Annotated in this window: 58 protein-coding genes (2 of these 58 only partly in view); 29 read left to right on the forward strand and 29 right to left on the reverse strand. The window is 70.6% G+C overall.

The window, feature by feature from the left end; all coding sequences use genetic code 11:
• Positions 1-292, forward strand: the final stretch of a protein-coding gene (locus ACZ7PG_RS44690; protein WP_470245278.1) for a neutral zinc metallopeptidase. Its footprint begins 1142 nt before the window's first position; 292 of the gene's 1434 nt are visible here — the last part of the coding sequence; its start codon lies beyond the left edge, outside the window; it ends in the stop codon at positions 290-292.
• Between the two features lie 51 nt (positions 293-343).
• On the opposite strand, the gene ACZ7PG_RS44695 is transcribed toward ACZ7PG_RS44690, so the two are convergent.
• Positions 344-1324 carry a tetratricopeptide repeat protein gene (locus tag ACZ7PG_RS44695; protein WP_470245279.1) on the reverse strand — a complete coding sequence of 327 codons (981 nt, stop codon included), beginning with the start codon at positions 1322-1324 and terminating at the stop codon, positions 344-346.
• 92 nt (positions 1325-1416) lie between these two features.
• On the opposite strand from ACZ7PG_RS44695, the gene ACZ7PG_RS44700 reads away from it, so the two are divergent.
• Positions 1417-1824, forward strand: coding sequence for a hypothetical protein (locus ACZ7PG_RS44700; protein ID WP_470245280.1), 408 nt, complete (start codon positions 1417-1419; stop codon positions 1822-1824).
• On the opposite strand, the gene ACZ7PG_RS44705 is transcribed toward ACZ7PG_RS44700, so the two are convergent.
• Complete coding sequence (locus ACZ7PG_RS44705) at positions 1825-2127, reverse strand: MTH1187 family thiamine-binding protein (protein ID WP_470245281.1); 303 nt, start codon at positions 2125-2127, stop codon at positions 1825-1827.
• Between the two features lie 77 nt (positions 2128-2204).
• Here ACZ7PG_RS44705 and ACZ7PG_RS44710 point away from each other — a divergent pair, with 77 nt between their 5' ends.
• Positions 2205-2705, forward strand: a complete 501-nt coding sequence (locus tag ACZ7PG_RS44710) for a MarR family winged helix-turn-helix transcriptional regulator (RefSeq protein ID WP_400884185.1) — start codon at positions 2205-2207, stop codon at positions 2703-2705.
• Positions 2706-2762: 57 nt separating this feature from the next.
• Here the strand turns inward: ACZ7PG_RS44710 and ACZ7PG_RS44715 are convergent, their stop codons facing one another.
• From ACZ7PG_RS44715 to ACZ7PG_RS44770, 12 genes are all read right to left on the reverse strand, one after another.
• Entirely contained in the window at positions 2763-3134 is a 372-nt protein-coding gene (locus tag ACZ7PG_RS44715; protein WP_470245282.1) for a DUF3817 domain-containing protein, read from the reverse strand.
• A 216-nt stretch (positions 3135-3350) separates the two neighbouring features.
• Positions 3351-5765 (reverse strand): GH92 family glycosyl hydrolase, encoded by a 2415-nt coding sequence (locus ACZ7PG_RS44720; protein ID WP_470245283.1) that lies wholly within the window; start codon positions 5763-5765, stop codon positions 3351-3353.
• Positions 5766-5841: 76 nt separating this feature from the next.
• On the reverse strand, positions 5842-6264 hold the full coding sequence (locus ACZ7PG_RS44725; protein WP_470245284.1) for a hypothetical protein: 423 nt from the start codon (positions 6262-6264) through the stop codon (positions 5842-5844).
• Positions 6261-7358: a hypothetical protein gene (locus tag ACZ7PG_RS44730; protein WP_470245285.1), complete on the reverse strand. Its 1098-nt coding sequence runs from the start codon at positions 7356-7358 to the stop codon at positions 6261-6263. Before ACZ7PG_RS44730 ends, ACZ7PG_RS44725 begins: the two co-directional genes overlap by 4 nt.
• A gap of 9 nt (positions 7359-7367) precedes the next feature.
• Complete coding sequence (locus tag ACZ7PG_RS44735; protein ID WP_470245286.1) at positions 7368-8375, reverse strand: hypothetical protein; 1008 nt, start codon at positions 8373-8375, stop codon at positions 7368-7370.
• A gap of 16 nt (positions 8376-8391) precedes the next feature.
• A complete protein-coding gene (locus tag ACZ7PG_RS44740; protein ID WP_470245287.1) occupies positions 8392-9249 on the reverse strand; it encodes a phage distal tail protein in 858 nt (285 codons plus the stop codon).
• On the reverse strand, positions 9231-10763 hold the full coding sequence (locus ACZ7PG_RS44745; RefSeq protein ID WP_470245288.1) for a phage tail protein: 1533 nt from the start codon (positions 10761-10763) through the stop codon (positions 9231-9233). The genes ACZ7PG_RS44740 and ACZ7PG_RS44745 overlap by 19 nt, the downstream gene beginning before the upstream one ends.
• On the reverse strand, positions 10763-11005 hold the full coding sequence (locus tag ACZ7PG_RS44750; RefSeq protein WP_470245289.1) for a hypothetical protein: 243 nt from the start codon (positions 11003-11005) through the stop codon (positions 10763-10765). The genes ACZ7PG_RS44745 and ACZ7PG_RS44750 overlap by 1 nt, the downstream gene beginning before the upstream one ends.
• Positions 11006-11139: 134 nt before the next feature.
• Entirely contained in the window at positions 11140-11448 is a 309-nt protein-coding gene (locus tag ACZ7PG_RS44755; protein ID WP_086673097.1) for a hypothetical protein, read from the reverse strand.
• 16 nt (positions 11449-11464) lie between these two features.
• Positions 11465-12028, reverse strand: coding sequence for a phage tail tube protein (locus ACZ7PG_RS44760; RefSeq protein ID WP_470245290.1), 564 nt, complete (start codon positions 12026-12028; stop codon positions 11465-11467).
• Between the two features lie 30 nt (positions 12029-12058).
• Positions 12059-12478: a hypothetical protein gene (locus tag ACZ7PG_RS44765; protein ID WP_470245291.1), complete on the reverse strand. Its 420-nt coding sequence runs from the start codon at positions 12476-12478 to the stop codon at positions 12059-12061.
• A 161-nt stretch (positions 12479-12639) separates the two neighbouring features.
• The gene (locus ACZ7PG_RS44770; RefSeq protein WP_470245696.1) at positions 12640-15864 is read right to left on the reverse strand and encodes a GH92 family glycosyl hydrolase; all 3225 of its coding nucleotides are present in this window, start codon (positions 15862-15864) and stop codon (positions 12640-12642) included.
• 304 nt (positions 15865-16168) lie between these two features.
• Here ACZ7PG_RS44770 and ACZ7PG_RS44775 point away from each other — a divergent pair, with 304 nt between their 5' ends.
• The 12 genes from ACZ7PG_RS44775 to ACZ7PG_RS44830 all read left to right on the forward strand — a co-directional run bounded on the left by ACZ7PG_RS44775 (position 16169) and on the right by ACZ7PG_RS44830 (position 28049).
• Entirely contained in the window at positions 16169-17152 is a 984-nt protein-coding gene (locus ACZ7PG_RS44775) for a LacI family DNA-binding transcriptional regulator (RefSeq protein WP_285484432.1), read from the forward strand.
• A complete protein-coding gene (locus ACZ7PG_RS44780) occupies positions 17149-18186 on the forward strand; it encodes a class I mannose-6-phosphate isomerase (protein WP_470245292.1) in 1038 nt (345 codons plus the stop codon). Before ACZ7PG_RS44775 ends, ACZ7PG_RS44780 begins: the two co-directional genes overlap by 4 nt.
• Complete coding sequence (locus ACZ7PG_RS44785; protein WP_470245293.1) at positions 18183-18947, forward strand: ATP-binding cassette domain-containing protein; 765 nt, start codon at positions 18183-18185, stop codon at positions 18945-18947. Before ACZ7PG_RS44780 ends, ACZ7PG_RS44785 begins: the two co-directional genes overlap by 4 nt.
• Positions 18944-19987 (forward strand): ABC transporter permease, encoded by a 1044-nt coding sequence (locus tag ACZ7PG_RS44790; RefSeq protein WP_470245294.1) that lies wholly within the window; start codon positions 18944-18946, stop codon positions 19985-19987. The genes ACZ7PG_RS44785 and ACZ7PG_RS44790 overlap by 4 nt, the downstream gene beginning before the upstream one ends.
• A 117-nt stretch (positions 19988-20104) precedes the next feature.
• Positions 20105-21100, forward strand: a complete 996-nt coding sequence (locus ACZ7PG_RS44795; RefSeq protein ID WP_470245295.1) for an ABC transporter substrate-binding protein — start codon at positions 20105-20107, stop codon at positions 21098-21100.
• A 248-nt stretch (positions 21101-21348) separates the two neighbouring features.
• A complete protein-coding gene (locus ACZ7PG_RS44800) occupies positions 21349-22044 on the forward strand; it encodes a hypothetical protein (protein ID WP_470245296.1) in 696 nt (231 codons plus the stop codon).
• A gap of 45 nt (positions 22045-22089) precedes the next feature.
• A complete protein-coding gene (locus tag ACZ7PG_RS44805) occupies positions 22090-23142 on the forward strand; it encodes a sensor histidine kinase (RefSeq protein WP_470245297.1) in 1053 nt (350 codons plus the stop codon).
• Complete coding sequence (locus ACZ7PG_RS44810; protein ID WP_470245298.1) at positions 23139-23894, forward strand: LytR/AlgR family response regulator transcription factor; 756 nt, start codon at positions 23139-23141, stop codon at positions 23892-23894. Before ACZ7PG_RS44805 ends, ACZ7PG_RS44810 begins: the two co-directional genes overlap by 4 nt.
• 40 nt (positions 23895-23934) lie before the next feature.
• Positions 23935-24285 carry a hypothetical protein gene (locus tag ACZ7PG_RS44815; protein WP_470245299.1) on the forward strand — a complete coding sequence of 117 codons (351 nt, stop codon included), beginning with the start codon at positions 23935-23937 and terminating at the stop codon, positions 24283-24285.
• On the forward strand, positions 24285-26009 hold the full coding sequence (locus ACZ7PG_RS44820; protein WP_470245300.1) for a sodium/solute symporter: 1725 nt from the start codon (positions 24285-24287) through the stop codon (positions 26007-26009). Before ACZ7PG_RS44815 ends, ACZ7PG_RS44820 begins: the two co-directional genes overlap by 1 nt.
• A gap of 70 nt (positions 26010-26079) precedes the next feature.
• Complete coding sequence (locus tag ACZ7PG_RS44825) at positions 26080-26442, forward strand: DUF485 domain-containing protein (protein WP_470245301.1); 363 nt, start codon at positions 26080-26082, stop codon at positions 26440-26442.
• Positions 26439-28049 (forward strand): solute symporter family protein, encoded by a 1611-nt coding sequence (locus tag ACZ7PG_RS44830; RefSeq protein ID WP_470245302.1) that lies wholly within the window; start codon positions 26439-26441, stop codon positions 28047-28049. Before ACZ7PG_RS44825 ends, ACZ7PG_RS44830 begins: the two co-directional genes overlap by 4 nt.
• A gap of 63 nt (positions 28050-28112) precedes the next feature.
• Here ACZ7PG_RS44830 and ACZ7PG_RS44835 read toward each other — a convergent pair whose 3' ends face one another.
• Together ACZ7PG_RS44835 and ACZ7PG_RS44840 are read right to left on the reverse strand one after the other, a co-directional pair.
• Positions 28113-28850 (reverse strand): isocitrate lyase/PEP mutase family protein, encoded by a 738-nt coding sequence (locus ACZ7PG_RS44835; protein WP_470245303.1) that lies wholly within the window; start codon positions 28848-28850, stop codon positions 28113-28115.
• Positions 28847-29308 (reverse strand): carboxymuconolactone decarboxylase family protein, encoded by a 462-nt coding sequence (locus ACZ7PG_RS44840; protein ID WP_470245304.1) that lies wholly within the window; start codon positions 29306-29308, stop codon positions 28847-28849. Before ACZ7PG_RS44840 ends, ACZ7PG_RS44835 begins: the two co-directional genes overlap by 4 nt.
• Before the next feature lie 46 nt (positions 29309-29354).
• Between ACZ7PG_RS44840 and pdxR the strand changes: the two genes are divergently transcribed.
• The gene (gene pdxR / locus ACZ7PG_RS44845; protein ID WP_470245305.1) at positions 29355-30725 is read left to right on the forward strand and encodes a MocR-like pyridoxine biosynthesis transcription factor PdxR; all 1371 of its coding nucleotides are present in this window, start codon (positions 29355-29357) and stop codon (positions 30723-30725) included.
• Between the two features lie 137 nt (positions 30726-30862).
• Here the strand turns inward: pdxR and ACZ7PG_RS44850 are convergent, their stop codons facing one another.
• From ACZ7PG_RS44850 to ACZ7PG_RS44860, 3 genes are all read right to left on the reverse strand, one after another.
• Complete coding sequence (locus ACZ7PG_RS44850) at positions 30863-31588, reverse strand: peptidylprolyl isomerase (protein WP_470245306.1); 726 nt, start codon at positions 31586-31588, stop codon at positions 30863-30865.
• A 273-nt stretch (positions 31589-31861) separates the two neighbouring features.
• Positions 31862-32827 carry a methylmalonyl Co-A mutase-associated GTPase MeaB gene (meaB, locus tag ACZ7PG_RS44855; protein WP_470245307.1) on the reverse strand — a complete coding sequence of 322 codons (966 nt, stop codon included), beginning with the start codon at positions 32825-32827 and terminating at the stop codon, positions 31862-31864.
• A complete protein-coding gene (locus ACZ7PG_RS44860) occupies positions 32828-34015 on the reverse strand; it encodes an acetyl-CoA C-acetyltransferase (RefSeq protein ID WP_470245308.1) in 1188 nt (395 codons plus the stop codon). It lies immediately after the preceding gene.
• A gap of 137 nt (positions 34016-34152) precedes the next feature.
• On the opposite strand from ACZ7PG_RS44860, the gene mce reads away from it, so the two are divergent.
• Positions 34153-34608 carry a methylmalonyl-CoA epimerase gene (mce, locus tag ACZ7PG_RS44865; RefSeq protein ID WP_470245309.1) on the forward strand — a complete coding sequence of 152 codons (456 nt, stop codon included), beginning with the start codon at positions 34153-34155 and terminating at the stop codon, positions 34606-34608.
• Between the two features lie 82 nt (positions 34609-34690).
• On the opposite strand, the gene ACZ7PG_RS44870 is transcribed toward mce, so the two are convergent.
• Together ACZ7PG_RS44870 and ACZ7PG_RS44875 are read right to left on the reverse strand one after the other, a co-directional pair.
• Positions 34691-35263, reverse strand: coding sequence for a TetR/AcrR family transcriptional regulator (locus ACZ7PG_RS44870; RefSeq protein WP_470245310.1), 573 nt, complete (start codon positions 35261-35263; stop codon positions 34691-34693).
• Positions 35264-35282: 19 nt separating this feature from the next.
• Entirely contained in the window at positions 35283-35651 is a 369-nt protein-coding gene (locus ACZ7PG_RS44875; RefSeq protein ID WP_470245311.1) for an SPW repeat domain-containing protein, read from the reverse strand.
• Positions 35652-35856: 205 nt separating this feature from the next.
• Here ACZ7PG_RS44875 and ccrA point away from each other — a divergent pair, with 205 nt between their 5' ends.
• From ccrA to ACZ7PG_RS44900, 5 genes are all read left to right on the forward strand, one after another.
• Entirely contained in the window at positions 35857-37197 is a 1341-nt protein-coding gene (gene ccrA / locus ACZ7PG_RS44880) for a crotonyl-CoA carboxylase/reductase (RefSeq protein ID WP_470245312.1), read from the forward strand.
• A gap of 237 nt (positions 37198-37434) precedes the next feature.
• A complete protein-coding gene (locus ACZ7PG_RS44885; RefSeq protein WP_470245697.1) occupies positions 37435-38616 on the forward strand; it encodes a chromosome segregation protein in 1182 nt (393 codons plus the stop codon).
• Positions 38617-38698: 82 nt separating this feature from the next.
• Entirely contained in the window at positions 38699-39151 is a 453-nt protein-coding gene (locus ACZ7PG_RS44890) for a universal stress protein (RefSeq protein ID WP_470245313.1), read from the forward strand.
• A 4-nt stretch (positions 39152-39155) separates the two neighbouring features.
• Entirely contained in the window at positions 39156-40274 is a 1119-nt protein-coding gene (locus ACZ7PG_RS44895) for an adenylate/guanylate cyclase domain-containing protein (protein WP_470245314.1), read from the forward strand.
• 155 nt (positions 40275-40429) lie between these two features.
• A complete protein-coding gene (locus ACZ7PG_RS44900) occupies positions 40430-42172 on the forward strand; it encodes a DNA/RNA helicase domain-containing protein (RefSeq protein WP_470245315.1) in 1743 nt (580 codons plus the stop codon).
• Between the two features lie 529 nt (positions 42173-42701).
• Here the strand turns inward: ACZ7PG_RS44900 and paaE are convergent.
• The 6 genes from paaE to paaZ are packed head-to-tail and all read right to left on the reverse strand — an operon-like array spanning position 42702 to position 48326.
• Positions 42702-43751 carry a 1,2-phenylacetyl-CoA epoxidase subunit PaaE gene (paaE, locus tag ACZ7PG_RS44905; protein ID WP_470245316.1) on the reverse strand — a complete coding sequence of 350 codons (1050 nt, stop codon included), beginning with the start codon at positions 43749-43751 and terminating at the stop codon, positions 42702-42704.
• Position 43752: 1 nt separating this feature from the next.
• Positions 43753-44241: a 1,2-phenylacetyl-CoA epoxidase subunit PaaD gene (gene paaD / locus ACZ7PG_RS44910; protein ID WP_470245317.1), complete on the reverse strand. Its 489-nt coding sequence runs from the start codon at positions 44239-44241 to the stop codon at positions 43753-43755.
• Positions 44235-45092 (reverse strand): 1,2-phenylacetyl-CoA epoxidase subunit PaaC, encoded by an 858-nt coding sequence (gene paaC / locus ACZ7PG_RS44915; RefSeq protein WP_470245318.1) that lies wholly within the window; start codon positions 45090-45092, stop codon positions 44235-44237. Before paaC ends, paaD begins: the two co-directional genes overlap by 7 nt.
• On the reverse strand, positions 45089-45373 hold the full coding sequence (gene paaB / locus ACZ7PG_RS44920; RefSeq protein ID WP_323332469.1) for a 1,2-phenylacetyl-CoA epoxidase subunit PaaB: 285 nt from the start codon (positions 45371-45373) through the stop codon (positions 45089-45091). The genes paaC and paaB overlap by 4 nt, the downstream gene beginning before the upstream one ends.
• Positions 45370-46302, reverse strand: coding sequence for a 1,2-phenylacetyl-CoA epoxidase subunit PaaA (gene paaA, locus ACZ7PG_RS44925; protein ID WP_470245319.1), 933 nt, complete (start codon positions 46300-46302; stop codon positions 45370-45372). Before paaA ends, paaB begins: the two co-directional genes overlap by 4 nt.
• Positions 46299-48326 (reverse strand): phenylacetic acid degradation bifunctional protein PaaZ, encoded by a 2028-nt coding sequence (gene paaZ / locus ACZ7PG_RS44930; protein ID WP_470245320.1) that lies wholly within the window; start codon positions 48324-48326, stop codon positions 46299-46301. Before paaZ ends, paaA begins: the two co-directional genes overlap by 4 nt.
• Positions 48327-48496: 170 nt before the next feature.
• On the opposite strand from paaZ, the gene paaI reads away from it, so the two are divergent.
• The 3 genes from paaI to ACZ7PG_RS44945 are packed head-to-tail and all read left to right on the forward strand — an operon-like array spanning position 48497 to position 50777.
• The gene (gene paaI / locus ACZ7PG_RS44935) at positions 48497-48907 is read left to right on the forward strand and encodes a hydroxyphenylacetyl-CoA thioesterase PaaI (protein ID WP_470245321.1); all 411 of its coding nucleotides are present in this window, start codon (positions 48497-48499) and stop codon (positions 48905-48907) included.
• A 2-nt stretch (positions 48908-48909) separates the two neighbouring features.
• Entirely contained in the window at positions 48910-50187 is a 1278-nt protein-coding gene (gene paaK, locus ACZ7PG_RS44940; protein WP_470245322.1) for a phenylacetate--CoA ligase PaaK, read from the forward strand.
• The gene (locus ACZ7PG_RS44945) at positions 50184-50777 is read left to right on the forward strand and encodes a TetR/AcrR family transcriptional regulator (RefSeq protein WP_470245323.1); all 594 of its coding nucleotides are present in this window, start codon (positions 50184-50186) and stop codon (positions 50775-50777) included. The genes paaK and ACZ7PG_RS44945 overlap by 4 nt, the downstream gene beginning before the upstream one ends.
• Positions 50778-50779: 2 nt before the next feature.
• Here the strand turns inward: ACZ7PG_RS44945 and ACZ7PG_RS44950 are convergent, their stop codons facing one another.
• Positions 50780-51091, reverse strand: a complete 312-nt coding sequence (locus ACZ7PG_RS44950; protein ID WP_470245324.1) for a hypothetical protein — start codon at positions 51089-51091, stop codon at positions 50780-50782.
• A gap of 193 nt (positions 51092-51284) precedes the next feature.
• Here ACZ7PG_RS44950 and ACZ7PG_RS44955 point away from each other — a divergent pair, with 193 nt between their 5' ends.
• A complete protein-coding gene (locus ACZ7PG_RS44955; RefSeq protein ID WP_470245325.1) occupies positions 51285-51956 on the forward strand; it encodes a TetR/AcrR family transcriptional regulator in 672 nt (223 codons plus the stop codon).
• Here ACZ7PG_RS44955 and ACZ7PG_RS44960 read toward each other — a convergent pair.
• Complete coding sequence (locus ACZ7PG_RS44960) at positions 51877-52932, reverse strand: AraC family transcriptional regulator (RefSeq protein WP_470245326.1); 1056 nt, start codon at positions 52930-52932, stop codon at positions 51877-51879. The two genes, ACZ7PG_RS44955 and ACZ7PG_RS44960, sit on opposite strands and share 80 nt — an antisense overlap.
• Positions 52933-52982: 50 nt before the next feature.
• On the opposite strand from ACZ7PG_RS44960, the gene ACZ7PG_RS44965 reads away from it, so the two are divergent.
• The 3 genes from ACZ7PG_RS44965 to ACZ7PG_RS44975 all read left to right on the forward strand — a co-directional run.
• Positions 52983-54068: a winged helix DNA-binding domain-containing protein gene (locus tag ACZ7PG_RS44965; protein WP_470245327.1), complete on the forward strand. Its 1086-nt coding sequence runs from the start codon at positions 52983-52985 to the stop codon at positions 54066-54068.
• A 75-nt stretch (positions 54069-54143) separates the two neighbouring features.
• Entirely contained in the window at positions 54144-55607 is a 1464-nt protein-coding gene (locus ACZ7PG_RS44970; protein ID WP_470245328.1) for a flavin-containing monooxygenase, read from the forward strand.
• Positions 55607-55654: the start of a GMC oxidoreductase gene (locus ACZ7PG_RS44975; RefSeq protein WP_470245329.1), read on the forward strand. Its footprint extends 1611 nt past the window's final position; the window shows 48 of its 1659 coding nt (coding positions 1-48); its start codon is at positions 55607-55609; its stop codon lies off the right edge, out of view. The genes ACZ7PG_RS44970 and ACZ7PG_RS44975 overlap by 1 nt, the downstream gene beginning before the upstream one ends.

Consider the following 55654-nt stretch of genomic DNA (forward strand, 5'->3'; position numbering starts at 1 on the left):
GCGGTACGCGCTGGGCATCCAGAAGGGCGTCGGCGCGTCGATCGACAACGCCAACGCGGGGCTGCGGACGGCGTGCCTGGTGGGCGCGTGGGCCGCGTTCACGAACCGGCCCGGGGACCTCCGGCTCTCGGCGGGCGACCTCGACGAGGCCATCGCGGACCTGCTGCAGCCGGAAAGCCTGATCTCCGCGGACGTCAACGGGAAGCGCCCGGACAGCGGTTTCGACCGCGTCGAGTCGCTGCGCCGGGGATACCTCGAAGGCTCGTCGGTCTGCTCGAAGCAGTACGCCTGAGTTCAGGGAAAAGGCCCTCCACCGCGCGGTGGAGGGCCTTTTTCGTGCGGTCTAGAAGAGGGCGCTCGCCAGGTCGCGGCGGGCCTTCATGACGCGGTCGTCGGCCGGGTCGAACAGCTCGAACAGCGCCACCAGGTGCTCGCGGACCCGGTTGCGGTCGTCGCCCGCGGTGCGGCGGACCGTGTCGATCAGGCGCTTGAAGCCCGCCTCCACGTTGTTCTCCGCGATCTCCAGGTCGGCGGCGTCGAGCTGGGCCGACAGGTCGGCCGGGTCCGCGTCGGCCTTCGCGCGCGCTTCCGGGTCGGCGGCTTCGGCGCGGGCGGTGAACTTGACCTGGGCCAGGGCGTTCTTCGCCAGCTCGTTCGCCGGTTCGACGTCGAGGATGCGCTCGTACGCGGCCTGCGCGCCCTCGAAGTCGCCGCGCTCGAAGGCCTCCTCGGCCTCGGTGAAGCGCGGGTCCTCGGGCTCCTCGACCGGGCCTTCGCCGTTGGCCTCGGCCTCGCGGATCCCGGGGAGCTTGTCGCGCAGGGCGTCGAGCAGGGCGTTGATCCACTTGCGGATCTCGGGCTCGGGCAGCGCGCCGGAGAAGGCGTCGACCGGCTGGCCGCCGCCGATGGCGACGATCGTCGGGATGGACTGCGCGCCGAACAGCTGCGCGATGCGCGGGTTCGCGTCGACGTCGACCTTCGCCACGACCCAGGCGCCGCCGGACTCGGCGGCCATCCGCTCCAGCACCGGGGACAGCTGCTTGCACGGGCCGCACCACTCGGCCCACAGGTCGACGATCACCAGCTGGTGCAGGGATCGCTCGACGACCTCGGTCTGGAAGGTGGCCTCGGTGACATCGATCACGGCCTCGGACGAACCCGGGGCGGGCGGCGGCGGGGCGTCGCCACCGGCCGGGCCGGCGGACGGGGCCGGCTGCCTCTGCGCCGTTTCGGCGCGGGCCTTGAGCGCGGACAGGTCGACCGCGCCGGAAAGGGCGGCGGACAAGGCCGCTGACTTCGCTGCAGATCCGCGTGGTTGGCTCACGCCTCCATCCTGGCACGCGCGCCGGAGGAGTTTCACGGGGTGCCCGGCCGGTCCGCTTGGCAGGACGGCGCCGCTGGGGCAGGCTCGGCCGGGTGCACATCCGGCGTGACGTGAAGGTGGGCCTGTCCATCGCGGCCGCCGTCCTCTGGATCGGCGCCGTGACGCTGCTCATCGTGCACGAGCCGGACCCGGGTGCCGCGTCACCCGGCGAGCTGCGCGACCGCCTCGCGGCGGCCCTGTCCGGGCACGACGCCGACGCCTTCGCCGGCCTGCTCGACTACCCGGGCTCCGGCGGCGGCGACTTCGCGAAGGACTACGTCACGGTGCTGGCGGACCACGGCGTGCACGACGTGCGCGTGGAGCTGGGGCCGGACGCGGCAGCGCCGTCTCGCGCCACGGTCACGGGCGCGCTCGGCGACGGCAGGCCGTTCAGCTACCCGCTGACGGTGAGCACGGAAGACGGCCGCTGGACGGTCGCCTTCACCCCGCCGCTTCCGTGATCAGGATTCGCGCAGGTGCGCTTCGACGCGGTCCACCTTGGCCTCGAGCTGGTCTTCGAAGCCGGGGCGGATGTCGGCCTTCAGGACCAGGCCGACGCGGGCCGAGCCCTCCCCCACCGCCTCGACCGCGCGCTTGACGACGTCCATGACTTCGTCCCACTCGCCTTCGATGTTGGTGAACATCGCGTTGGTCGAGTTGGGCAGCCCCGACTCGCGGACGACCTTGACGGCGCGGGCGACGGCCTCGCTCACCCCGCCGTCGGGCTCCCCGCCGGACGGGCTCACGCTGAACGCGACGATCATGTCGGAAGTCCCTTCTTCGGTGTTCTTTCCGCCGGTCGGGCGACACCCGCCGGTACCCGCTGGTAACTTCGCGTGTCATGAACCGTCCGCTGCCGTTCGACCCGATCGCCCGCGCGGCGCAGCTGTGGGAGGCCCGGATCGGGCCCTCCGGCACCATGGCCGCGGTCACCGGGGTGATGCGGGTCCAGCAGATCATCCAGTCCGCGGTGGACGGCGCGCTCAAGCCGCACGGCCTGACCTTCGCCCGGTACGAAGCACTGGTGCTGCTCACCTTCGCCCGCAGCGCCAGCCTGCCGATGCGGGTGATGGGCGAACGGCTCCAGCTGCACCCCACCAGTGTCACCAACATAGTCGACCGGCTGGAGAAGGACGGGCTCGTGAAGCGCGTCCCGCACCCGACCGACCGCCGCACGACGCTCGTCGAGATCACCGACGAAGGCCGCAAGCGCCGCGAGTCCGCGACCGTCGCCGTCAACGACATCGGCTTCGGGCTGACCGGGCTCACCGACCGGCAGACCGAGCAGCTCACCGACCTGCTGACGAAGGTGCGCCGCGCGGCCGGCGACTTCACGGAATAGCCGCCGGACGAGAAAGGGCCCGCACCTGCCGGTGCGGGCCCTTCTCACGTACTGGGATCAGACGGCCACGGCCTCCGGGGCCTCGACCTGGAACAGGCCGACGCCGCCGTGGGACAGCCGCTGCGGGCCGTCGAGCTTGCCGTTGCGCAGCGCCCACTTCTCGAACAGCCACGTGAACAGCGGCGGGATGCTCGCGAGCAGAGCGAGGACCAGCGTCTTCGGGCGCCAGCCGAGGGGCTTCGCCACGGACAGGGAGACGACCACGTAGAGGACGAAGATCACGCCGTGCACCATGCCGATGACGGGCACGCCGCCCTCACCGGAGGAGTGGACGACGTACTTGAGGAACATCCCGACAAGCAGTGCCGCCCAGGAAAGGGCTTCGGCAACCGCGGCCACGCGGAAAACTAGAGCGGCCTTGTTGGACACTTCTTCCTCCTGTGGGGTCTCACCACGTTTTGGTACTGACACAACAAACGCCCGACGCACCGTCCAAGGCGGACTGCCTGTGGACGTCAACGGCGCTGTCGGACGTGCTGATACCCAGTGTGAGGCGTGACGGCCCTCACGGGAACACCGGGGCCCGTGACCCTCCTCACGACCGTGGTCCGATGTGGTCTGGACCACGGCCGTGAGGGTCGGTGACTACCCCGCGCAGGGCGAAGGCGGGGCCGACGACGGTGATGTCGCCCACGTCGCCTTCGCCGCGTCCGTGGTGAGACCGAAGTCGAGCGTCGTGCCACGCTTCAGCTGGTCCACGTTGACGTACACGCGGTCACTGGGATTCGAGCCGACCTTGAGGCCCGAGACGTACTGCAGCTTCGAGCCGTCCGCGCCCGGCGCCTTGATCGTGACGTCGCGCCCGTTCTCCAGGTGCAGCACCGACTTCTCGAACCGCGGCGCGTTCAGCACGAAGTTCCCAGTCCCTGGGACGGCGGGATACATCCCCAGCGCGCTGAAGACGTACCAGGCCGACATCGTGCCGAGGTCGTCGTTCCCGGTGACGCCGTTGGGAGCGTTGGTGAACAGCGTGTGCGCCGCCCGCACGACCGTCGACGTCTTCGCCGGCTGCCCGGTGAGCGCGTACATCCACGGCGAGTGCAGGTCCGGCTCGTTGTTCGGGTTGTAGCGGAACTGGTCGTAGTAGTCGTACGGGCCGACGACCCAGTTCTCGCGGACCGCCGTCGCCGGGTTCTTCACCAGTTCGTCGTAGGCGAAGAAGTCGTCGAGGCGCTTCCCGGTCGCCGCCGCGCCGCCCATCCGCTGCTCCAGGCCGGGGATGTCCTGCTGGACCAGCCACTGGTACTGCCACGCGGTGCCCTCGTGGAAGCCGTCCTGGCTCTGCGGGCTGTACGGCCCGGACGCGGGCGTGAACCAGTCCCCGCCGGCGACCTTCGGCCGGAAGAAGCCGGTGAAGCCGCGGTCGGTCTGCGTTTCGTCCCACAGCGTCCGGTAGGTCCGGCCCTTCGCGGCCAGCGCGGCCGCGTCGTCCTTCTTGCCGAGTGCGGCCGCCATGACCGACAGCGAACAGTCACCGAGCGCGTACTCCAGCGTCGCCGAAGCGCCGTGGTTCGGGTCGGTGTCCTGACCCTTCTTGGGGAAGTTCGGGTCGTACTGGACGAAGCCGTCCTGCTGGTAGCTCGCGTTGCCCGAGCGGCCCTGGAACGGCGACGACGCCGGCGGGATCTGCGTCGAGTTCTGCAGCAACGCCTGGTAGGCGCGCATCTCGTTGCCCGACAGCGCACCGAACCGCCAAAGGTCCACGAGGAACGGCGTGACCGGGTCACCCGTCATCGTGTTCGTCTCCTGGCTCGCGTACGCCCACCGCGGCAGCCAGCCGCCCTGGTCGTGGATGGCGAGGATGCTCTTCGCGACGTCCTTCGCGCGGTCCGGCCGCAGCAGCGCCAGGAGCTGGTTCTGCGTGCGGTAGGTGTCCCACAGCGAGAAGAAGTCGTAGTAGGTCCAGCCGACCGCGCGGTGGATCTTCTTGTCGAAGCCGTAGTAGCGGCCGTCGGCGTCGTTCGCGGTCAGCGGCTGCAGCAGCGCGTGGTAGAGCGAGGTGTAGAACACCGTGCGGTCGTCGGTCGAGCCGCCCTTGATGTCCACGGTGGACAGCTCACGGCGCCAGGTGCGCTGCGCGTCGGCCTTCGCCGCGTCAAACGACCGGATGTGCTCCGACGCCAGGTTCACCCGGGCACCCTGGGCGTCCACCTGGGAGATCGCGGTGGTCGCGGTGACCTGTCCCCCACCGCCGAAGGTCAGCCACGCGCCGCGTAGTCCGGCGCCGCCTTCGGATGAGCGGCTGCCCGGCGTGCCACCGGTCGGCGACCACGTGCCCGAGGACTTGAAGGGCTTGTCGAACTTCGTCGTGAAGTACGTCGTGTAGGCCTTGCCGCCGCAGAAGGCCTGCGACTCCACGGTTCCTTCGACGGTCCGGTCGTCGACGACGCGGATGCTGCTGCCCGTGACCGGTTCCTTGTCGTTGGCCTGCCCGACGTTGACGAAGACGTTGGCATCACCGGGTTTGGTGAAGGTGTACCGCTCGACACCGGCGCGCGTGGCCGCGGTCGTCTCGACGTCGACGCCGCCGTAGCCGGTCAGGTGGACCTTGTAGTAGCCGGGCTTGCCGACCTCGCCGTCGTGGGTGAACGGCGCCGCGTACTGCTTCTGGTCGAAGGTGGCGGGCTTGGTCGTGTCGAACGCCTTGCCGGGCCCGATCTCGCCGGTCGTCGGCAGGGTCGAGACGAGGCCACCCTGCTCCCAGCAGCCCGCGCCGGAGAGGAAGAAGTGGCCGAAGCCGCGGATGGCCGTGTCGGTGTAGCGGTAGCCGGCGTAGTGCGAGGTGATCGGGCTGACCTGCGTCATCCCGAACGGCGCCGACGCGCCGGGGAACGTGTTGCCCTCGTCCTGCGTGCCGATGAACGTGTTGACGGCGTCGAGGGCGTCCCCACCGGAAGCTTCTGCCACGACAGGACTCACCCCCGTCGCCACCACGGCGAGCGTCAGCGCGCCCGCCAGGACCTTGCTATTCACCGATCTTCCTCCTGCCAACGATGTCATCCCCGAGGACACCTTCGGCAACGCCCGACGAACCGGTCAAGAGGGCGGTGAATACCTGTCTCGTTCCGGACAGTGGTCAGCCGGCGAGCGCGAAGGCCGCCACCCGCACCGTCCCCGCGGCTCCGGTCCGCCGCGCTTCGACCACCAGCTCGGTCAGCGCGGCGCTCGCGGTGACGGTGACCTCGTGGCGGCCCACCTCGACGGTGGCCACCGCTTCCCCGTCCACCAGCACCTGGGCCTCGCCCGAGGTGTCCGCCACGACGTCCAGGACGACCAGGACTTCGCCGGGCCGGGTGAGCAGCCGGACCAGCGGCGTCCACTCGGCGGAATCCGTACCGGGCCACTCCTGCGGCCGCGCGGGCTGGAACGCCGTGACCGGCGCCGGGGCGCGGGCGGCGGCGAACGTCGTGGTGCGGCGCGTGCTTTCGAGCACGCGAAGACGCCGCTGGATCTCCCGCAGCACCGAAACCAGCGTGTCCGGCTGGTTGACGCGGCTCACGAAGCCGCCAGCAGGGGCGCGACGGTCAGCACGACCTCTTCCTGCCCGGCGTCGTCGCCGGGGGTCACCGCCAAGCCGAGCAGCCGGACGGTCACGTCGAGCTGGTCGCCGGCGAAGAACGGGTCGTCGACGACCACCCGCACGTCGTCGCCGACCGAGTACGAGCCGACGACGGGATCGAGGTCGGCGCGCACGGTCAGCTCGGGCAGCGCGACCGGCCGCCGCCGGGCGGCGAGCTCGCCGGCGACGTGCGCGGTCAGCATCGCCGCGTCCGCCGTGTCCACCGGAGCGGCGGCCGCTTCCAGCAACGGCCAGCCGGCATCGTGCGCGGCGGGATCGGCCCGCACGACCACCCCGCCGGCCCCGGTCCCCAGCACGCGCGTGGCCATGTTCGCCGCGTCGCTCGGCCAGACGAAGTCCACCAGGTTCGCGCCGTACTCCCAGACGTAGGCGTCCGCCCCGGCCGCGGACCCCAGCCGGGGGTAGCCGAGGTTCAGCAGGCGTTCGGGGACCCCACCGGCGTCGTAGCGGACGTCGAAGGCGAAGTCGAGCCCGTCGTCGGTGTTGGCCAGGTCGCGCAGGACCTCACCAGCCACCTTGAGATCGGCGGGCGCGTAGCTCAGGGCGCGGGTCACGCCGGAGGTCGCGGGGCCGGTAACCCGCACGGCCAGGTCACCGTCCACGTGGGACTGCACGAGACCGACCAGCTGCCGGGCGACGCCGAGCTGGTCACCGACGAGGGGAACGGTCGCCGTGAGGTCCGCGGGGTTGAGCACGAGCCGGTGGTCGAAGTAGGACAGGAAGTCGGCGGCCCCGAGCTCCAGCACCCCGCCGGCGGCGCTGTAGCGGCTGGTCCAGACGATGCCGCCCCAGAGGAGGTCGCCGTCCCGGTCGACGTAGACGGCGCAACGCCCGGGCTCGGCGAGCACGCGGGGTTCGCGGATGCGGATTTCGGGGTCGTCGACGCGGAGCCGGCCGCGGAACGAGCCGGCGTCGTTGAGCTTCTTGTCGAAGGAGACCCCGGAAAGGGGGAGCTCGTCGAGGATGGTGCCGGTCCGGAGATCGGCGATGAGGTAGGTGTAGGTCGCGCCCATCCGGTTCGCCTAGTCGAAGATCGTCGAGTTCGGGAAGGACAACCCGTCCAGGGAGAGCCAGCTGGGGTACGTGACCGGCGACGCGGTGGACGAGTACAGGAGCACCTTGCCCGCGGTCGACACCTCCACTCGAAAAGCGGCACCGCCTCCCATGGCGATGAGCACCGCCTGCGCCGCGGGCGCGCTGACCGGAGTTCCAGGCCCGGTCGTGGGCAGCGCGGCGATCTGGATCGACGTGGCCGTGATGTTGCCATCCGGCCGTTTCAGCATGCCCCGCAGGTGCACCCAGCCGTCCTCACCGACCAGGCAGCCCGGTGGGTGGTAGTCCACCCCGCCTGCGGTGTAGGCCGGCCAGCCGCCGATGTTCTGCACCAGCGGCTGCCACTGGTTGCGGGGCTGCTTGAACCGTTGCCAGCCGCCCGCGCGGAAGACCTGCAGCTCACCGGAATCGAGCCGGTAGGCGAACTGGCCGGGGCTCGCCTCTCCTGCCGTCGGGAGTTCAGTGGCCGCCCGGACCGGCAGGATGCCGCCCGCGGCGGCGGTGAACCTGCGCAGATCGGTGACCGCCGGCTGCTGCCCCGGTTTGACCGAGATCTGGGCCAGGGGCAGGTGAGTCGTCGAAGGCTTGGGCGGGACCGGGCTGGCCAGCGGCTCGCCCACGTAGAGCTTCACCGCGAAGATTTCGTCGGCGACCTCGGCCACCACCAAGTCGATCCTCGCCAGCGACGCGTGCGCGGCCGGGAGCGGCATCGTCTGCACGGCATCAAGGGTGACCACGTACGGTCCGGCAGCCGGGTCGGCGGGATCCGTGACCACGGCCTGGAACGGCTGCACGGTCACCAGGTTCGGGCTCACCGTGACCTTCCCGGGATCCGCGCCCGCCGGGCGCACTCCAGCCCGCACGCGCACCGCGTCCAGCGCGTCCCCCTTGCTTTCGCCCTGCAGGAACGCGGCGTTGGCGAGCCGGGCCTCGCTCGCCTGGACGCCGTCCACCCACACCGGTTTCCGTTCCGCCATGGTTCTCCGTCCCCCTCTAGATCCAAGCGTCTTGCCAGCTCGCGGTGAGCGTGGCGGACGCGGTTTCGTCGAACGCACCGAAGGTGACCGTGCTGGCCCCCGGTTTCAGCCCGAACCAGCGGGACCCCGGCACCAGCGCGGCCCGCCGGGACGCCTGGTTGTAGATCACCGTCCGGGCCACCGTGTCGACGGTCAGCAGGTCGCCCTCGAGCAGGGAAAGCGAGAATTCGAGCCGGTCGCCCGTCGCGGTGTTCCGGATGACCGGGCGCACGCAGGGGCCGGTGATCGTCCACAGTGGCCACGCCGTGGCCGTGCCCTGGTTGGCCAGTACGAGCCGGCCGTCCGAGGGATCGCCGAACCGGACCGGGAACCGCACGGGGAAGGCGATGCCGGGCCCCGGCCGCGGGAGCCCGCACGTCAGCCGGTGCTGGTCGCCGTAGCGGAGCGGGTCCGGGGCGGTGACCTGTACCGACCAGTCGAAGCTCACCGGCGTCGTGTCCACGATCTTGATCGCCGACGACAGCCGCACCCGGGCGCTCCGGCGTACCGTGCGCTCGGCTACCACGAGCGGTGTCAACCGGGTGCCGTCCGCGAGCAGGGCGGCCATGCGGTCCTTGGCCCGCTCTCGGGCCGAGCCGTCCGGCGCGATCGCCGTCCCCTCCAAGGTGATCACGCGGGCCGACCGGAACGACGGCGCGTCGAAACCGCCGTCGCGCTGCGGGCGGTCGGACAGCTCCAGCCGCACCCCCGGGCCGCCGGACCAGCCGTCCTCTTTGGTCACCCACCACTCGACGCCGTCGGGGTCGATCGTGTTGCCCGCCCAGCCGTCCACTTCGTACACCGGCAGGACCAGGGTCACCGCTTCGCCGCCCATGCCACCTCCCTGGCCGCGATGCGCCCGATCTCGTACTCCGACTGCCCGGCCCGCGGGTGCACGTTCACCGTGACCGCACCCGCCGCCGCGGCGGGCACCGCGCGGGCCAGCGGGCCGGTCACCGTGGCCGCGAGGGTCGTGCGCAGGGTGGCGAGCGCGGGCGCGATGGTCGCCGACTTCGGCAGCGGCACCAGCTTCGTCATCGCCTCGGCCACCCGGTCGCGAGTGGAGTCGATGCCGGTGGTGAGCCCGGCGCCGATGTCGGTGCCGATCTGCGCCATCACCCGCGACGGCGAGCTGATCCCGAGCGCCTTCCGGATCGGGCCGGGGATCTTGTCGATCACGGAGTTCTGCAGCGTCGAAACGATGCTGCCCGCCATGTCGCGGATGCCGTTGAGGAAACCCTCGATCACCGACTTGCCCGCGTCGTAGAGCGTCCGGCCCAGGTTGCCGAGCGCCTTGACGATCCGGCCCGGCAGCTCCTTCACGAACCCGACGATGCCGGACAGCGCGCCGCTCACCGCCGTCTTCGCCTGGTCGAACGCGCCCTTGACGATCCCGGCCACCTTGCCGACGCCCTTGACCGTGCCGACCACGGTGTTCACCGCGCCGGTGACGACCGTCTTCACGGCGTTCCACACGGTTTCGGCCACCTTGCGGGCCGCGCCGAAGTAGGTGCTCACGTAGTCGCGGACCAGTTTGGCCGCGACTTGGACCACTTTGGACACCGCAGGCCAGACCGCGTTGATGATCTCGCGGACCTTGCCCATCGCGGCGGTCACGACCGACCGCACCGCGGCGAAGGCCGCGTTGACGATGTTCCGGAACGTCGTACTTCGCTGGTAGGCGAGGATGAGCGCCCCGACGAGCAGGGTGATGATCGTGACGACGAACCCGATCGGGTTGGCCCGGAACGCGTCGCCCAGCCCCTTCACGGCGATCTTGAAGATGCCGGTGATGGCCGCCGCGGCCTTCTGGATGTTCGAGAACGTGAACGTCGACTTGGCGAAGTCGAGCACGGCCTTCGCGCCCTGCACAGCCCCCTGGCGCACGGCGTTGAAGCCCTGGATCAGGTTCGTCTTCATGGCGGTCGCGAGGTCCCGCACCATGCCGGGCACGCCGGCGACCATCTGCTTCAGGTCGCGGCCGAACTTCGCCGCCTCCGTCGCGCTGTCGCGCAGGCCGGTCCGGACGTCCCGGATGGACGCCGGCAGCTGCTTGACCGCGGCGCTCGTCTCCTTGAGCTGCTTGGCGCTGTCCCGGATCGCGACCGACGTGGTCTTGACCGCGTCCGTGTAGCCGACGACGTCGGTGACGGCCTGGGTGACCGCCGGGTGCGTCGCCTTGAAGCTCGTCGTCATCTCGGCGAGCTCTTTGTCGACACGCTCGGCGAACTTCGTGGATATCTTGTTCGCGGCGCCGGCGACGGCGTCGGTGATCGACTTCTGGATGCCGGCCACCAAGGCGTTCGTCTGCGCCTGCGCGCCCGTGACGGCGGAAGCGGGTTCGGGCATCAGTCACCTCCTCGTGCGGGCGCGCCGAAGAACGCGGCGATCTCGGCCGGGGTGGCCGCGGGGTCCGGCTCCGGTTCGACGCCGGGCCGCGGCACCGGCCGCGGGCGCGGCGGCGGATCGGCCTGCTCGCCGGAGTTGGCCGTGACGAACAGCCAGTTGCCGACCGCCAGTTCGTCGACGGCGCCGGCGAGCAGGTGCTCGGTCAGGCCCCACTCGGCCGCGTCCCCGTGCAGCGCGCGCACCAGCGCGGACTCCCGGGGTAGGTGGCGGATGAGCACCCGTAGCCGCCGCGGCGAAAGCCGGCCGCGGTAGTAGTCGAGCAGGTCGACCCGGTAGAACCGGAGCAGGTCGGCTTCGACGGCCTCGCCGTGCTCGCTCAGGAGCGCGTCGAGGCCGAGGATTCCCCCAGCGCCATACCGGTGTCGCGACCGTAGGCCTCCAGCAGCGCCTGGACGTCCTGGACGCTGAGCGAGTGGTCGTCCAGCCGCTTGAACTGCTCGTCGCCGAGCAGGACCTGCAGCAGACCGTCCAAATCGGACGGATCGAGCGCCGCCAGCCTGCTCACCGCGTCCCTCGGCAGCTCGGTCGGCAGGCTGAAGGTGTCGCCGTCGAGCTCGAACTCCCAGCGCTCCCCCAGCGCTTCCAGGCGCTGCGCCCGGGCGGCGTTGACGTCGTACTTCGCCATGTGGTGCGTTCCCCCGTCACTCGGACGTCCCGGCGGCCGCGGCGGCCGCCTCGCTGATGGACCACTGCGCCAGCGGCTCCGACGCGCTGTTGATCGGCGTCATCGCCGTGAACGTCACGCCCAGCTTGATCGCCGACGTCCGCGTGATCGCGGTTTCGTCGGTTTCGGTGACCACGCCGCGCGGGATGTAGAAGCGGTTCTTGACGGCACCGTCGGAGAATTCGATGCCGAGCGCGCGCTCTTCCACCTTCGGCGCGGCGGCGATGTTGTACACACCGCCCGACGGCGGGGGCGAGCTGAAGAAGAACTGCAGCGTGTCGCTGTTGATCTGCAGCAGCGAGAACTTCACCGAGAAGTCGCGATCGCTGAAGACGTACCGGATCGCGGCGACCGACTGCCACGTGTCCACCGGGTCGAGCTTGTCCTTCTTGACGAACTTGACCCCGTCCGCGGTCGTGTAGCCGAGGTCGGTCCACGGCGACGCCCACTCACCGGTGAAGTTCATCGGGGTGTGCGCCGGGGCCACGTAGACGGCTCCGGTTCCGGCCACCCGGATTTCGCTGGCGTTCAGTCCTGGCATGAGCAGCCCTCCCACTGCGCCGCCGGCCGGTCAGGCCGGTCTGGATACGACTTGCGCGACGAACCGGTACCGCATGACGTACCGGTTCGCGTCGGAATGCCTCCGGTCGAGCACGAAGCACGGCCCCTGGAGCTCGGTCGTGTCGGGGAACACCGTGCCGCCGGAAACGCCCAGGAGCGGCAGCACACCCCGCACGGCCAGCGCGACCGCGTGCGCGGCGGTCTTGTCCGGACCGTAGGAGTCCAGCCGCACTTCCGCGTTGTCGAGCCGGTCGTCGTCGAGGTAGACGCCGCCGAGCCGGGTGAGCACGACAGCGCGCTGGGTACCGTCGAAGTCCGGTGGGACCGAGGAGCCCACCGGGATGCCGGACAGCTCGGGCCGGGCGCGGAGGAACTCCGCGACGGCCTGCTCGACGTCCGGGAACACCAACGGTTCCGGCGAAACCGGCACGCGCGACCCCACCTCCCCACTCCCCTTGGGCCGGACCAACGTAACGCAGAGATCATCGCGAGTAAGGGGCCGAACGGGGGATGACACTGGCCGGATCCGGCCATTCCGCCGGCATGGGAACGGCCCCCTCCCGTGTGGGAGGGGGCCGTCGTCTTCGTGGGTTATGCGCCGATACCGATGGCGAACACGTGGAGCGCGCCGCCGCTGACGTTGGACGGCAGCGTCACGCTCGCCACCGTCTTGCCCGCGTCCAAGGTGATCGGGTTGGTGCCGAACACCATCGTGCGGATCTGCTGCGGGTCGCTGCCCGCGGCGTTGCGGTACGGCGTGGACAGCACGATCCGGTTGCCGAACGCCGGCTGCGCGCCGCCGCCACCTAGGGTCCAGTCGGAGAACCCGATGGTCGCGGTGGACGTGCTGCCGTCGGTGTAGGTGATCGTCAGTGTGCCGGACGCGTTGCCGTTGGACGCCGAACCGAGGAACGCCAGCCGTCCGGAACCCGTGACGTTCACCTTCTGGCCGTTGGAGACGACGTTGTCCGGGTCGCCGGCCGGGAACGACGGCCAGGTGAACTTGATGCCGTCACTGGTCACCGTGCCGCCCGGAGTGGCGCCGGCCGCGGCCAGCGCGTTCGCCGAGTAGCTCCAGCCGCCGCCGTCGAAGTTCGCCGCCGACGAGTCGGAGTCCGGCGAGATGCCCGCGTTGTCCACCGTGGCCAGCCAGCTGTTCGGCTGGGCCACGAGCACGGTCAGCACCGCCTGCGACGAGGCCACACCAGGAGCCGAGAACGTCACCGGGATGCGACGCGCACCGTCGGCCAGCCCCGCCGGGACCGAGACCGTCAGATCGGCGTGCGCCTTGCCGCCCGCCGGGACAGCGATGCTGCCCGACGCCGGGGTCAGCGTGATCCCGTCGACGCTCGCCGCGCTGTAGGTCCAGGTCCGGGCGGTGCCGGAGAGGTCCTGGACGCCCACCGAAGCCTGGGACGTCGACCCCGCGGGCGTCACCGCGCGGGCCGGGTCCACAAAGGACAGGCTCGGCTTCTCCTGCTCGCGGAACGACGGCGGTGCGTCGGCCGCCGCGCTGCCCCACGCGGTCGCGGTGGCGGAGCGGGTGTAGTCGAGCGTGCCGCCGCTGGAGATCAGCGCCTCCGGCAGCCACGCCTTCGAAGCCGCGCCGCCGTTGACCTTCAGGCTGCCCACGTAGTCGCCGGTGCCCGGCGCGTTGATGGTGATCTTCTTGCCCGCGCCGGTGGTGAGCACGGCGTGCTCGAAGCGCGGCGTGACGAGCAGCGTCTCGGCGCGGCCCGGGATCTCCGGATAGACGCCGAGTGCCGACCAGACGTACCAGGCCGACATCTGGCCGAGGTCGTCGTTGCCGATCAGGCCTTCGGGACGCGGGTTGTACAGCTCGTCCATCGAGCGGTGCACGATCGACTGGGTCTTGGCCGGCGCGCCCGCGTAGGAGTACACGTACGGCGCGTTGGAGTTCGGCTCGTTGCCCATGAAGGCGTACGGCTCCTGCGTGCCCGCGTTCAGCTGGGTGAAGAAGGTGTCCAGCCGCGACTGGGTCGCCGTGTTCCCGCCGAACGCCGTCACGACGCCGCCGAGGTCGTAGGGCACCATCCACTCGTACTGCGCGCCGTTGCCCTCGACCCAGCCCTGCGAGCTGGCGGGGTCGTAGGTGCCGGCGAACGAGCCGTCCGCGTTGCGCGGCTGCAGGTGGCCGGTGCCCGGGTTGTAGAGGTTCTGCCAGTTCTGCGCGCGCTTCATGAACGTCGTGTACGTCGCGCTGTCGCCGAGGCGCTTCGCGAACTCGGCGATGGAGAAGTCGGCGCTGGTGTACTCGAGCGTGTCCGCGCCTGCGCCCGGCACGTAGCCGAGCTTCTGGTAGTCGTCGAGGCCCGGCCGCTCGGTGTAGCCCTGCGTCGGCTGGGTGGCGCCCTTGATCATGAGCAGCAACGCCTTCTGGGCGTCGAAGTCACGCGCGCCGAACGCGTACGCGCTGGACACGATGATGTGGTACGGGTCGCCGTTCATGACGCCGGTGTAGTCGTTGGCCACCGTCCAGCGGTCCCACGACCCGCCCTGCTCGGCGTAGGCCATCATCGATCGGACGATGTCCGAGGTCTCCTTCGGGTCGATCGTCGCCAGGAGGGGGACCTCCGAGCGGTAGATGTCCCAGCCGGAGAAGTTGGTGTACATCGCGTGGCCCTTGTCGGCCTTGTGGATCCGCCCGTCGAAGCCGGGGTACTGACCGTCCACATCGGAGAAGACGTTCGGCTGGATCAGCGAGTGGTACAGCGAGGTGTAGAACGTCGTCATGTCGGCGTCCGAACCGCCGGTGACGGCGATCTTGCCGAGCTGGTCGTTCCACGCCTTGCGCGCGCTCGCGGCCACCGTGTCGAAGGACTTCTTCGTGTTCTCGGCCTTGAGGTTGGCCTTCGCGCCGTCCACGGACACAAAGGACAGTCCGACCTGGACGTTCACCTGCGCGCCGTTGAGGTTCGCGAAGGTGACGTACCCGCCGCTGCCCGGGCCGGACACGGTGGTGTCCTGCGTCTTGGCCTTGGCCGGGCGCGCGATGGAGGCGTTGACGCCGTTGGGCTGCGCGACCTTCGCTTTCGCACCACCGGTTTCGGCGGACTTGCCCGGCGTCACGGCGCCGTTCTTCCACGTGCCGATCGACTCGAACGGCGTGTCGAACTTGGCCGAGAAGTAGACACGGTAGCTGTTCTTCGCGCCGCAGAACCGGCCGCTCGTGGCCCAGCCGCTGATGGTGTCCTTGCCGATGGTGATCGACGCGTCGTCGGTGCCGTTGACCGAGCCGGACGTGTTCACCAGCAGCGTCGAGGACGCGCCGGCCGGGTAGGACACCCGCGCGGAGCCGGTGCGCTGGGTCGCGGCCAGCTCGACCTTCGCTCCACTGTCGAGGGTGACGTCGTAGGCGCCCGCGGTCGCGTGTTCGTTGGCGTGCGAGAACTTCGACGTGTAGTGCGACGGGTCGGTGGCCGGCGAAGTCGTCACTTCACCGACATAAGGGATGAACGGGATGTCCTGATAGGTCGAACAGCCCGCGCCCGAAAGGTGCGTGAGGCTGAACCCGGTCAGGGCGTCGTCGTCGTAGAAGTACCCGCCGGGCTGGGACTTCACCGTGTCGGGGCTCCACTGGACCATGCCGAACGGCGCGACCGCGCCCGGGAACGTGTTGCCGGCACCGCCCCCGGTGCCGTGGTCGGCGCCGCCGGGGCGGGTGCCGACGAAGGGGTTGACCCACTTCGCGAAATCGGTGCTCTGAGCTGCCGCGGCGGGGACAGCGGGAGCCACCGCTGCCGTTACCGCCAATGCCAAAAAGGTCAAACCGGCTCTTAAGCGCAATCGCGCCATGGCCATCGCCTCTCACGTCGTCAGCGCGACCGGAATGACAACCTTGTCGCGCAGTCGGTCGAACCGGGCCACCTTGGGCAGCGGCTCACCAGACAGTCAAGGGTCCCGTCAAGACCTGTCCACTTCGGGACAGCATGATCAGCCGTCTGACCTACGACGTCGGTAGCCGAATCGGCACAATCCGCGCGCAGACCGTTGACAAGCCACGGGCGGGTGGCGTTCAATCCCGGTCACTATGACAACGTTGTCTCCTCCCGGCCGGGACCGCGACGGCGCACCGCGCACCGCGAGCAGGCGGGCCACCATGAGCGATGTGGCCCGGCTGGCCGGCGTGAGCATCAAGACCGTCTCGCGCGTGGTCAACGACGAACCGGCGGTGCACCCGGACACCGCCGAGCGGGTCATGGCGGCCATCGAGCAGCTGGGGTTCCGGCGCAACCTGGGCGCGCGCAACCTGCGCCGCGGGTCGACGACCGGCACCATCGGGCTGATCGTCGAGGACGTCGGCAACCCCTTCTACTCCGAGCTGAACCGCGCGGTCGAGCGCATCGCGACGTCGTTCGGGCGCCAGGTGCTCACCGGCTCGTCCGAGGAGAACTCCGACCGCGAGCGCGAGCTCGTCCTGGAGTTCTGCGCGCGGCGGGTGGACGGCATCCTCGTCGTCCCGGCCGGTCTGCAGCACGGCTATCTCGTGCCGGAGATGCGCGCGGGCACGCCGGTGGTGTTCATCGACCGCCCGGCCGGCGACATCGTGGCCGACACAGTGCTGGTCGACAACCTCGGCGGCACCATCGAAGCCGTCACCCACCTGGCGAAGCACGGGCACCGGCGGATCGCGTTCCTCGGCGACAGCCCGGACATCTTCACCGCGGCCGAGCGCCTGCGCGGGTTCCGCGAAGGCTGCGTCCGCAACGGGATCTCCTACGACGAGTCCCTGGTCTCCATGCGGACGCCGACCCAGGACTACATCGGCGACGCCGTGAAGCGCCTGCTGCACGGCCCGGACGCGGCCACCGCGGTGATCGCCGGCAACAACCGGGTCGCCGTGCACGTGCTGCGCGCGCTGGCCCACGCCGAGCAGCGCCCGGCGATGGTCGGCTTCGACGACTTCGAGCTGGCGGACCTGCTCGACCCGCCGGTCACCGTCGTCGCGCACGACGTGAGCGCGCTCGGCCACGCCGCGGCCGAGCTGCTCTTCGCCCGTGTCCAAGGAGATCAGTCCCCGCCCAGAAAGGTCGTCCTGCCTGTGCATCTCGTCGCCCGCGGCTCCGGTGAGGTCGCCCCGTGACCCTCGAACCCATCCGGCTCCCCGCCAACCAGCCGCCGCAGTTCTACCGCGGCGGCGACGCCATCGCGGCACTGCGCGGAGCGTCGCCGGAAAAGAAGTTCGGCCCGGAGGACTGGGTCGCCTCGGTGAGCACCATGTTCGGCCAGGACACCAACGGCCTGACCCGGCTCCCCGGCGGCGACTGGCTGCGCGACGCCGTCGTCGCGAACCCGGCCGGCTGGCTCGGCGCGAAGCACGTCGAGGCGCTCGGGACGTCGACCGGGCTGCTGGTCAAGCTGCTCGACGCGGGCCAGCGGCTGCCCGTCCACTTCCACCCCGACGATGCCTTCGCGAAGCAGCACTTCGACTCGCACTTCGGCAAGACCGAGGCGTGGATCGTGGTCGGCACCTACGGCGACGACCCGCGCGTCTACCCCGGCTTCAAGGAGACGCTGTCCAAGGCGACGGTGTCCGAGTGGACGCGCGAGCAGGACGTGCCGTCGATGCTGGGCGCGCTGAACAGCGTCCCGGTGACCGCCGGCGACACCGTCTACATCCCGGCCGGGCTGCCGCACGCGATCGGCGAGGGCGTGTTCGTCGTCGAGCTGCAGCAGCCGACGGACTTCTCGCTCACCATCGAGTGGCGTGACTTTCTCGCGTCGCCGGAGAAGGGCCATCTCGGGATCGGGTTCGACACCGCCATCGAAGCGCTCGACACTTCCGGCTGGGACGCCGGGCGGCTGGACACGATCATCAAGCGCACCGCGGGCGACAGCGCGTCCACCGTCGACCTGCTGGCCGGCGGATCGGAGCGGTTCTTTCGAGCCGAGCAACTGCGTACGGACAAGACGACAACGTTGTCATTGGACCCGTCGTTCGCGGTGCTCGTCGTCCTCGACGGGGAAGGCACCCTGCGCACCGAGCACGGCGGTGAGCACGCGCTGGCTAAGGGCGACACCTACGTCGTGCCGTTCGACGCCGGCCAGACCGAGCTGTCGGGCACGTCGACGGTGATCCGCTGCCGGCCACCGGCACCGGAGGAGAGGCACGGATGAGCGAAATCCTCCTGGAAGCGGTCGACCTGACGAAGCACTACGGGTCGGTCGAAGCCTTGCGCGGAGCTGCTTTCCAGGCCCGCGCGGGCGAAGTGACGGCGTTGATCGGCGACAACGGCGCCGGCAAGTCCACTTTGGTCAAGTGCCTCTCGGGCGCGGAACAGCCGACGTCGGGAACGATCCTCCTCGACGGCGAGGAAGCGCACTTCGACTCGCCGACCACGGCGCGGCGGCTGGGCATCGAGACCGTCTACCAGGACCTGGCCGTCGCGCCCGAGCTGGATCCGGCGGCGAACCTGTTCCTGGGCCGCGAAATCCACCGCAAGGGCATCCTCGGCAAGCTCGGCATGATCGACAAGGCCGAGATGCGGCGCCAGGCCGTCGAGGAGTTCCAGCGCCTCGGCGTGACGCTGCAGAGCACCGACGTCCCGATCGGCTCGCTGTCCGGCGGGCAGCGGCAGAGCGTCGCGGTCGCGCGGTCCGTCGTGTGGGCGTCCAAGGTCGTGTTCATGGACGAGCCGACCGCCGCGCTCGGGGTCGTGCAGCGCGAGCGCGTGCTCGACGTCATCAAGAAGGTGCGCGACAAGGGCATCGCCGTCGTGCTGATCAGCCACAACATGCCCGAGGTGCTGTCGGTCGCCGACCGCGTCGAGGTGCTGCGGCTCGGCAAGCGCGTCGCCCGGTTCACCGGGCCGGACACGAAGCTCGAGGACCTCGTCGCCGCGATGACCGGGGCACTCGTGCAGGAGGAGGCCGCGTGAGCGCACCCACCCAGGACATCCAGGAAACACCCGAAGCGGGTTTCGGCAAGCGGCCGCTGGGCAAACGCCTGGTGGAGGCCAACACGTTCTGGATCGGGCTGGTCCTGCTGGCCTTGGTCGTGCTCTTCAGCGTGATCGCGCCGGACACGTTCCCGACGCTGTTCACCTTCCAGACGCTGTTCATCGAGTCCTCGGTCCTGCTCATCCTTTCCGTCGGCATGACGTTCGTGATCATCACCTCGGGCATCGACCTCTCGGTCGGCTCGGTGCTGATCCTCTCGGGGATGGTCGGCGGCAAGACGATGGAAGCGCTGTCCGGTGGCGACGCGTCCGACGCGGGCTGGGGCGTCATCGTCGTCGGCCTCGTCGTCGCCGTGGTCACCGGCACGATCTGGGGCCTGATCAACGGCGCGCTGGTCGCGCTGGCCAAGCTCCCGCCGCTGATCGTCACGCTCGGCACCATGGGGGCCTCCCTCGCCACCGCCTACCTGCTCAACGGCGGTTCGGACCTGCGCACGGTGCCGGCCGAGCTCACGAAGACGCTGGGCTACGGCACCTCCTTCGGCGTGGTGCCGAACCTGGTGATCGTGGCGATCGTGATCACCGTCATCGGGGCCTGGCTGCTGCGGACCACGAAGTTCGGCCGCTACACCTTCGCGGTGGGCTCCAACGCCGAGGGCGCGCGGCGAGTGGGCATCGGTGTCACCGCCCACCTGCTGAAGGTGTACACGCTGACGGGTCTCCTGGCCGGGATCGCCGGGTTCCTCTCGCTGGCCTACTACAACTCGACCACCATCTCCGGGCACACCACCGACAACCTCAACGCCATCGCCGCGGTCGTGATGGGCGGGACCAGCCTGTTCGGCGGCGTCGGCACGATCCTGGGCACGGTGATCGGGGTGTTCATCCCCGCGGTGCTGCGCAAGGGCTTCAACATCATCCACGTCCAGGACTTCTGGCAGATGTTCATCGTCAGCTGGGTCCTGATCGCCGCGGTCTGGTTCGACCAGCGGCGCCGCAGCCGCCGCAACTCCCGCTGAGTTCCCCCTGCGAACCTTATTCAGCCGTCGGGCGGCGCGAAGGTCACCGCAGGTGGGCGCGCTGCAGTCCGTAGCGCCGCCCTAACCAGAATAAGATTCGAGTACAAAGAGGTGCTTATGAAGCTCACCAAGACTTTCGTGGCCGTCGGCGCGCTGGCCTCGGCCGCCGCGCTGCTCACCGCGTGCGGGTCCGGCACGGTCGGGCAGACCGGGTCGGGTGACGCCGCCCAGCCGGTCGGCGGCAAGAAGCTGGCGCTGATCCCGGGCGTGCAGGCCGAGCCGTTCTACATCTCGCTGCAGTGCGGCGCGGAGGCCGAGGCGAAGAAGCTCGGCTACGAGCTGACCACGCAGGCGCCGCAGAAGTTCGACGCGCCGCTGCAGACCCAGCTGGTCAACGCCCTCGGCTCGAACCCGCCGGCGGCGCTGCTCATCGCCCCGACCGACGACACGGCGATGCTCGCGCCGATCCAGCAGGTCAAGGCGCGCGGCACGAAGATCGTCGAGGTCGACACCTCGCTGAAGGACACGAGCGTGGCCGCGTCGTCGGTCTCCTCCGACAACGCCGCGGGCGGCAAGCTCGCGGCGCAGACGATGGCCAAGCTCGCGAACGGCAAGAGCGGCTCGGTCCTGGTGCTCGACACGATCGCCGGCACGTCCACCACGGCGGCCCGCGTGAAGGGCTTCGAGGACGAGCTGAAGAACACCCCGAGCCTGAAGTCGATCGGCGTGCAGTTCACCCAGAACGAGCCCGAGCAGGCCGCGGCCAAGGTGACGGCGGCGCTGTCCTCGACCCCGGACCTGATCGGCGTCTTCGCGACCAACCTCAACACCGGTGAGGGCGCGGCGACCGGCCTGCGCAACGCGGGCAAGGTCGGCGCGGTCAACCTGATCGGCTTCGACGCCAGCCCGTCCGAGGTCGAAGGCCTCAAGAACGGCCAGTACCAGGCGTTGATCGCCCAGGACCCGGCCTCGATCGGCACCCAGGGCGTCCAGCAGGCCGTGGCGGCCATCGAGGGCAGGCCGGTGACGCGGAACCTGACCGCCGAGCTGCACTCGATCACCAAGGCGGACATGGACGCCAACTCGCAGTACTTCTACAAGCAGTCCTGCTGACCCCCTGATCGGCGGCGGGGCCGTGCCGCGACCCGGCACGGCTCCGCCGCTTTCACGTTCTGTCCGTCAGCTTCCCCGGTGATGCTTGTCAATCCGCTCACCAGGCGATTTCACCAACGCCGATCGCTCACTGCCGGTCACCGCGGCCCAGGCACCGCTCACCGCACAGCCGGTTCCCTTCCCCGAGTGTTCCACGTCACACTCATCTGCACATGCATCAGCACATGCATGATCGCGGGGAGGGTGCGATGAACTACGAGCGGCCGGCGGAACACCGGACGATCCTCGCCGTGGACGTCGAGGGCTACGGCGACCAGCGCAGGACGACGCCCCACCGCCTGGCGTTGCGCAAGGGGCTGTACCGCGCGCTGTTCCGGGCCTTCGAGGACGCCGGCCTCCCGTGGCTGAACTGCCGGAGAGAGGACTGCGGGGACGGCGTCTTCGTCCTCGCCCCGGCGGAGATCCCCAAGGGGCCCTTCGTCGAATACCTGCCCAACGCGCTCGCCGTGGCGCTGCACCGGCACAACCTGACCCACCACGCCGAGGCCCGGATCCGGCTGCGGATGGCCCTGCACGCGGGCGAGGTCGCCTACGACGACTTCGGCGTCACGGCGCCGGCGATCAACCAGACGTTCCGGTTGCTGGAGGCCCCACCGCTGAAGGAGGCGCTCAAGTCCTCGCGCGGGGTGCTGGCACTGATCACGTCGGGCTGGTTCTTCGACGAGGTCGTCCGGCACAGCGAGGCGCTCGACCCGGCGACGTTCCGGCCGGTGCCGGTGGCGGTCAAGGAGACCCGGACGACCGGCTGGATCTCGCTGCCGGACCGGCCGTACCCGGCGAACGCCCTCCTGCGCGGCCGCGGCACGGCGCTCGACGACTACCGGACCTGGCGCCGTCACCGCCGCCACGCCCAGGTGCTGGCCGACCGTGACGGGCCCGCGTAGCCGTAGGATCTGGTCCCCTGGACACCGCCGCCGAGGGGAGGCCCGATGACCGTGCACCTGCGTCCGGCCTCCCGTGCCGACCCGCTGCCGGTGCTCGCCGCCGCCCGCCGGATCACCGACGACCTGCGCGACGGCCTGTCCGGCACCCGCGCCCGCCGCGCCGCCCACAGCCTGCGGCGGCTCTTCGGCTTCCCCGGGCTCGGCCTCACCGACCTGTCCGGCTCGCTGCTCTGGTCGGGGCGGCCGGGGCCGGACGCGGTCGTCGCGACGGTGCTCGACGGCGTCCTCCACACCGAGGAACCCGGCTCAGCACCCGACGTCCTCGTGCTGCCGCTGCACGTCCGCGACGAACTGGCCGGGGCGCTGCTGGTCGTCGGCGACGTCCGGGACGCCGTCGCCGGCCAGGCCGCCGACCTCGTCGTCCAAGCCCTCGAGCGCGGCCGGCTCGAGGCGTCGGCGGAACAGGCGGCACAGGCCGAACTGCGGGCGCTGCGGGCCGAGATGTCCCCGCACTTCGTCTACAACGCGCTGACCGTCATCGCGTCGCTGGTGCGCTCGGACCCCGACCGCGCCCGCGACCTGATGCTGGACTTCGCCGACTACACGCGCTACAGCCTCGCGCGCCACGGCGAGTACACGGTGGTCGCCGAGGAGTTCCGCGCGATCGAGACGTACCTGGCGCTGCAGCGGGCGGTGCTCGGCGAGCGGCTGCGCGTCCAGGTGCGGGTCGCGCCGGAGATCCTCGCCGTCGCGGTGCCCTACCTCGTGCTGGAGCCGCTGGTGGAGAACGCGATCCGGCACGGCATCGAGCCCCGGTCGGGCACCGGGCTGGTCCAGGTGCACGGCCAGGCGGAAGGGAACGACTGCGTGATCTTCGTCGAGGACGACGGGGTCGGCATGGACCCGAAGCGCGCGGCGGACATCCTGGCGGGGCGCACAGGCGAGGACGACCCCGCCGGTCTCGGACTGGCCAATGTGGACAGACGACTGCGCGACGTCTACGGCGCCTGGTACGGGCTGACCGTCGAAACCGAGGTCGGCGCGGGCACCCGGGTGGTCGTGCGGGTGCCGCGGTTCCAGCCGGGGGTGCTGCCGTGACCGGGCTCCGCGTGCTCGCTGTCGACGATCTGCCGCCGGCCCTGGACGAGTTGTGCCGCATGCTGCGCGAAGCACCCGAAGTCGGCGAAGTCGTGGGCGCGGCCGACGCGCTGAAGGCGTTGAGGCTGCTTCAGGCCGACAGGTTCGACGCGGTGTTCCTCGACATCTCGATGCCGGGCCTCGACGGGCTCGAGCTGGCCGGGCTGCTGGCGAAGCTGAGCGAGCCGCCGGTGATCGTGTTCGTCACGGCCCACGACGGCCACGCGGTGACGGCGTACGGCATCGGCGCCGTCGACTACCTGCTCAAGCCGGTCCGCGCGGAACGGCTTTCCGCTGCTTTGGCCAAGGTGACGCGCATGGCGACGCCGTCATCGCGCTCGACCCCGGACGCGATGGCGGCGCTCCCGGTCGAGTCCGGCGGCCGCACGAGGTACGTCCGCCGCGACGACGTGCTGTTCGTGGAGGCCCACGGCGACTACGTCCGGCTGCACTCGCGCTCCGGCGTCCACCTGGTGCGGATGCCGATCTCCCGGCTGGAGGAGTACTGGGAGGGAACGGGGTTCAGCCGCGTGCACCGCGGGTTCCTGCTGTCCGTCGGGGCGGTGCTGGAGCTGCGGAGTGACTCGGCGGGCGGCCTGCTGGCGCACACCGAGGCGGGCGACGTCCCGGTCAGCCGTCGCCACGCGCGCGACCTGCGGGACAGGTTGCTCGAGGCTGCCCAGCGCGGCCAACTCGGGCCGGGCCAGCGATGAACGCCCGCGCCGAAGCCACCCACCGCCAGGCAGGCCAGCGATGAGCAAGATCCGCCGGGTCGCCGTCACCAGCCCGCAGACCCGGCTCGCCCACGCCCGCCGCCGCTCGCGGCACCGCTGGCGGCAGACCCGCCTCCCCGTCGGCGACACCCAGCGCGCCACCGCCCTCTACCGCGCCCAGCGCCGCCGCGGCGTGCCCGCGCTCGTCCTCATGTTCGCCCTCCTCCTCGGCCTGCCCGGCCTCTTCGCGATCTTCCCGGGCCTGGACACCCTGCGGCTGCTGGGAATCCCGGTCTCCTGGCTGATGATCGCGGTCCTCCCCTACCCGGCGATGGCGCTGCTGGCCCGCTGGCAGCTGCGCCGCGCCGAGCGCCTCGAGGACGACGGCTAGTGGGTGTCGCACTCGCCGTCGCGCCGGTCGTGCTCGTGACGCTGCTCATCGGCGTCCGCGGGGTCGCCGCCATGCGCACCACGTCGGACTTCCTCGTCGCCTCCCGGCGGATCTCACCGCTGGTGAACTCGGCCGCCGTCTCGGGCGAATACCTGTCCGCGGCCTCGTTCCTGGGCGTCGCGGGGCTCGTGGTCAAGGACGGCATCGGGGCGCTCTGGTACCCGGTCGGCTTCACCGCCGGCTACATCGCGATGCTCGTGCTGGTCGCCGCGCCGATGCGGCGCTCGGGCGCGCTGACCGTCCCCGACTTCGCCGAAGCCCGGCTCAACTCCCCGGCGCTGCGCCGCCTGGCCGCCGTCGTCGTCCTGGTGATCGGCACCATCTACGTCGTCCCGCAGTTCCGCACCGCCGGGCTGGTGCTCACCGCGGTCGGCGGCACGCCGTACTGGGTCGGCGTCGTGCTGGCCGGCGCCGCGGTCAGCATCACCCTCGCCCTCGGCGGGATGCGCGCGGCGACGTACGTCCAGGCGTTCCAGTTCGTGCTGAAGCTGCTGCTGTTCCTGATCCCGGCGATCTGGCTGGTGCTGCAGGCCGGCGCCGTCAACCGGACCGACGCGCTCAACCCGGTCGAGTTCACCCACTTCGCCCGCGAGACGCCGGTGAAGTTCGAGGTCGACGTCACCATGGAGATCCGCGAGCCGACCGCCGTGCGGCGCAACGGTGTCGCGGAAACCCTGTCCCCCGGCGAATTCACCGCGCACAGCCAGGACGAGGTCGTGTTCGGCGAAGGCGCGGCGGTCCCCGCCGTGCGCGGCGGCGCCCCGCTCGGCGGGCACGACTGGCAGCGCCCGCTGCTCGACCTCGGCGACCAGGGCTACCCGCTGCTCGGGACGTGGGCGGTGCTCATCGCGACGATGCTCGGCACGATGGGCCTGCCGCACGTGCTCATGCGCTTCCACACCAGCCCGGACGGCCGCGCCGCGCGCCGCACCGCCGCGATCACCGTGGCCCTGCTGGGGATCTTCTACCTCTTCCCCGGCGTCTACGGCGTCCTCGGCCGCGTCCTCGTGCCGGGGCTCTACCTCTCCGGCGCCACGGACACCGTCGTCGTCGCGCTGCCGTACCAAGTGGACAGTGGCTGGGCCGGCGGCCTCTTCACGGCGTTGCTGACCGCGGGCGCGTTCGCCGCGTTCCTGGCGACGTCGCTCGGGCTGCTGCTGGTGATGTCCGGCGCGATCGCGCACGACCTCGTCCCCGGCGGCCTGCGCCGGCTGCGGATCGCCGTGTTCGGCGTCGCCGGCGTGATGGTGCTGCTGGCGCTGCGGTCGGCCGAGCTCGACGCCGGGGTGCTCGTCACGTGGGGCTTCACCGTGGCCGCGTCGACGTTCTGCCCGCTGCTCGTGCTCGGCATCTGGTGGCCGCGGCTGACCGCGGCGGGCGGGATCGCCGGGGTGCTGACCGGGCTCGTCGCGTCGTCCGGCTCGATCCTGTACGCCCTCGCCGGGCCACCGCTGCGCGGCTGGGTGGCGATCTTGGTGCAGCAACCGGCACCCTGGTCGGTACCGCTGGCGTTCGGCGTAATGGCGTTGGTCTCCCTGAGGGGCAGGCCACCCACCTGGTCGACGGCCGCGATGCTGCGCCTGCACCTGGACGAACCCCGTTCGGCCGGACCGCGCGACCGTTCGTCAACCGTTCGTCGTCTCGCCCGGCTGTTGAACCGCTGAATCTTCACACGAGACTCACAGCTCCCTACGGTGTCGCAGGTCACTTTCCGCAACGTCGCAGGGAGCAGCGATGAGCACGACCGACACTGGCGGCGGGCCCCCGGACACGTCAGAAACCATCTGGGAACGCGCGCACGAAAGCACCGAGTTCCGTGAGCTGCGCAGCCGCCTGCGCCGGTTCGTCTTTCCGATGACGGCTGTCTTCCTCATCTGGTACCTGCTCTACGTGCTCCTCGCGGACTACGCGCACGGCTTCATGAGCACGAAGGTGTTCGGCAACGTCAACATCGGCTTGATCTTCGGCCTGCTGCAGTTCGTCTCGACGTTCGTGATCACCGGCCTCTACGTCCGGTACGCCAACCGGAAGCTGGACCCGGTCGCCGAGAAGATCCGTGAGGACATCGAAGGCGAATCCGCGAAGGAGCAGGCATGACGACGAACATCGCCGCGGGCGTGGAAGGCAGCAACCCGCTTCTCAACATCCTCATCTTCGCCGCCTTCGTCCTCATCACGCTGGTGATCGTGTTCCGCGCCAGCCGCAACACGAAGACCGCGTCGGACTACTACGCCGCCGGCCGCGCCTTCACCGGTCCCCAGAACGGCATCGCGATCTCGGGTGACTACCTTTCGGCGGCGTCGTTCCTCGGCATCGCCGGCGCGATCGCCATCAACGGCTACGACGGCTTCCTCTACTCCATCGGCTTCCTGGTCGCGTGGCTCGTCGCGCTGCTGCTGGTCGCGGAACTGCTGCGCAACACCGGCAAGTTCACGATGGGCGACGTGCTGGCGTTCCGGATGAAGCAGCGCCCGGTACGGGCCGCGGCCGCGACGTCGACGCTGATCGTGTCCTTCTTCTACCTGCTGGCCCAGATGGCCGGCGCCGGCGGTCTCGTCGCGCTGCTGCTCGGCGTCGAAGGCGGTGGCGCGCAGGCCATCGTGATCGCCGTGGTCGGCATCATCATGATCGCCTACGTCCTCATCGGCGGTATGAAGGGCACCACCTGGGTGCAGATCATCAAGGCCGCGCTGCTGATCGTCGGCGCGCTCGTGATCACGCTGTGGGTGCTGGGCAAGTACAACTTCAACTTCTCCAGCCTGCTGCAGGCCGCCGTCGACAAGGCGGGCAAGGCCGGGGAGACGCTGCTCGGCCCGGGCAAGCAGTACGGCGCCACCGGAACGTCCAAGCTGGACTTCTTCTCCCTCGGCATCGCGCTGGTGCTGGGCACGGCCGGTCTGCCGCACGTCCTGATGCGCTTCTACACGGTGCCGACCGCCCGCGACGCGCGCCGCTCGGTGGTCTGGGCGATCGTGCTGATCGGTGTGTTCTACCTGTTCACGCTGGTGCTCGGCTACGGCGCCGGTGCGCTGGTCGGGCCGGACACGATCAAGAAGGCACCGGGCGGGGTCAACTCCGCGGCGCCGCTGCTCGCGCTCGAACTGGGCGGGCCGGTGCTGCTGGGCCTGATCTCCGCGGTCGCGTTCGCCACGATCCTCGCGGTGGTCGCCGGCCTGACGATCACAGCGTCCGCGTCCTTCGCGCACGACGTCTACGCGAACGTCATCAAGCGGGGCAAGACGTCGCCGAACTCGGAGGTCAAGGTCGCCCGGATCACCGCGGTGGTGATCGGCGCGCTCGCGATCGGCGGTGGCATCCTGGCCAACGGGCAGAACGTCGCGTTCCTCGTGGCGCTCGCCTTCGCGGTGGCGGCGTCGGCGAACCTGCCGACGATCCTGTATTCGCTGTTCTGGAAGCGGTTCAACACCCAGGGCGCGCTGTGGTCGATCTACGGCGGCCTGGCCATCACGATCGTGCTGATCGTGTTCTCGCCGGCGGTGTCCGGCAAGAGCACGTCGATGATCAAGACCGCGGACTTCGCCTGGTTCCCGCTGAGCAACCCGGGCCTGGTCTCGATCCCGGCCGCGTTCATCCTGGGCTGGCTGGGCACGATCCTGTCCAAGGAGCACGACGAGAAGAAGTACGCCGAGATGGAGGTCCGCTCCCTGACCGGCGCGGGCGCCGAGAAGGCCGTCGCGCACTAACCCCCCGAAGACACCGAAGGCCGTCGTGAGTAATCCTCGCGGCGGCCTTCGGCCATTCCCCGGTCAGTAAGGCAGCTTCCCCTCGGCGACGCTCGCGAGAGTCGCTTCGAGGTGCTTGCGGGCGTACTGCCAGAGCCCGCCGCCGAGCGAAATCCGCGCCACGCCCAGTTCGGCGAGACCGTCCAGGCCAGGGCTGCCCGGCCACGCGGGCGCGTTGACAGCGCCGCCGACCCCCTGCACGAACACCGCGAGCACCTCGGGTGAGCGCAGGTGGATCGGGTAGACGCAGTCGGCGCCCGCCTCGAAGTAGGCCTTCGCCCGGGCGATGCCGTCGGCCAGGTGGTCCTTCGGATCGACGCCGCGGAACGAGTCGACGCGAGCGTTGATCACCAGGCCGTCACCCGCCGCCTCACGCAGGGCGGCGATCCGCTCCGCCTGCTCGGCGACCGGCCGCACGTCGCCGGTGGCGTGGTCGGTGTCCTCGAAGTTGCAGCCGACGGCGCCGGCGTCGAGCAGCCGCCCCGCCAGCTCGGCGCCGGACAGGCCGTAGCCCGACTCGGCGTCGACGGTCACCGGGATCCGCACGGCGGCCACGATGCGTTTGGCCGCCGCGAACATCTCGTCGACCGGGGTTTTCTCGCCGTCGGGGAAGCCGAGCACGGACGCCACGGCGACCGAGCTGGTCGCCACGACCGGGAACCCGGCGGCCTCGACGAGCCTCGCGGTGTCGGCGTCCCACGCGTTCGGCAGCACCAGCGGCTTGCCGGGGACGTGCAGCGCCTTGAGCCCGGCGGCGCTCACGCGTCGCGCTTCGGGAGCGGGCTGTGGGAGGTGACCGCCATGCGGTTCCAGCTGTTGATCGCGATGATCTCCCACGCGATCGCCCGGTACTGGTCTTCGGTGAGCACCTTCGTCGCCTGCTCGTAGACGTCGTCGGGCACGCTCTGGGTCGCCGAGAGCTTGGTCATCGCCTCGGTGAGGACGAGGGCGGCCTCTTCCTCTTCGGTGAACAGGTCGGTCTCGCGCCAGCCGGCGAGCACGAACAGCCGGCGGGCCGACTCGCCCAGCTCGAGGGCGTCGCGGCTGTGCATGTCGAGGCAGTACGCGCAGCCGTTGAGCTGGGAGGCCCGCATCTTCACCAGTTCGAGGAGCTTCGGGTCGACGCCCGCGTTCGCGGCGGCCTTCTCGACCTCGGCCTGCAGGTTCGCCATCGCCTGGTAGATCTCGGGCGCGCGCCCGAGTCCGATTCGCTTCGTCATGCCGTCCACGCTAGTCCGAACTGGTCCACGGGTATGGTCCAGTCACATGACGGATTCGTGGTCCAGTTCCGGGCTCGACGTCCACCTCGGCTGGGACCCTTCGACCGGCCGCGGCGGCCTCGCGGACGCGATCCGCGCGGCCATCCGCGAGGGCCGCTGGCAGGCGGACGCGGCGGTGCCGTCGACCCGTTCCTTGGCCCACGACCTGGGTATCGCCCGCGGCACGGTCACGCGGGTGTACGCCGACCTGGCGGCCGAGGGGTACCTGCGCACGGCTCAGGGCGCGCCGACCCGCGTGGCGACGGCGGGCTCGCTGCCCCAGTCCGCACCGCGGCCGGCGCCTCGAGAGCCGGCGCCGCGCTGGGACCTGCGGCCGGGACGCCCGGACCTGACGGCGTTCCCCCGCCAGGCGTGGATCACCGCGACCCGCCGCGCCCTGCTGCGGACCCCGGCGTCGGCGTTCGGCTACGAGTCGGAGCTGGGCGCGCCCGAGCTGCGGGACACCCTGGCCGGCTACCTCGCCCGCGCCCGCGGGGTGGTCGCGGACCCGGAGCGGATCGTGGTGTGCCACGGGTATTCGCACGCCATCGCCGTCGTGTCCCGGGCCCTTTCCTCGCTCGGCGTCGGCGAAATGGCGTTCGAGAACCCGTCGTTGGACATGTACCGCTCGATCGCGGCGGCGCAGGGCCAGCGGGTCGTCGGCGTCCCGGTGGACGAGCACGGCCTCGACGTGTCCGCTTTGGACAGTCCGGCGGTGGTCGTGACGGCGGCGCACCAGTACCCCACCGGCGTCACGCTGGCCCCGCACCGCCGCGCCGAGCTGGCCCGCTCGGGGGCGTTCGTGCTGGAGGACGACTACGACGGCGAGTTCCGCTTCGACCGCCAGCAGGTCGGGGCGCTGCAGGCGCTGGCACCGGAGCGGGTGATCTACGCGGGGACGGCGAGCAAGACCCTGGCCCCGGCCCTGCGGCTGGCGTGGCTGGTGCTGCCGCGGACGCTGGTGGAGCCGGTCCGCGCGGCGATGGCCGGCAGCGGCTCCCGGCCGGCGACGCTGAACCAGCTGGCGCTGGCCGAGCTGATCGACTCGGGCGCGTACGACCAGCACATCCGCCGCAGCCGCGCGGAGTACCGCTCCCGCCGCGCGCGTCTCATGGCTGCCCTCCCGGATTCGGTCCGCCCCCAAGGCATCGCGGCGGGCCTCCACTTGCTCCTGATGCTCCCGCCCGACGGCCCGTCCGAGGCGACGGCCATGGCGGCCTGCGGCCGCCGCGCACTCGGCCTAGAGGGCCTGACGGACTATTGGATGACCCCCAACGGCCCCGGCGGCCTGATAGTCGGCTACGCGGCAACGCCAAAACACGCCTTCGCCGGCGCAACCCAGACCCTGATAGAGGCCCTCTGGGAAATCACGTCCTAACCCCCAGACCCACCCAATCACGTGTGATGCCCCTCCAATCACACGTGATGCCTCCCCAGACACACGTGATGCCCCCTCAATCACGTGTGATGCCCCGAGCGGGCCACCCCCGAACCGGGAGTGGCCCGCCTTCACCGTCAGAACCAGCAGTCAGGCCGGACGCGGAGCAGTTCCGTCCGCAGCGCGGGCGTCCCGTCGACCGGCGCCGGGTCGTCCGCGGTCGGCACGATCCCGCCCGCGGCCACTCGGTCCAGGGTCTTCAGCCCCTGGGCCCCGACCGTGCCGAACACCGTGTAGTTCGGCCGCAGCGCGGAATCGCCGTACACGACGAAGAACTGCGAGCCGTTCGTGTCCGGCCCCGCGTTGGCCATCGCCAGCAACCCGCGCGCGTACACCTTGCGCGCGCCGGTCGGGTCGGTCGGCGACGGCGGCAGGTCCACCGGCAGCTCGTCCTTGTACTTGTAGCCCGGCCCGCCCTCGCCGGTCGCGCTCGGGTCGCCGCACTGCAGGACCTTCAACGTCGGGTAGGACGTCAGCCGGTGGCACACCGTGTGGTCGTAGAACCGGTGGTTCGCCAGGTGCAGGAAGCTCTGCACGGTGCACGGCGCCTTCGCGCGGTCGAGCCGAAGCGGCAGCGCGCCCTGGCTGGTCGGGACGGCGACGTCGACCTTGCCGTGGCTCGGCGTGTGCCGCGGGTCGGGCGGCAGCGGCACCGGCCGCGACGCCGGTTCGTCCGGGGTTTCGGTGTACTGGCAAGGCCCGTGCGTCGTCTTCGGCGGCGGCGCGTCGGCCGCGGTGGCGACGCCGTTGCCGGCCACGAACAACGCGCCGACCGCCAGCGCGGTGACGAGTGTCTTCTTCATCCTGCACGCCCTCCCAGTGATCGCCCGGTTCCGGAGCGCCCCGCAGTCTAGGGCCCGGCACCGACAACAAGAACCGGCGAAAGTCGCTCGCGTCACGCGGTCGGGTGAACCTCGACGCCGGAACCCCCGAAACTGTCGGACCCCCGGCGCACGATGGTCAGCACGCGGCAAACCCGCCGCACCCGAGGGGAGAGCGTCATGACATTCCGGCGAAGACCCGTTGCCGTGGCACGGTTTCTGCTCACGCGGCTCGCGTCGGCGGTCCGGGCCGCGCTACTCCCGCAGGTCCGCGATCAGCTCATCCGCGGCGGCGAACGGATCGATCTCCCGTGCGACGACGCGCTCGGCCACCCCGGCCAGCCGTCCCCCGCCCCGCAGGTCCGCGAGCTCGGCCCGCAACCGCCGCACGGCGATGGCCTCGACCTCGTCGCGGGCTCGCGCCACCCGGCGCCGGGCCAGCTCGTCGTGCTCCACCAGCCAGGCGTGGTGCGCGGCCAGCGCCGCCACGACTTCGTCGACGCCTTCGCCCTTCGCCGCCACCGTCCGCACGATCGGCTGGCGCCAGCTCGCGCCCCGGATCTCCCGGCGCGCCAGCGAGATCATCTGCTTGAGGTCGTGCACCGTCGCGTCCGCGCCCTCGCGGTCGGCCTTGTTCACGACGAAGACGTCGGCGATCTCGAGCACCCCGGCCTTCGCGGCCTGGATGCCGTCACCCATGCCCGGCGCGAGCAGCACCACCGTGGTGTCGGCCAGCTTCACGACGTCCACTTCGGACTGTCCGACGCCGACCGTCTCGATCAGCACCACGTCGAAGCCGGCGGCGTCGAGCACGCGCACCGCCTGCGGGGTCGCCCACGACAGCCCGCCGAGGTGTCCGCGCGTGGCCATCGAACGGATGAACACGCCGGGATCGGTGGCGTGCTCGGTCATCCGGATCCGGTCGCCGAGCAGCGCCCCGCCCGAAAACGGCGAAGACGGGTCGATCGCCAGCACCCCGACCCGCTTGCCCGCCGCGCGCAACGCGGTGAGCAGGGCCGACGTCGAAGTCGACTTGCCGACACCCGGCGGTCCGGTGAGCCCGACCACCCGGGCCCGCCCGGTGTGCGGGGTCAGCGCCCGGGCGATCTCGGCGACGCGGGGATGGGCGTCCTCGACGAGCGACAGCAGCCGCGCGACGGCACGGGGCTGCCCGTCCCGCGCGCGGCCGACCAGGTCGTCGAGGTCGAGTGCACCGGCCACTTACGCCGACGGCACCCGCAGCAGGAGGGCGTCGCCCTGGCCGCCGCCACCGCACAGCGCGGCCGCGCCGAGCCCGCCACCGCGGCGGCGCAGCTCGTGGATCAGGTGCACGGCGAGCCGGGCCCCGGAAGCGCCGATCGGGTGGCCGAGCGCGATGGCCCCGCCGTTGACGTTGACCTTCTCCGGATCGAGGCCGAGCTTCTCGGTCGAGACGAGCCCGACCGCGGCGAAGGCCTCGTTGATCTCGACGAGGTCGAGCGCGTCGGCGCCGAGGTTCGCCTTCGCCAGCGCGGCGAGGATCGCGTTCGACGGCTGCTCGTGCAGGCTGGCGTCCGGCCCCGCGACGACGCCGTGCGCACCGATCTCGGCGATCGCCGTGAGGCCGAGCTCCTCGGCCTTCGCCTTGCTGGCCACGACGACCGCGGCGGCACCGTCGGAGATCTGCGAGGCCGAGCCCGCGGTGATGGTGCCGTCGGAGGCGAAGGCGGGACGCAGCTTGGCGAGGCCTTCGGCGGTCGTGTCGGCGCGGACGCCTTCGTCGGTGTCGAAGACCACCGGGTCGCCCTTGCGCTGCGGGATGGAGACCGGCGCGATCTCGTCGGCGAACCAGCCGTTCTTGATCGCCTCGGCCGCGCGCTGGTGCGAGCGGGCGGAGAACGCGTCCTGCTGCTCGCGGGTGAGTCCGTAGCGGGAGTTGTACTTCTCCGTCGAGGAGCCCATGGCCACCTGGTCGAAGGCGCAGAAGAGGCCGTCGTAGGCCATGTGGTCGACGAGCGTGGTGTCGCCGTACTTGAAGCCGGAGCGGGACTTGGGCAGCAGGTGCGGTGCCTGGGTCATCGACTCCTGGCCGCCGGCGACGACGATGTCGAACTCGCCGGCGCGGATCAGCTGGTCGGCGAGCGCGATGGCGTCGAGGCCCGAAAGGCAGACCTTGTTGATCGTCAGGGCGGGCACGCTCATCGGGATGCCCGCGGCGACCGCGGCCTGGCGGGCCGGGATCTGGCCGGCGCCGGCCGTCAGCACCTGGCCCATGATCGTGTACTGCACCGCGTCCGGCGAGACCCCGGCGCGTTCGAGGGCCGCCTTGATCGCGACCCCGCCCAGCTGTGCCCCCGTGAAGTCCTTGAGGGATCCGAGCAGGCGCCCGATCGGTGTACGGGCGGCACCCAGGATCACGGAACCGGACACGGCGTCCTCCAAGCTTCGGCGCATGGGCAGTTTTTCCGACCATACCCGGAGGGCGGGCTTCTTGATGGAGCCAGTGTGAGGCGGGGCACGCGACGATTCTGGGAGAACGCCGGGCGGGCGCCCCCTATCCTGCCCCCATGGATGACGCCCTGCGGCCGTTCGTGACGGCCATCGACCACGTCGGCATCGCGGTCCCGGACCTGGACGCGGCCATCGAGTTCCACCGCACGCACTTCGGCCTGGAAGTGGCGCACGAGGAGGTGAACGAGGAGCAGGGAGTGCGAGAGGCGATGCTGCGCGCGCCCGGTACGGCGGGCACGGAGACGCAGATCCAGCTGCTCGCCCCGCTGCGCGACGACTCGGCGATCGGCAAGTTCCTGGCCAGGAGCGGCCCGGGGTTGCAGCAGCTGGCGTACCGCGTGTCCGATGTGGACGCGGCGTCGGCGGCACTGCGCGAGCAGGGCCTGCGCCTGCTGTACGACGCGGCCAAGCGCGGCACGTCGAACAGCCGGGTGAACTTCATCCACCCGAAGGACGCGGGCGGCGTGCTGGTGGAGCTGGTCGAGCCGGCCAAGGACGGCGCCGCGCACTGAGCACCGCCGACCCGTTCCGGCGTAACGACTTCCGCGCGCCGGGGCCGCACGTCCGTGCCAAGAACAGGGCCAAGAACAGGGGCTAGGCCGGCGAGGTCTTCGACACGAGGGCGTCGGCGATGAACGTCAGTTCGCCGTCGAACTCGGCGGGCAGGTCGTCGTCCGAGTGGCGGGCCGTGGCGTGCCGGTGGCTGACCGCGCGGGCCAGCAGGCCCGACGCGCGGTCGATGTCGGCCGCCGGGACGCCGCCGCCCGTCGCCGCCAGGATCACCGCGCGGACCTGGCGCACGAGCACCTGGAAGCGCTCGTGGAGGGCGTCGCGGACGACGTGGTGGGTGTCGGCCTCGCGCCACAGCAGGTGCGAGAGCCCGAGCGACCGGCTGAAGCGGTGGTCGAGCTCGCGGACCAGCCGCCGCAGGCTGCCCACGAGGTCGCCGGGGACGACGACCACGGCCGGCTCGATGCGCTCGTCGGGCAGCCGCTCGACGAGCGCGGTGAGCAGGTCCGCCTTGTGCCGGAAGTAGTAGTGCACCAGCCCCTTCGGCACCCCGGCCCGCTCGGCGATGCGAGAGGTCGGGGTGGCGTCGAAGCCGGACTCGGCGAAGAGCGCCTCGGCGGCGCGGAGAATGCGCTCCTTCGCCGAATCCTCGGTCATGCGGGTGCCTCCTGGTCGCTCAGTGCTGGCCTGCCGTGCGGTGCGCGGCGCTCGCGACCGGCATCGCCGCCGCGCCGGCGATGACCGTCAGCACCCCGGCGATCCAGGACGTCCAGGACGCGCCGTTGAACTCGGTGTACCCCATCACCCACGGCGCGATGAAGAGCAGCACGCCGAGTGCGATCTGGATGCCCTCGCCGTAGACCATGCCGGGCATGGCCAGGGAGACCAGTCCGTCGAGTGCGATCAAGGCGCCCAGGACGACCATCGTCCACATCGCGGTCGTGTCCATGCTCAGCCAAAGGGGTGAAAGAGCGGCGACGACCCCGATGACGACCTCGGCCCAATCGTGGGGCCGGGTCCATGCGCGCGTAGAGACTTCACTCATTCGTGCTCACCTCCGTCGGTGAAACTGCTGGTCGGGTGGGTGTTCCCACGGCCGATGATCCGCTTGACTGGCCAGCCGGTCAAGACTGGTCGGTCACAGTTCGACGTGTAATCGTGCTGTCCGTCTCGTACAGTTGTGTGCGCGAGTTACCGGCGAGTAATTTCTGCCGCCAACGCCGTTGACCCCCATCTCCGCGGAGGAACCGATGACGCAGCTCGGCGAGATCCAGCAAGCCATCCTGAACGGCGAGTCCGCCGCGGTCGGCTCCCTGCCCGTGCCCGAGAGCTACCGCGGGGTGACCGTGCGGGCCGACGAGGTCGACATGTTCGAGGGCCTCGAGAGCCGGGACAAGGACCCGCGCAAGTCGCTGCACCTCGACGACGTCCCGGTGCCCGAGCTGGGCCCGGGCGAGGCGCTGGTCGCCGTGATGGCGAGCGCCATCAACTACAACACCGTGTGGACGTCGATCTTCGAACCGATCCCCACGTTCAAGTTCCTGAAGAAGTACGGGAAGCTCTCGCCGCTGGCCAAGCGGCACGACCTGCCCTACCACGTAGTCGGGTCCGACCTGTCCGGCGTCGTGCTGCGCACCGGTGTCGGCGTGCACAACTGGAAGCCGGGCGACGAGGTGGTCGCGCACTGCCTGAACGTCGAGCTCGAGAGCCCGGACGGGCACAACGACACGATGCTCGACACCGAGCAGCGGATCTGGGGCTTCGAGACGAACTTCGGCGGCCTCGCCGAGATCGCGCTGGTCAAGGCCAACCAGCTGATGCCGAAGCCGGACCACCTGACCTGGGAGGAAGCCGCCTCCCCCGGGCTGGTCAACTCCACCGCCTACCGCCAGCTCGTCTCGCGCAACGGCGCGGACATGAAGCAGGGCGACGTCGTCCTGATCTGGGGCGCCTCGGGCGGCCTCGGCTCCTACGCGACGCAGTACGCGCTGAACGGCGGCGCCATCCCCGTGTGCGTCGTCTCGAGCCCCGAGAAGGCGGCGATCTGCCGCAAGCTCGGCGCCGAGCTGATCATCGACCGCAGCGCCGAGGCCTACCGGTTCTGGAAGAGCGAGACCGAGCAGGACCCGAAGGAGTGGCAGCGCTTCGGCGCGAAGATCCGCGAGCTGACCGGCGGCGACGACCCGGACATCGTGTTCGAGCACCCGGGCCGGGAGACGTTCGGCGCGTCCGTCTACGCCGCGCGCAAGGGCGGGACGATCGTCACGTGCGCGTCGACCTCGGGGTACATGCACCAGTACGACAACCGCTACCTGTGGATGAACCTGAAGCGGATCATCGGCTCCCACTTCGCGAACTACCGCGAGTCCTGGGAGGCGAACCGGCTGATCTCGAAGGGCCTCATCCACCCGACGCTGTCGAAGACGTACTCGCTCGAAGAGACCGGGCAGGCCGCGCTGGACGTCCACCGCAACGCCCACCAGGGCAAGGTCGGCGTGCTCGCGCTCGCCCCGCAGGAAGGCCTCGGCGTCCGCGACGAGGAGAAGCGCGCGAAGCACATCGAGGGGATCAACGCGTTCCGCGGCGCCTGATGCACAGCGCCTGATCGACAGCGCACGATCGACGACGCCTGATCGACGGCGCCTGATCCACGACGCCGGGGGCGGCTCCCGCTCCCGGCGTCGGAATCCACCGGGATGGGCCCGGATCCGGCAAGATCCCTTCGCCGCATCACAGGGCACGTTCGGCGCACCGCACGGGTGCTCACCCTTCCGTGACCCGGCTGCGACTACGGTAGGCGCATGAGCCTTGGCGATGAACGGGAGCTTGTGCCGCTGGGAGCCGGCTTCGACGTGGCGAAGCGCGGGTACAGCCGAGCGCAGGTCGACGAGCACCTCGAGCGGCTGGACGGCGACCTCAAGATGCTCACCGCCGACCGGGACGCGGCCATCGCGCAGTCCGGCGACCTGGCGCGGCAGCTGGAGATCGCGCGCGGGGAGATCGCGGACCTGCGCGGGCAGGTCGACCGGCTCGCCCAGCCGCCGACGAGCGTCGAAGGCCTCTCCGAACGTCTTCAGCGGATGCTGCGCCTCGCGCAGGACGAATCCGCCGACACGCGCGCCCGCGCCGAAGCCGAGGCCGGGCACATCCGGGCCAAGGCCGAGACGGACGCGAGCGCCATGCGTGCCCGCTACGAGCAGCTGCTCACCGAGCTCGACCTGCGGCGCAAGGAGATGGAGGCGGAGCACCGCAAGGTGCTCGAGGACGCCCGCGCGCAGGCCAAGGAGATCACCGACAAGGCCGAGGCCGAGCGCACGAAGCTCGACACCGAGTCGTCGGAACGTCGCACGAAGGTCGAAGAAGACTTCGAGATCGCGATGGCCGCGCGCCGCACCGAGGCGATGCGAGTGCTGGCCGAACAGGAGGCGGCGAGCAAGGCCGAGGCCGCGCGCCGCGTCCAGGAAGCGACGCAGGACGCCGCCGACATCCGCGCGAAGATCCTCGACGAGGAGACGACCGCCAAGGCCGAGATCGACCGCCGGCAGCGGGAGTCGGTCGCGGACGCGAACAAGCGCCGTCAGGACTCGATCAACGAGGCGAACGCCCGGCTCGCGGAGGCCGCCGACGAGGCGCGGCGCCGCGTGACGACGGCGACCGAGGAGTCGAACCGGCGGATCACCCAGGCCAACGAGCGCGTCGACAGCCTGCGCAAGGTGCGCGGCGGGCTGGCCGAGCAGGTCCGCGCCGCGCGCGCGGTGCTGGCCGAGGCCCACACCGTCCTCGGCGACGACGTCAAGGTGCCCGCGGACGTCACCGCGGACCTGAAGGCCGAAGACCTGAAGGCGGACGCCGACACCGGGAAGACGACGCCGGTGGGTGACGTCGAGGAGACCATCCGGATCAAGGCGTCCGACGTCCCGAAGCCGCAGCAGGCCCCCAAGCCGACCCCGAAGCCGGCTCCGAAACCCACTCCGCGGCCAAGCGGAGCGCGGAAAGCGACTGGCGAGTAACCTTCCACCCGACACGGCGCGGACGAGCCGGCACGCTCGGCTATCGTCCCTGCTCACGCGGGATCACGTGGAGGTTTTGCGCATGGGTGCGGCATATCGGACCGTGGTGGTGGGCACGGACGGCTCGGAGTCCTCGTTCGCCGCGGTGGACCGCGCGGCGGCGGTGGCCGGCGACGCGGGCGCCACGCTCGTCATCGCGTGTGCGTTCTACCCGGCCAGCAAGACCGACGTCGACAAGGCCCAGGACGTCCTCGGCGACGAGGCGTACCAGGTCGTCGGGTCGGCGCCGGCCGAGGACACGCTGCAGTCGGCGCGCGACCGTGCGGTGCGCGCCGGGGCCGAGAAGATCGACACGCTCGCGGTGAAGGGCGACCCCGTCGACTCGCTGCGCAAGGTCGTGCACGAACGCGAGGCCGACCTGCTGGTGGTCGGCAACCGCGGGCTGAACACGATCGCCGGCCGGATCCTGGGCTCGGTGCCGTCGGAGGTGGCGCGCAAGTCCGGCGTGGACGTGCTGATCGTCCACACGACCTGAGCTCGTGACCGATTCGAGCGAAGAGCTCCAGCAGCGGCTCGAACGCGTCCTGCTCGGCGGCAGGCGGAAGTACACGCGGCTCGAAGTGGCCGAAAAAGCCGGCGTGCCCGAAGAGCGGTCACGCCGGCTTTGGCGCGCGCTGGGGTTCGCGACGGTGCCCGACGACGAGGTCGTCTTCACCGACGCGGACGTCGAGGCGATGCGGACGGCGGACCAGCTGGTCCAGTCGGGGCTGATCGACCCGAGCATCGAGGTGTCGGTGACGCGCGCGCTCGGCCAGCACCTGTCGCGGCTGGCCGAGTGGCAGGTCGACATGCTCTGGCAGCTGATCAAGGAGCAGCCGGAGCTGGGACGCAGCGAGCGTCAGGTGGCCCGGCTGGTCGACCGGCTGCTGCCGGAGCTCGAGCGGGTGCAGAACTTCGTCTGGCGCCGGCACCTGGCGGCGTACGCCGGCCGGGCGTTCGCGGCGCCGGACGAGAGCCTGGAGGCGCGCACCCAGGTGGTCGGGTTCGTCGACATGGTCGGCTACACGCGCCTGACGCGCCAGATCGACGAGGAAGAGCTCAGCCGGGTCCTCGACGCGTTCGAGCTGCTGGCGACGGAGACGATCGCCGAGCACCACGGCCGCGTGGTGAAGATGATCGGCGACGAGGTCCTGTTCGTGGCGGACGCGGCGGTCGACGCGGCGGAGATCGCCCTGGCGCTGACGGAGCGCACATCGGCGGACGAGAGCCTGCCGGCGGTCCGCGCGGGCATGGCGTCGGGCCGGATCCTGTCGCGCTTCGGCGACGTGTACGGCTCGGTGGTCAACCTGGCGGCCCGCCTGACCTCGGTGGCCCGCCCGGGCACGATCCTGGTGGACCGCGAGCTGGCTTCGGAGCTTGCGGAGGAGAAGGCGTACGAACTGCGGCAGCGCAGGCCGGTGACGGTCCGGGGCTACAACCGCCTCCGCCCGGCGGCGCTGAGGCGGGCGAGCGAGGCGCCGAGCGGGATGTTCGCGAGCTCTCAGCAGCTGGCGGCGGAGATGCTGGGCCTGACAGACCCGTCGTCCAGTCCCGACGCCGAGTCGGAGGACGGCTCGCCGCAACCCCGCGGACGGCGCCGCCGCCGTCGAACGCGCTGAACCGGATGCCGGACACAATCGCCCGAAGGCGCCGCTCGGGGCCATGGCTGCCAGGCGAGCCGGTATCGCTCTTCGTCACGTACGGCTAGGATGCCTTCGACATACAAACTCCTGGCTTCCGTTCGCGGACACGCCAACACTGTATGGAGCTATACATGACGACTCTGCGTTCCGACTCGCAGACGCTGGCTGAGGCCACCGAAGCGCGGTCGCCCTATGAGGCCGCCTTTCAGCTTTTCGCACGCGAACTCGTCGAGGCAGGCCTCGGCTCCGCGGATGTCCTCCGCGAGCACCGATTGCCGCACACCAGCCACGAGCCCGATCTGATCGTGTGCGGTGTCGATCCGAACACCGGTTCCCCCTCGTACGCCGTCGTCGAGATCAAGACCTGGACCAGTACTGACACCGGCTGGAGCACGACGGGCCTCACCCCGGTCGAACGAGCCGAGCAATACGCCCGGTATCTCGCCGACTACCTTCCGGCCTCGGCGGAACACCCCGCTGTCGTGACCGGGCTCGCTTACCTTCCGCAGGCGGCAAGCAAGCCGCAACAACATGAACGCCTCTTCACCGGTGAAGACCAGGTCGCTTTACGCGCTTTCCTGCGGTCGCGGCTCGCCGCCGATCCCACGCGGAAGAGCACGGAACTGCTCATGCAGAGCGATAACACTCCCGCTCGTCAGTTATCGACCTCCGTTGCGGAGGAGATCGGGCAGGGAGGCCAATTCGTCCTGCTGGGTGAACAGCAAAGCGCGTACTCGCTGATCCTGGCTGCCCTGCGACGCGCCGTCGACAGCGGCACCAAAGAAATCGTCGTGGTGTCAGGAGGAGCGGGAACCGGGAAAAGCCTGCTCTCCGTCTCACTGCTGGGTGAGCTTCACCGAAGCGGCTGCTCCGTGCGGCACGCCACCGGTTCGAGAGCGTTCACGACCAGCCTGCGGAAACTGACTGCTTCCCGCGCGCCGGGTACGAAAAACCTGTTCGGCTACTTCAACAGCTTCATCGGAGCCGAGCCCGACGGGCTCGACGTCCTTATCTGCGACGAAGCCCAGCGAATCCGCGCCAGCTCGGCGAATCGCTACACACCACGTGAATCTCGCACACGGACTTCCCAAGTGGAAGAGCTGATGCAGGCTGCTCGGGTGACGGTCTTCCTGGTCGATCCCCACCAGATCGTCCGTCCTGGGGAGACAGGCACGGCCGAGCTGATCGAGTCGACGGCGATCAGGCACGGCTGGCCCGTCCACCACATCGACCTTGATGGACAATTCCGGGCAGACGGGAACCCGGAGTACGACGTTTGGGCTCGGCGTTTGCTCGGACTCGACGAAAACCGGTTGGGGGCAACGACCTGGCCGAGGACAACCGGGTTCACCCTCACCACCGCCTCCACGCCCCAAGAGCTGGAAGACCGGCTGGCCGCCGAAGCGGAGCACGGCCACTCAGCGCGCCTGGTCGCGGGAATGTGCTGGCCCTGGTCGGATGCTGTTCCTCACCAGCCGCTACCCCTCGACCTGGTGATCGGCGACTGGGAACGACCGTGGACCGTCAAAGGGGACCGCGGTGTGAACGGAGCGCCGTCAAGCGCGCTGTGGGCCGTCGACCCGGCCGGGTCTGAGCAGGTCGGCAACATCTACACGGCCCAGGGGTTCGAATTCGGCTGGACGGGGGTCATCCTCGGCCCGGACCTGATCTGGCGCGGCGATGGCTGGATCGCGAACCGCGAGGCCTCGCGCGATCCCGCGGTACGGCGAGCTGACGACAAGCTGTTCCACACCTATATCCGGCGCACCTACTACGCGCTGATGATCCGCGCTCGAACCGGCGTGATCCTGTACTCCACCGACGCGGAGACCCGCGAAAAACTCCGGTCACTCATCGAGCCCGACCGGCCGTAGGTCCCATCGGTCCCAAAGTCAGGAGCGGCCAGACGCATCCATCCCACTTCGTTTCGCCCAGCAGCAACAACATCGGGCTTCCGCTCACAGCGGACATGCCCTCAGACGCTCTGGAGAGGCACTGTGCATTCCGACCACCCCGTAGCAACCGGCCCTGCTGGCCCGCCCGGCGCGGCACCCCCTCCGGCGGAGCGAGTGGAACCGCCGAAGAGCAGATTATGCTGGATTCTCGACGACGATCGTCGAACCTTTCGCGCCGTCGTGCTTCTGCTCACCGTTTACTTCATGGGTGCGGTTCTGGTAGCCCACGGCATCGACGTAGAGGTGCTGATGAACTGGAAGTCACCGGCCCCTTGGTCGGCAGCCGGTCTCGGTGGAATCGCTGCCTCGCGTGGCGCCTACATCGTGGGTAAACGCTGGCGGATGCGCCGACAGAAGGCGGCCCGGGAACCAGCGTCCGGTGGCGGTGAGTAGTAACGCAACCAATGGCGTTGCCCACAGGTGATTAGCCTGTGGGCAACGCCGGGTCCTAAGCGTCGAAGTCCACCGTGATCGTCTCCGAGACCGGGTACGACTGGCACGTCAGCACGAACCCCGCTTCCACCTCCGCCTTTTCCAGCGCGAAGTTCCGCCGCAGGTCGACCTTCCCCTCCGTCACCCGGGCCCGGCACGTGCCGCACACGCCGCCCTTGCAGGCGAACGGCAGGTCCGGCCGGAACTTCTGGGCGCCGTCCAGCACCGACGACGACCGCGGCAACGTCATCGTCGACGAGCGGCCGTCCAGGACCACCGAAACCTCCGACGACTCCCCCGCCACCGCCGGGTCCAGGTGGGCGACCGGGTCCGGTGGGGTGTCCACGTAGAACAGCTCCTGGTGGACCCGCGAAGCCGGGACCTCCAGCGAAGCCAGCAGCTCCTGCGCCCCCGTCACCATCTCGAACGGGCCGCACAGCCACCAGTGGTCCACGGAGGACACCGGGATCAGCGAGGAAAACAGCGAACGCAGCTTCGGGACGTCCAGGCGGCCCGTGAACAGCTCCGCCTCGCGCGGCTCGCGCGACAGCACGTGGATCAGCTCCAGGCGGGACGGCGCGCGGTCCTTCAGGTCCGCCAGCTCGTCCGCGAACATCACCGTGTCCGTGCGGCGGTTTCCGTAGAGCACCGTCACCGTCGCGTCCGGGGTCGCCAGCAACGACGACACGATCGACAGCACCGGCGTGATGCCCGACCCCGCCGCGATCAGGACGTGGTGGCCGCCCGCCGCCAGATCCGGGGTGAACGACCCGGTCGGCGTGGCCACTTCGATCGTGTCGCCCGCGCGGACCTCGTTCACCAGCCACGACGAGAACAGGCCGTCCGGGACCAGGCGGACGCCGACCCGGGGTGCCGTGCCCGCCGCCGCGCAGATCGAGTACGACCGGCGCTCGTCGCGGCCCTCGATCGAACGCCGCAGGGTCAGCGACTGGCCCGGTTTGAAGTCGTACTCCGTCGCAAGAGAAGCGGGCACGTCGAACGTCACCGCGACCGCGTCGTCGCACAGGCGCGCGATGCCCGCGACCTTCAAGGGGTGAAAAGCCACCTCAGATCTCCTTGACGTGCTCGAACGGCTCGGCGCACGACCGGCAGCGCCGCAGCGCCTTGCAGGCCGTCGCGCCGAAGCGGGACTGCTCTTCGGTGTCCGAAGACCCGCACAGCGGGCACGCGACCCGCGAGACCGGCGCCGACAGCGTCAGCGGGATCGGGCCCCTCCGCCGCGGGGCCGCGCCCGGCGGGGCGATCCCGGCCGACGCCAGCTTCCGGCGCCCCGCAGCCGAAATCCAGTCCGACGTCCACGCCGGCGACAGCTGCGTCCGGATCTCGACGTCCGCGAAACCCGCCGACACCAGCGCGTGCTCCAGGTCGTCGCGCATCGTGTCCATCGCCGGGCAGCCCGTGTACGTCGGCGTGATCGCGACGACGACGCGTCCTTCCGACTCGGACACCGAGCGCAGCACGCCCAGGTCCGCCAGCGTCAGCATCGGCAGCTCGGGGTCGGTGACCGTGGCCGCGACGGCCTCGGCGGTCACCATTGCGCGCCCGGCATCGCCCGGGCCACGCTCTGCAGCTCCGCCAGCAGGAACCCCATCTGCTCGGTGTGGACGCCGTCGCGGCCCGTCCGCCCGGACACGCCGGCGAGCTCGCCCGAAGACGGCCGCACCAACGTTGCCGCGGAAAGCGCCTGGTCCAGCACCGCATCGAACTCCGGCCGCAACGAGGCGGCGTCGACGAGTTCCCAGGCATGCGTGCGGAACAGCTCCCCCACGTACGGCCAGACGGCGTCGAGTCCCTCCTGCATCCGCTCGTGCGACAGCTCGGTCCCGTCGCCGAGGCGGACCAGCCACTGCGCCGCGTAGTCGCGGTGGTAGGTCACCTCCTTGACGCCCTTGTCCGCGATCGCGGACAGCACCGGGTCCACCGACGACACCAGCCGCTGCAGCAGGGCCAGCCGCCACGTCGAAAACACGAACAGCCGCGCGATCAGGTGCCCGAAGTGGCCGCCGCCCAGCTCCGCGAGCCGGATGTTGCGGAACTCGTTTTCCACGCGGTCGAAGGCGAACGAGTCCTCCGTGCGCGACGAGCCGTCGGCCTTGCCGGCGCGCGCCAGCAGCAGCCGCGCCTGGCCGAGCAGATCGAGGCCGATGTTCGCGATCGCGACCTCGTCCTCCAGCTCGGGCGCGTTGGTGCACCACTCCTGCAGCCGGTGCGAGAAGATCAGCGCGTCGTCGCCCAGCATCAGGCAGTACGCCGCGAGCTGAGCGCCGTCCACACCGGACGGAACCGAAGTGTCCACACCGGACAGCGGGTCCTCGAAGCCGGTGCCGAACGCCCAGCGGGCGTCGTTCTCCTCGGTCAGCGACTCGTAGACGTTGTCGAAACTCATATGTGCGGCACCTCCTCGGGGATGTCGTAGAACGTCGGGTGCCGGTAGACCTTGTCGCCGCTCGGCGCGAAGAACGGGTCCTTCTCGTCCGGCGACGACGCCGTGATGTCCGACGCGCGCACGACCCAGATCGACACGCCTTCGTTGCGCCGCGTGTAGAGGTCACGCGCGTGGTGCAGCGCCATCTCGTCGTCGGCCGCGTGCAGCGAGCCGACGTGCACGTGGTTCAGCCCGCGCTTGCCCCGGACGAACACCTCGTACAACGGCCAGTCGTGCTTCATCGCGAACCCTTCTTCTCGGCGTGTGCCACCGCGGCTTCCCGGACCCACGCGCCGTCATCGTGCGCGCGGCGCCGGTGGGCGATGCGCGACGCGTTGCACGGGCCGTTGCCCTTCAACACGTTCTTGAACTCGTCCCAGTCCACGGCACCGAAGTCGTAGTGCTCGCGTTCGGCGTTCCACTTCAGCGCAGGATCCGGGAACGAGACGCCGAGCGCGGCCGCCTGCGGCACCGACATGTCGACGAAGCGCTGCCGCAGCTCGTCGTTGGTGTGGCGCTTGACCTTCCACGCCATCGACTGCGCGGTGTTCGGCGAGTCGGCGTCCGGCGGGCCGAACATCATCAGCGACGGCCACCACCAGCGGTTGACGGCCTCCTGGACCATGTCCCGCTGCTGCTGGGTCCCGCGCATCATCGTCATCAGCAGCTCGTAGCCCTGCCGCTGGTGGAACGACTCTTCCTTGCAGATCCGGATCATCGCCCGCGCGTACGGCCCGTAGGACGACCGGCACAGCGGCACCTGGTTGCAGATCGCCGCGCCGTCGACCAGCCAGCCGATCACGCCGACGTCGGCGAAGGTCAGCGTCGGGTAGTTGAAGATCGACGAGTACTTCTGTTTGCCGGTGATCAGCTTGTCGGTCAGGTCCGCGCGGTCGGCGCCCAGCGTCGCCGCCGCCGAGTACAGGTAGAGGCCGTGGCCGGCTTCGTCCTGGACCTTGGCCAGCAGGATCGCCTTGCGCCGCAACGACGGCGCGCGCGTGATCCAGTTGCCCTCCGGCTGCATGCCGATGATCTCCGAGTGCGCGTGCTGCGCGATCTGCCGGATCATCGTCTTGCGGTAGCCCTCGGGCACCCAGTCGCGCGGTTCGATGCGCTGATCACGCTCGATGACAGCTTCGAACTGCTCCTCAAGGGAAGCGACAGCGGTCACGGCTGCTCCTTCGACACGAGGGTCAGGACGTCGTACTTCGCGACGGACTCGCCGTCGGCGTTGGTGACGTCGGCGTCCCAGCGGACCTCGCCGTACTCCTGGTCGATCCGCGGGGTGATCTGCTTGGCGGTGAGCGTCACGGTCAGCGAGTCACCGACCTTGACCGGCGTGAGGAACCGCAGGTTTTCGAGGCCGTAGTTGGCCAGCACCGGGCCGGGCTCGGGCGAGACGAACAGACCCGCGGCGAACGAGACGACCAGGTAGCCGTGCGCGACGATCCCGCCGAACAGCGGGTTCGCGGCCGCCGCCTCGGGGTCGGTGTGGGCGTAGAACGTGTCGCCGGTGAACTCGGCGAAGTGGTCGACGTCTTCCTGGCTGACCGTGCGCGGCCCGGCGACCACCGAGTCGCCGATCTTCAGCTCCGCCAGGGACTTGCGGAACGGGTGGACGTCGCCCTCGGTGCGCGGCGCGCCGGTCACCCAGCGGCCGGTCACGGCGCTGAGCACGGCGGGCGAGCCCTGGACGGCGGTGCGCTGCATGTGGTGCAGCACACCGCGGATGCCGCCCATCTCCTCGCCGCCGCCCGCGCGGCCGGGGCCGCCGTGGACCAGCTGCGGCATCGGCGAACCGTGCCCGGTGGACTCCTTGGCGTCCTCGGCGTCCAGCACCAGCAGGCGGCCGTGGAACGGCGCCGCGCCGAGGACGACGTCGCGCACGAACTCCCTGTCCGCGGAGACCACGGATCCGGCCAGGCTGCCGCCACCGCGCGCGGCGAAGTCGACGACCTGCTCGGTGGACGTGTAGGGCATCAGCGTCGAGACCGGGCCGAACGCCTCGACCTCGTGCGGCTCCGAGCGCTCCGGGTCTGCCTTGAGCAGCACCGGCGAGATGAACGCGCCACGCTCGGCGTCGGCGTCCACGACGTCGACCCGCTCGGGGTCGCCGAACACGACGCTCCCGGCGTCCAGCAGCGCCTTCAGCGACCGCCGGACCTCCTCACGCTGCTCCAGGCTGGCCAGCGCGCCCATCCGGACGCCCTCGGCGGTCGGGTTGCCCACGGTGACCTTCGCGAGGCGCGCCGAAGCAGCTTCGGCGACGTCGTCGAGCAGCGAAGCCGGGACGAACGCACGGCGGATGGCGGTGCACTTCTGCCCCGCCTTGACCGTCATCTCGCTGGTCAGCTGCTTGACGAACAGGTCGAACTCGGTGGTGCCCCTGACGGCGTCCGGGCCGAGGATCGAGCAGTTCAGCGAGTCGGCCTCGGCGTTGAACCGGACGGCGTTGCGGATGATCGCCGGGTGCGCGCGCAGCTTTTGGGCGGTGGACGCCGAACCGGTGAAGGACACCAGGTCCTGCGCGGTCACGTGGTCGAGGAGGTCGCCGACGCTGCCGGCGACGAACTGCAGCGAGCCCTCGGGCAGGATCGCGGACTCGATGATCAGCTCGACCAGCCGCGCGGTCAGGTACGCCGTCGAGCTGGCCGGCTTGACCAGGCTCGGCACCCCGGCGAGGAACGCGGGCGCGAACTTCTCCAGCGGACCCCAGACCGGGAAGTTGAACGCGTTGATCTGGACGGCGACGCCCCGCAGCGGCGTCGCGATGTGCTGGGCGACGAACGTGCCGCCCTTGCTCAGCGGCTCGACGGCGCCCTCGACGTAGACGGTGTCGTTCGGCAGCTCGCGCTTGCCCTTCGAGCCGTAGCTGAACAGGACGCCGATGCCGCCGTCGATGTCGAACTTCGAGTCACCCAGCGTCGCGCCGGTGCGCGCGGAGAGTGCGTACAGCTCCTCGCGGTGCTCACGCAGGTGCGAGGCCAGCGCCTTCAGCAGGGCCGCACGCTGGTGGAACGTCAGCTCCCGCAGCGCCGGGCCGCCGACCCGGCGGCCGTACTCCAGCGCGCCCGCGAAGTCGACGCCCGCCGACGAGATCCGGGCGACCTCCTCGCCCGTGGCCGCGTCGTGCAACGGGACGCCGTCGTCCGCCGTGTGCCACTCCCCGGAGACGTAGCTGCGCAGCACTGCCATCAGGTCCCGACCTCCACCGAATTACCTACCGGACGTTCAGTTATTTGCATGGTAGCTGCCGGGCCCCTAGATCGGAAGGGGCGGACGCTTGACACGGCCCCCGGCCACTGCCTTTACTGAGCGACACCGCGAGGTGACCGTCCATTCGGTAAGTCAGGCACGGAGGGTCCATGACCAACGCCGCCCACACGATGTTCGCCGCTGACGAGGCCTCACGCGCGCTGGGCATCGAACTGGTCGAGGCGGGTGACGGCCGGGCCGTCGCCACCATGACGATCACCGGCGCGATGGTCAACGGCCACGACATCGCGCACGGCGGCTACGTCTTCCTGCTCGCCGACACCGCCTTCGCCTGCGCCTGCAACACCCACGGGCCGGTGACGGTCGCCTCCGGCGCCGAAATCTCGTTCGTCGCGGCCGGCCGGCTCGGGGACCACCTCGTCGCCACGGCCACCGAGCGCACCCGCTACGGCCGCAACGGCATCTACGACGTCACCGTGCACCGGGAGACCCCCGGCGGGCCCGAGGTCGTCGCCGAATTCCGCGGCCGCAGCCGCGTCCTCTCCGCGAAACGGGACTGACCATGATCGAGGCGAACATCGGCGCGGACGAGCTGGCCGCCCTGCAGCTGGAGCGTCTGCAGTGGACGCTCAGGCACGCCTACGCGAACGTGCCCGCGTACACCCGGAAGTTCGACGCGGCCGGCGTCCACCCGGACGACTGCAAGGAGCTCGCCGACCTGGCGAAGTTCCCGTTCACGACGAAGCAGGACCTGCGGGAGAACTACCCGTTCGGGATGTTCGCCGTGCCGCAGGACCAGGTGCGGCGCATCCACGCCTCCAGCGGCACCACCGGCAAGGCCACCGTCGTCGGCTACACCGAGCAGGACATCGACACCTGGGCGACGGTGATGGCCCGGTCGATCCACGCCGCCGGCGGCCGTCCGGGCCACAAGCTGCACAACGCGTACGGCTACGGCCTGTTCACCGGCGGTCTCGGCGCGCACTACGGCGCCGAAAAGCTGGGCTGCACGGTGATCCCCGCGTCGGGCGGCATGACGGCCCGCCAGGTGCAGCTCATCACCGACTTCGAGCCCGAGATCATCATGGTCACGCCGTCGTACATGCTGACACTGCTCGACGAGTTCGAGCGCCAGGGCGTCGACCCGCGGGCCAGCTCGCTCAAGGTGGGCATCTTCGGCGCCGAGCCGTGGACCGAGCAGATGCGCACCGAGATCGAGGAGCGGTTCGCGATCGACGCCGTCGACATCTACGGGCTGTCCGAGGTGATGGGCCCGGGCGTCGCGCAGGAGTGCGTCGAGACGAAGGACGGCCTGCACATCTGGGAGGACCACTTCTTCCCCGAGGTGATCGACCCGTACTCCGAAGAGGTCCTGGGCAGCGGGGAAACCGGCGAGCTGCTGTTCACGTCCCTGACGAAGCAGGCGCTGCCGATCATCCGCTACCGCACCCGCGACCTGACGGCGCTGTCGCCGGGGACCGCGCGCCCGGCGTTCCGCCGGATGGACAAGGTCACCGGCCGCACGGACGATCTGATCATCCTCCGCGGCGTCAACGTCTTCCCGACGCAGATCGAGGAAATCGTGCTGCGCACGGAATCGCTGAGCCCGCACTTCCAGCTCGTCCGGTCGACGCGCGGACGGCTCGACCACCTGACGGTGCTGGTCGAGGCGCGTCACGACGCTTCGGCTGCTTCGCGGGAGCAGGCCGCCGCCGCGCTGATCTCGGGCGTGAAGGACGGCGTCGGGGTGACGGTGTCGGTGGACGTCGTCGACCCGGACACCCTCGAGCGGTCGATGGGCAAGATGCGGCGCATCGTCGACCAGCGGGAGAAGCCGTGACGGCGCCCCGGCGCGGGCGCCCCGGCTACGACCTCGAATCACTGCTGCAGGTGGCGGTGAAGCTCTTCAACGAGCGCGGCTACGACGGCACGAGCATGGAGGACCTGTCCCGCAAGCTCGGCATCACGAAGTCGGCGATCTACCACCACGTGCCCAGCAAGGAGGAACTGCTGCGGCTGGCGGTCGACCGGGCACTGGACGGGCTGTTCGAGGTGGCGGCCTCGACGGACCGCCTCGACGGCCGCGCGATCGACCGCCTCGAGCACCTGGTGCGCGGCAGCGTGCTGGTGCTGGCCGACCGGCTGCCGTTCGTGACGCTGCTGCTGAGGGTGCGCGGCAACACGAAGGTGGAGCGCGCGGCGTTGACCCGCCGGCGCGAGTTCGACCTGCTGGTGACGGACCTGGTGAAGCAGGCGGAAGCAGAGGGCGACATCCGCCCCGACGTCGACCCGGCGGTGACGGCGCGGCTGATCTTCGGCATGGTGAACTCGCTGATCGAGTGGTACAAGCCGCGGCGCGGATCGTCGGCGACGGAGGTGGCGGACGCGGTGTGCAAGGTGGCTTTCGAGGGCCTGCGCACCACGTCGTAGCGTCAGTCCTCGGCAACCTGGGGCGGCCGCCCCGCTTGCCAGAGAAGGGCTTCGCGCAGCTGCTCGATCAGCTGCTCGTCGTCCGCTTCGGACGGGTCGACGCCCAGTGGGATCCAGCGCTCGGAAACCTTCGACCCCTCGTCGTAGCCCGTGATCACGATTCCCGAGTACGACAACGACTCCTCGTCCGCGCAGTCGCCGTCGGGGAGGGGCTCGTCCGCTTCGAAGCCGTCGTCGAAACTGACGTGACGATGCTGCAGGCGGACGCTCACCCAGCGTCCGGCCGGCCGGATCGGCGCGTCTTCTTCGCTCATCTGCTCCTGCCCCCGGTCGCGGGTCCCTGCCGTCTCGTCGCATCCGGGCGCCGGGAAGTTACCGGCCGGTTGTTCCGGTTGCGTAACGACAAAGGTTGGCGCGAAACACCCGTTGCCCGCCACCGGAGTCACTCTTTTGACGACAGGTCAACTACTTGTTGACAGCGTGCCGCTCCCCCGCGAGGCTGAGCGGGTGACCAGTGGGACCCGGCCGCGGCGACGCCGCCTCGAACCGGCCGAACGGCGTGCGGAGATCCTCGCCGCCGCCCGGCACCTGTTCGGCGCGGGCAGCTACGCCTCGGTGTCCACTTCGGACATCGCCGAGGCGGCCGGGGTGGCGCGCCCGCTCATCAACCACTACTTCGGCGGCAAGCGCGAGCTCTACCTGGAAGTCGTGCGGCAGATGATGATCGTGCCGGCACCGGTCACCGAAGCGCTTCCGGACACCACGATGGAGGAGCGGCTCGCGATCGGCGTCGAACGGTGGATCGACGTCGTGGACCGCAACCGCGACGCCTGGCTGACCGTGATCGGCCCCGAGTCCGCGGGCCGCGACCCCGAGATCGAGCGGATCATGCTCGAGGCCGACGAGATCGCCGCCGACCGGGTGCTGGAAGCCGCGCTGATGACCGACGTCACCGACGGCCGGGAGCAGCTGCGCGCGATGATCCGGTCGTTCGGCGGCCTGCTGCGGGCCGCGTCGCGCGAATGGCTGATCCGCGGCACGCTCGACCGCGCCGCCCTGCGCACCTTTCTCACCGATTCGATCCTCAACCTGCTGAAGCTCACCTACCCGGCGGTGCTTGCCGAGCGGCCCGGAAGCGCCGGGCGAACGCCGCCGGCGTCATCCCGGTCCAGCGCTTGAACGCGTAGATGAAGCTCGACGCCTCCGCGTACCCGAGCCGGTACGCGACGTCCTCGACCGACAGGACGCCGGTGTCGAGCAGCTCTTCGGCCAGCGTCTGACGGACCTCGTCGACCAGCGCGCGGTAGCTGGTGCCGGACTCGGTCAGCCGCCGCCGCAACGTGCGCGTGCTGAGCGTCAGCTGGCGGGCGATCTCGTCCATCCCGGCGTCGACGCCGCCGAGCCGGACCAGCCGCTCCCGGACCTGCTGGGAGATGCCCGAACGCCGGCGTTTGCGCGCGACCAGCGCTTCGCACTGTGCGGCGCACAGGGCGACGGTCTGCTCGTTGGCCTGCGGCAGCGGCAGCATGAGCAGCGCGGCGTCGAGCGTCGCGCGGCAGGCGTCGGCACCGAACCGCGGCAGCACGCCGAACGTCGTCCCGTATCCGTCCACTGTGGACGCCTCGTGACGGAAGCAGAGGTCGTCCAGCGCGATCTCCGGCAGCAGGTCGCGCATCACCGAGAAGATCGCCGCCAGGTCGCGCAGCACGAGGAACCGGGCGACGTCGGCGGGGACGCGGCTGTCGTCCAGCTCCAGCGTCAGGCGGTCGCGCTCCAGCTCGACGTGCGGGATGCAGAAGGCGAAGCTGAGGTCGAAGTAGCGCAGGGAGAACAGGATCGCGTCCCGTAACGTCGGGCTGCTGATGCAGGCGAACCCGAAGATGCCGAAGGTGGTGACGCGGTAGCGGCGCCCGAGCTCCATGGCCGTCGCGTCCGAGCCGTCCAGCTCGGCCAGCGCGCGGACGACAGCCAGCTCCTGACGCGCGTCGACCTGCACCGACGGGTCGGCGAGGAGCTCCGGCGAGAGCGTCGTCGCGGCGAGCAGCTTTCCGGCGGGCAGGCCGCGGTCGGCGGCGAACCGGGTCATCAGCTCGATGCTCGCGGTGCCGCGCGGGAAGTCCCAGTCCCCGACGGCGGGCGCGGCGAGCTCGGCCATGGCCGGATTATGGACCCGGAACTGTCGGTGCCGCTCGCTAGGGTGGCCCGGTGACCACGACGGTGAGCCGACAGGCACTGAACCGGGCGACGCTGGAGCGCCAGCTGCTGCTTCGCCGCGCGAAGATGTCCGCGCTCGACGCCGTCGAGCACCTCGCGGGCCTCCAGGCGCAGGCGCCGTTCCCGCCGTACTACGCGCTGTGGGCGCGGCTGCACGGCTTCCGGCCCGCGGACCTGGCCTCGCTGCTGGAGAGCAGGCAGGTGGTCCGGATCGCGCTGATGCGCGGCACGGTCCACCTGGTGACGGCGGCGGACGCGCTGGCGTGGCGGCCGGTGGTCCAGGTGCTGTACGACCGCGATCTCAAGACGAACACGCTGCACGCGAAGGCGCTGGCCGGCCTTGATCACGACGTCGTCGCCTCGGCGGCGCGTGAGCTACTGGCCGCTTCGGCGTTGTCCGGCACAGCGCTGGGTGCCGAGCTGGCGCGGCGCTGGGACGTCCCCGCGGCCTCCCTGACGCACCTGGCCCGGGGGCGGTTGCCGCTGGTCCAGACTCCGCCGCGGGCGATCTGGGGCAAGGCCGGGCAGACGACGTACGCGTGTCTCGACCAGTGGGTGGGCGCGTCGCTACCTCCGCCTTCGCCCGCTTCGCTGATCTCGCGCTACCTGCGCGCGTTCGGCCCGGCGACGGTGGCCGATGTCCAGACGTGGGCGGGCATCACCCGGCTGGGCGAGGTGGCGGCTTCGATGGACCTCCAGCGGTATCGCGACGAGGACGGGCGCGAGCTGCTGGACCTGCCGGAGCTGACTGTGCCGGACGAAGACGTCCCGGCGCCGCCCCGGCTGCTGGGTCCGTTCGACCAGACGATCCTGTCGTACGCGGACCGCACCCGAGTGATCTCCGACGACTGCCGCAAGCGCGTCATCACCCAGAACGGCCTGGTCAAGGGCACGCTGCTGGTCGGCGGGTACGTCCGGGGCTTCTGGGAGCGCAAGGCCGCGGTGCTGGAGCTGTCGCTGTTCGAGAAGCTGCCGAAGCGGGACCTCGCGGCGTTGGAGAGCGCGGCCGAGCGGCTGCTGACCTGGGCGGAGCCGGCCGCGAAGGGTCAGGAGGTGCGCATCAACCCACCAGAGTGAGAGCTGGCCGGAATTCTCGATCGGGTGACCGTTCGTGGCCTGTTGTCACAGGCCTCGGCTGCGTAGCTTTTTCGCATGAGTAGTTCGGCGAAGGGGCCGTCGGTGCTGATCGTGGGCACCGGCTTCGGCGGCATCGGTACGGCGATCGAGCTGAAGCGCGCCGGGTTCACGGACTTCACGATCCTCGAGAGCGCGGACGGGCCCGGCGGCGTCTGGCGGGACAACACCTACCCCGGCGCCGCGTGCGACATCCCGTCGCCGCTCTACTCGTTCTCGTTCGAGCCGAACCCGCGCTGGCCGAAGCGGTTCTCGCACCAGCCGGACATCCTGGGCTACCTGCGGAACGTCATCGCCAAGTACGGGCTCGAGCCGCACATCCGCTACCGGACCGAGGTCACCGGCGCCGCGTTCGACGAGGGGCGCGGCGTCTGGAGCGTCGAGACGCGGAGCGGCGAAACGTACGAGGCAAACGTTTTCGTCCCCGCCGTCGGCCAGCTGTCGCGGCCGGTGCTGCCGGAGATCCCGGGGCGGGAGAGCTTCGGCGGCGACGCCTTCCACTCGGCGCGCTGGGACCACGACGCCGACCTGGCCGGCAAGCGCGTCGCCGTCATCGGGACCGGGGCCAGCGCCGTCCAGTTCGTGCCCGAGCTGCGCAAGCGGGCGAAGCACGTCACGGTCTTCCAGCGCACGCCGCCGTACGTCATGGCGAAGTCCGACCCGACCTACCGGCGGTGGCAGCACTGGCTGTTCGAGCACCTGCCGCCCACGCAGCTGCTCGGCCGGCTGCGGATCTTCCTGCTCGCCGAATACGCGACGTACGCGATGACGAAGCACCCCCTGCTGGCGAAGGTGTTCGAGCTGCGGACGGCGCAGCTGCGGCGCCGGCACGTCAAGGACCCCGAGCTGCGCGCGAAGCTGAAGCCGGCCTATCCCCTGGGCTGCAAGCGGATCCTGTTCACCAACGAGTACCTGCCCGCGCTGGCGCAGCCGAACGTCGACGTCGAGACGCGGCGGATCTCGTCGATCACGTCACGCGGCGTGCGCGTCGAAGACGGGACCGAGCTCGAGGCGGACGTCCTGGTGTACGGCACCGGGTTCGCCGCGACGGACTTCCTCGGCCGGCTGAAGGTGCTCGGCCTCGGCGGGAAGTCACTGCGGGACGCCTGGGCCGGCGGCGCGCGGGCGTACCTGGGCATCACCGTGCCCGGGTTCCCGAACATGTTCTGCGTCTACGGTCCCAACACCAACCTGGGCGCCGGGTCCATCATCTACATGATCGAGCGGCAGGCGCGCTACATCCGCCAGGCGGTCGAGCAGCTCGCGCGGCCCGGTGTGTCCTATGTGGACGTCAAGCCGGAGGTCGAGGAGCGCTACGACCGGGAGGTGCAGCGGCGGATGGGTCACAGCGTGTGGAGCGCGTGCACGAGCTGGTACCGCCAGGCCGACGGCCGCGTGACGACCAACTGGCCGGGCCTGGTCACCGAGTACGACCGCCGGACCCGGCGGCTGGACGTGGGCGACTACCAGGTGGTGGCGTGATGGACTACGACGTCCTGGTGATCGGATCGGGCTTCGGCGGGAGCGTC

Source organism: Amycolatopsis sp. NPDC114504 (genome assembly GCF_055633595.1).

Bases quoted from the DNA above. Each gene is read 5' to 3' on its own strand.
- ACZ7PG_RS44795 (WP_470245295.1), top strand. From the start codon at position 20,105: ATGAAGCTCACCAAGACTTTCGTGGCCGTCGGCGCGCTGGCCTCGGCC.
- paaI (WP_470245321.1), top strand. From the start codon at position 48,497: ATGACCAACGCCGCCCACACGATGTTCGCCGCTGACGAGGCCTCACGC.
- ACZ7PG_RS44735 (WP_470245286.1), bottom strand. From the start codon at position 8,375: ATGGCGGAACGGAAACCGGTGTGGGTGGACGGCGTCCAGGCGAGCGAG.
- mce (WP_470245309.1), top strand. From the start codon at position 34,153: ATGGATGACGCCCTGCGGCCGTTCGTGACGGCCATCGACCACGTCGGC.
- ACZ7PG_RS44770 (WP_470245696.1), bottom strand. From the start codon at position 15,864: ATGGCGCGATTGCGCTTAAGAGCCGGTTTGACCTTTTTGGCATTGGCG.
- ACZ7PG_RS44720 (WP_470245283.1), bottom strand. From the start codon at position 5,765: ATGACATCGTTGGCAGGAGGAAGATCGGTGAATAGCAAGGTCCTGGCG.
- ACZ7PG_RS44710 (WP_400884185.1), top strand. From the start codon at position 2,205: ATGAACCGTCCGCTGCCGTTCGACCCGATCGCCCGCGCGGCGCAGCTG.
- ACZ7PG_RS44830 (WP_470245302.1), top strand. From the start codon at position 26,439: ATGACGACGAACATCGCCGCGGGCGTGGAAGGCAGCAACCCGCTTCTC.
- ACZ7PG_RS44960 (WP_470245326.1), bottom strand. From the start codon at position 52,932: ATGGCCGAGCTCGCCGCGCCCGCCGTCGGGGACTGGGACTTCCCGCGC.
- ACZ7PG_RS44705 (WP_470245281.1), bottom strand. From the start codon at position 2,127: ATGATCGTCGCGTTCAGCGTGAGCCCGTCCGGCGGGGAGCCCGACGGC.
- ACZ7PG_RS44745 (WP_470245288.1), bottom strand. From the start codon at position 10,763: ATGCCCGAACCCGCTTCCGCCGTCACGGGCGCGCAGGCGCAGACGAAC.
- ACZ7PG_RS44970 (WP_470245328.1), top strand. From the start codon at position 54,144: ATGAGTAGTTCGGCGAAGGGGCCGTCGGTGCTGATCGTGGGCACCGGC.
- ACZ7PG_RS44900 (WP_470245315.1), top strand. From the start codon at position 40,430: ATGACGACTCTGCGTTCCGACTCGCAGACGCTGGCTGAGGCCACCGAA.
- ACZ7PG_RS44730 (WP_470245285.1), bottom strand. From the start codon at position 7,358: ATGGGCGCGACCTACACCTACCTCATCGCCGATCTCCGGACCGGCACC.
- ACZ7PG_RS44825 (WP_470245301.1), top strand. From the start codon at position 26,080: ATGAGCACGACCGACACTGGCGGCGGGCCCCCGGACACGTCAGAAACC.
- paaD (WP_470245317.1), bottom strand. From the start codon at position 44,241: ATGGTGACCGCCGAGGCCGTCGCGGCCACGGTCACCGACCCCGAGCTG.
- ACZ7PG_RS44815 (WP_470245299.1), top strand. From the start codon at position 23,935: ATGAGCAAGATCCGCCGGGTCGCCGTCACCAGCCCGCAGACCCGGCTC.
- ACZ7PG_RS44800 (WP_470245296.1), top strand. From the start codon at position 21,349: ATGAACTACGAGCGGCCGGCGGAACACCGGACGATCCTCGCCGTGGAC.
- paaZ (WP_470245320.1), bottom strand. From the start codon at position 48,326: ATGGCAGTGCTGCGCAGCTACGTCTCCGGGGAGTGGCACACGGCGGAC.
- ACZ7PG_RS44840 (WP_470245304.1), bottom strand. From the start codon at position 29,308: ATGACGAAGCGAATCGGACTCGGGCGCGCGCCCGAGATCTACCAGGCG.
- ACZ7PG_RS44890 (WP_470245313.1), top strand. From the start codon at position 38,699: ATGGGTGCGGCATATCGGACCGTGGTGGTGGGCACGGACGGCTCGGAG.
- ACZ7PG_RS44775 (WP_285484432.1), top strand. From the start codon at position 16,169: ATGAGCGATGTGGCCCGGCTGGCCGGCGTGAGCATCAAGACCGTCTCG.
- ACZ7PG_RS44870 (WP_470245310.1), bottom strand. From the start codon at position 35,263: ATGACCGAGGATTCGGCGAAGGAGCGCATTCTCCGCGCCGCCGAGGCG.
- ACZ7PG_RS44785 (WP_470245293.1), top strand. From the start codon at position 18,183: ATGAGCGAAATCCTCCTGGAAGCGGTCGACCTGACGAAGCACTACGGG.
- paaB (WP_323332469.1), bottom strand. From the start codon at position 45,373: ATGAAGCACGACTGGCCGTTGTACGAGGTGTTCGTCCGGGGCAAGCGC.
- ACZ7PG_RS44760 (WP_470245290.1), bottom strand. From the start codon at position 12,028: ATGCCAGGACTGAACGCCAGCGAAATCCGGGTGGCCGGAACCGGAGCC.
- ACZ7PG_RS44875 (WP_470245311.1), bottom strand. From the start codon at position 35,651: ATGAGTGAAGTCTCTACGCGCGCATGGACCCGGCCCCACGATTGGGCC.
- ACZ7PG_RS44950 (WP_470245324.1), bottom strand. From the start codon at position 51,091: ATGAGCGAAGAAGACGCGCCGATCCGGCCGGCCGGACGCTGGGTGAGC.
- ACZ7PG_RS44850 (WP_470245306.1), bottom strand. From the start codon at position 31,588: ATGAAGAAGACACTCGTCACCGCGCTGGCGGTCGGCGCGTTGTTCGTG.
- ACZ7PG_RS44805 (WP_470245297.1), top strand. From the start codon at position 22,090: ATGACCGTGCACCTGCGTCCGGCCTCCCGTGCCGACCCGCTGCCGGTG.
- ACZ7PG_RS44755 (WP_086673097.1), bottom strand. From the start codon at position 11,448: ATGGCGAAGTACGACGTCAACGCCGCCCGGGCGCAGCGCCTGGAAGCG.
- paaK (WP_470245322.1), top strand. From the start codon at position 48,910: ATGATCGAGGCGAACATCGGCGCGGACGAGCTGGCCGCCCTGCAGCTG.
- ACZ7PG_RS44740 (WP_470245287.1), bottom strand. From the start codon at position 9,249: ATGGGCGGCGAAGCGGTGACCCTGGTCCTGCCGGTGTACGAAGTGGAC.
- pdxR (WP_470245305.1), top strand. From the start codon at position 29,355: ATGACGGATTCGTGGTCCAGTTCCGGGCTCGACGTCCACCTCGGCTGG.
- ccrA (WP_470245312.1), top strand. From the start codon at position 35,857: ATGACGCAGCTCGGCGAGATCCAGCAAGCCATCCTGAACGGCGAGTCC.
- paaC (WP_470245318.1), bottom strand. From the start codon at position 45,092: ATGAGTTTCGACAACGTCTACGAGTCGCTGACCGAGGAGAACGACGCC.